We start from the raw sequence: 57,671 nt of genomic DNA, 5'->3' as shown, positions 1-57,671 counted from the left end.
TCCGGCGGCCAGCAGGCGCGCTTCCAGATCCTGCTGCTGGAGCTGGCGGGCACGACGGCCCTGCTGCTGGACGAGCCGACGGACAACCTGGACCTGGAGTCGGCGGAGGCGCTGCAGGTGGGCCTGGAGGCGTATGAGGGCACGGTGCTCGCCGTGACGCACGACCGCTGGTTCGCGCGCTCCTTCGACCGGTACCTGGTCTTCGGCACGGACGGCGTGGTCCGCGAGACCCCCGAGCCGGTCTGGGACGAGCGCCGGGTGGAGCGGGCGCGCTGACCTGGTGTCTCGCGGCGTTTTGACCCGTCGGGGGCGGCGCGGGTACTGTTGCCGTTTGTTATGCGTATCGGCTTCGTCGTTCTCACGCGAAGAGCCCTTACGCAAGTTCCCTGGAGCAGTTACCAGTGGCTCGCATACGGGCGGTGTTCCCGGCAGTGCAGGCCCCAGCTGCATGATCGCTTCAGGTGTGTCTGGACTCCATCCACTGAAGAAGCGAAGGCTACGAAGTGCGTACGTACAGCCCCAAGCCCGGCGATGTCACTCGCCAGTGGCACATCATCGACGCGCAGGACGTTGTCCTGGGCCGTCTGGCGACGACGGCTGCGAACCTCCTCCGGGGTAAGCACAAGCCCGTCTACGCGCCCCACATGGACATGGGCGACTTTGTCATCATCATCAACGCCGACAAGGTCCACCTGTCCGGCAACAAGCGGACCCAGAAGATGGCGTACCGCCACTCCGGCTACCCGGGTGGTCTGCGCTCCGTCCGCTACGACGAGCTGCTGGACAAGAACCCCGAGAAGGCCGTCGAGAAGGCCATCAAGGGCATGATCCCCAAGAACTCCCTGGGCCGTCAGATGCTCTCGAAGCTGAAGGTCTACGCGGGTGAGAACCACCCGCACGCTGCTCAGCAGCCGGTCCCGTTCGAGATCACCCAGGTCGCGCAGTAGTTCCGGCCACACCCCCTAAGAACGAAAGAAATCTGAGGAGCATCGTGGCCGAGACCACTGTTGAGAACCCCATCGAGGGCGAGGAGACCTACGCCGAGGTCACCACCTTCGAGTCCGAGGTGCCCGTCGAGGGCGAGTACACCTCCGAGTCCCTCGCGTCCCGCTTCGGCGAGCCGCAGCCGGCCGCCGGCCTGGGCCGCCGCAAGAACGCCATCGCCCGCGTCCGGATCGTCCCGGGCACCGGCAAGTGGAAGATCAACGGTCGCACCCTCGAGGACTACTTCCCGAACAAGGTGCACCAGCAGGAAGTCAACGAGCCCTTCAAGGTGCTCGAGCTCGACAACCGCTACGACGTCATCGCCCGCATCTCGGGTGGCGGCGTCTCCGGCCAGGCCGGCGCCCTGCGCCTCGGCGTGGCCCGCGCCCTGAACGAGGCGGACGTGGACAACAACCGCGGCCCGCTGAAGAAGGCCGGCTTCCTGAGCCGCGACGACCGTGCCGTCGAGCGCAAGAAGGCCGGTCTCAAGAAGGCCCGTAAGGCCCCGCAGTACAGCAAGCGCTAATCGCCTGCTCGGTCTGCTCGTACGTACGCCCCGGCGGCACCTTTCGTGCTGCCGGGGCGTACGTCTTTACTCTTCACCTGCTTCATCGGAGTACTCGGAGGACAGCTGTGGGACGACTCTTCGGCACGGACGGCGTGCGCGGTGTCGCCAACGCGGACCTGACGGCGGAGCTGGCGCTCGGTCTGTCGGTCGCGGCGGCGCACGTGCTCGCCGAGGCGGGGACCTTTGAAGGACACCGGCCGACCGCGGTGGTCGGGCGGGACCCGCGTGCGTCGGGAGAGTTCCTGGAGGCCGCCGTGGTGGCGGGTCTGGCCAGCGCGGGCGTGGACGTGATGAGGGTCGGCGTGCTCCCCACCCCCGCGGTCGCGTACCTGACCGGCGCGCTCGGCGCCGACCTGGGCGTCATGCTCTCCGCCAGCCACAACGCCATGCCGGACAACGGCATCAAGTTCTTCGCGCGCGGCGGCCACAAGCTGGCCGACGAGCTGGAGGACCGCATCGAGGCCGTGTACGAGCAGCACCGCACCGGGGAGCCGTGGGACCGGCCGACCGGCGCCGGGGTCGGCCGCGTCGCCGACTACAGCGAGGGCTTCGACCAGTACGTCGCCCACCTGCTGCGGGCCCTCCCGAACCGGCTCGACGGGCTGAAGATCGTCCTGGACGAGGCGCACGGCGCCGCGTCCGGCGTCTCGCCCGCCGCCTTCACCCAGGCCGGGGCCGAGGTCATCACCATCGGCGCCACCCCCGACGGGCTCAACATCAACGACGGCTGCGGCTCCACGCACCTCGACCTGCTGAAGGCCGCCGTCGTCGAGCACGGCGCCGACCTCGGCATCGCGCACGACGGCGACGCCGACCGGTGCCTGGCCGTGGACCACACGGGCGCCGAGGTCGACGGGGACCAGATCCTCGCGGTCCTCGCGCTCGCCATGCGCGAGGCCGGCACCCTGCGCGGCGACACCGTCGTCGCGACCGTCATGTCGAACCTGGGCTTCAAGCTCGCCATGGAGCGCGAGGGCCTGCAGCTCGTCCAGACGGCGGTCGGCGACCGCTACGTCCTGGAGGAGATGAAGGAGCACGGCTACGCGCTGGGCGGCGAGCAGTCCGGGCACGTCATCGTCCTGGACCACGCGACCACCGGCGACGGCACGCTGACCGGCCTCCTGCTGGCCGCCCGGGTCGCCGCCACCGGCCGCTCGCTGGCCGAGCTCGCGGGGGTCATGGAGCGGCTGCCGCAGGTGCTGATCAACGTGAAGGACGTCGACAAGTCGCGCGTGAAGACCTCCGCCGAGCTGGGCGCCGCCGTCACCGAGGCCGAGCGCACGCTCGGCAGCACCGGGCGCGTCCTGCTGCGTCCCTCGGGCACGGAGCCGCTCGTCCGCGTGATGGTCGAGGCCGCGGACATCGAGCAGGCGCGGGCCGTCGCCGGGCAGCTCGCGGACGTCGTGAAGTCGGCCCTGGGCTAGCAACCGGATCCGGGCTGGTGGCGTCTGCCACTCCCTGATCCGGCCTGATCCGCACGGAAAGGCCCGCGTCCCGCGGGCCGGTCCTCCGGACGCGCGAAGGGGGCGCCCCGCCGGCACGGCGGGGCGCCCCCTTCCGTGCGCCGGGCGGAGCGGGCCGGGGGACCGGCCCGGGGCTCAGGTGCGGTGCCCCGTCGCCTGGTGAGCCTGCCGCTCCCGCTGCCGCGCCCAGAAGAACTTCTGCGCCAGCAGCGTCAGCGTGCCGGCGAGCAGGATCGCCAGCAGGTTCAGCAGCAGCTGCTCCACCGAGCCCCTGGTCTGCGCGAGGTCGCCGTAGCCGAGGGCCACGGCGGCGTTCGCCGCCGCCGGCACGGTGGTGACCGAGATCGCCACCCCGACCAGGGCACCCGACTTCGCCGAGGTCAGCGACAGGGTGCCGGCCACGCCCGCGAGCAGGCCCACGACGAAGGAGAACCAGTCCGGTGCGTAGATGAAGCCGGTGTTGGGCCGGTCGCCGTGCAGCTTCGTCTCGGTGAACAGGCCCAGCGCGTCCATGGCGAGGCTGAACGCCACCGTCAGCGCCATGGCCGCGGCGAACCCCACCACCAGGGCCACCAGCGACCGCACCGCCGGGCGGGGACGGCCCCGTACCAGCGCCGTGCAGATACCGGCCAGCGGACCGAACTCCGGGCCGACCGCCATCGCCCCCACGATCAGGATGGCGTTGTCCAGCACCACACCGCAGGCCGCGATCATGGTGGCCAGGGTGAGGAACGCCACGTACGTCACGGAGAGCGTCGACTCCTCGTGTGTCGCCTCGGACAGCTGCTCCCACAGCACCGCGTCCGCGCCCTCGCCCGGCGCGTCCTCCTCGGCCGCCTCGGCCCGCCGGGACAGCGACAGGCCGACGTCCTCGACGGCGATCGAACCCGACTCGTCCAGGCCGAGCGCGCGCAGGCCGGCGATGAGCTCGTCACCGGCCTCCCGCGCCACGTCGCACAGGACCAGATCGCCCGCGGGGTCGCGCGCGGCGCCGGGCAGGACGACGAGGTGCGCGGTGCCGACCGTCTTCCCGATGACGCGGACGACCTCGTCGGTACGGCCGTCGGGCACGATCAGGCGCAGGTGCAGCACGGGTCCCGTCCCTTCAGAGTTTGCGCAGGGAGAGCCGCTGGACCTTGTGGTCGGCGCCCTTGCGTACGACGAGGGTGGCACGGCCGCGGGTCGGCGCGACGTTCTCCAGCAGGTTCGGCTTGTTGATGGTCCGCCAGGTCGTACGGGCGTACGCGAGCGCCTCCTCCTCGCTGACCTGCGTGTACTTGCGGAAGTACGAGGAGGGGTCCTGGAACGCCGTGTCGCGCAGCTTGCGGAAACGATTCAGGTACCAGGACTCGATGTCCTCGGTGCGGGCGTCGACGTACACCGAGAAGTCGAAGTAGTCGGCGACGGCGACGCGGGTGCGGCCGTCCTTGCCGGGCAGCGCGGGCTGCAGCACGTTGAGGCCCTCGACGATGAGGATGTCGGGCCGGCGGACCGTCAGGACCTGGCCGGGCACGATGTCGTAGATGAGGTGCGAGTAGACGGGCGCGGTCACCTCGTCCTTCCCGGCCTTGATGTCGGCGACGAACCGGGTCAGCGCCCGCCGGTCGTACGACTCCGGGAAGCCCTTGCGGGACACCAGGCCGCGCTCCTTGAGCTCCTTCATGGGGAGCAGGAAGCCGTCGGTGGTGACCAGTTCGACGCGCGGGTGCTCGGGCCAGCGGGCCAGCAGCGCCTGGAGGAGCCGGGCCACGGTCGACTTGCCGACGGCGACGGAGCCGGCGACCCCTATCACGAACGGGGTGCCGCGCTGGGCGCTCTTCTGGCCGACGTCCCCGAGGAAGGTGTTGAGCGCGCCCCGCAGGTTGGCGGTGGCGCCGACGTACAGGTTCAGCAGGCGGGAGAGCGGCAGGTAGATGTCCCGCACCTCGTCGAGGTCGATGACGTCGCCGAGCCCGCGCAGCTGTTCGACCTCCTCGGCCGACAGGGGCAGCGGCGTCTTGTTCCGCAGGGCGCTCCATTCCCCCCGGGTGAGATCGACGTACGGCGATGCCTCCGCGCGGCGGTGGGCGGCGGCACTTCGGGGCGGCGAGGTGATCACACGGCCATTGTCGGGTCTGCGGCAGCGTTGTGGGCCGTGGGCTCGGTCACGGTACGGGGCGCCTCCGGACGCGGAATGTCAGTGGCGTGCGTCACAGTTGTGGGAAGGGTGGGCGCCGGTGCCGGCCGTCCGCCCGCGGCAGCGCGACCCCGATCCGAGGGGAAACTCCCATGACGTACGCGTACGCGATCCAGGCCGAGGGCCTGGCCAAACGGTTCAAGGAGACCCGGGCGCTGGACGGCGTGGACCTGGCCGCCCGCCCCGGGACGGTGCTGGGGCTGCTGGGGCCCAACGGGGCGGGGAAGACCACCGCCGTGCGGATCTTCGCCACGCTGCTCCAGCCGGACGCGGGCCGGGCCGCCGTGGCGGGGCACGACGTGGTGCGGGAAGCGGGCGTGGTGCGCTCGATGGTGGGCCTGACCGGGCAGTACGCCGCGGTGGACGAGAACCTCACCGGTACGGAGAACCTGCTGCTGATCGGGCGGCTGCTGGGCATACCGCGGCGCGAGGCCCGGGCCCGGGCCTCGGAGCTGCTGGAGCGGTTCCACCTCACCGACGCGGCCGGGCGCGCCGTGAAGACGTATTCGGGCGGTATGCGGCGCCGGCTGGACCTGGCGGCGAGCCTGGTCGGGCGGCCGCGGATCCTGTTCCTCGACGAGCCGACGACCGGCCTGGACCCGCGCAGCCGCGGCGAGCTGTGGGAGATGGTGCGCGGCCTGGTCGCCGACGGGGTCACGGCCCTGCTGACCACCCAGTACCTGAACGAGGCGGACGTGCTCGCCGACGACATCGTGGTGATCGACCGGGGCCGGGTCATCGCCGAGGGCACACCCGACGAGCTGAAGTCCCAGGTCGGCGGTCAGGTCCTCCAGCTGCGGCCGGTACGGGACGCGGACCTGGTGGCGGCCCACGCCCTGGTGGCGCAGGCGGCCGGCGGCCAGACCCAGATCGAGGGCCAGGTCATCACCGCGCCGGTGAACGACCCCGAGCTGATGCCCGCGGTGGTCCGGCGGCTGGACGGGGCGGGGATCGCGGTCGGGGAGCTGACGCTGCGCCGCTCGTCCCTGGACGAGGTCTTCCTGGCGCTGACCGGCCACCGCGCGGAGCGGGACACCGGGCAGCAGACCCCGGAGCCGGACGACAGCGACATCGAGAAGGTGGTGAGTTCGGCATGACCACCGGTGGGATCACCGCCGACGGGCCGGTCGCCCAGGTCACCGCCAGCGGCCGCGTACGGCCCGGTGCGGCCCTGCGCCAGACCGCCACCATGGCGTGGCGGAGCCTGGTGGCCGTCAAGCACAACCCGCTGGAGCTGGTCGACTACAGCATCACTCCGATCATGTTCGTGTTCCTCTTCACGTACGTGATGGGCGGGCAGATGGCCGGTTCCCCCGACGCGTACCTGCGGTACGCGCTGCCGGGGATCATCGTCCAGAACACCCTGTTCATGACGATCTACACCGCCATGGCGCTGAACACCGACCTCACCAAGGGCGTCTTCGACCGGCTGAGGAGCCTGCCGATCGCCCGCTCCGCGCCGCTGATCGGCCGGATCACCGCCGATCTGGCCAAGCACCTGTGGGCGGTGCTGCTGATGATCGCCCTCGGGCTCGCGCTCGGCTTCCGGATCACCGGCGGGATCGGCGGGTTCCTCGCGGGCGTGCTGCTGCTGATGCTCTTCGCGGCGGCCGTGTCCTGGTGCGCCGTGCTCATCGGGATGCTGGCGGGGGACGCGGAGAAGGTGCAGGCGTTCGGCTTCACGCTGATCTTCCCGATCACCTTCACCAGCAGCGCGTTCGTGCGGGTGGACACCATGCCGGGCTGGCTCCAGGCCTGGGTGGACGTCAACCCGGTCACGCACCTGTCGGACGCGTTCCGCGGGCTGCTGCTGGGCGGCGAGGTGGGGCGGCCGGTGATGTGGTCGCTGGTCTGGGCGGCGGGCATAGCCGTCGTGTTCTATCCGGTGGCCATGCGGGCGTACCGCGCCAAGGCGTGACCCGCACCGGCCTGCTGCCGCCGCCGGTACCCAGGCCCCGGGGGTGTCCTGCCGATCCGGCGTGATCGACACGACACCCCCTAGGCTGCAGACCATGTGCGGAATCGTGGGGTACGTCGGCGGGCAGTCGGCGCTTGATGTGGTGATCGCGGGCCTCAAGCGGCTCGAGTACCGGGGCTACGACTCGGCCGGCGTGGCGGTGCTCGCCGACGGCGGGATGGCCGCGGCGAAGAAGGCGGGCAAGCTCGTCAACCTGGAGAAGGAGCTGGACACCCGGCCCCTGCCGAGCGGTTCGACGGGCATCGGGCACACCCGGTGGGCCACCCACGGCGGACCGACCGACCTCAACGCCCACCCGCACCTCGACAACGCCGGGCGCGTCGCCGTCGTCCACAACGGCATCATCGAGAACTTCGCCGCCCTGCGCGCCGAGCTGGCGGAGCGCGGCCACGACCTGGCGTCGGAGACCGACACCGAGGTCGTCTCCCACCTGCTGGCCGAGACGTTCTCGTCCTGCGGCGACCTGGCCGAGGCGATGCGGCTGGTCTGCCGCCGGCTCGACGGCGCCTTCACGCTCGTCGCCGTGCATGCCGACGAGCCGGACGTGGTCGTCGGTGCCCGCCGCAACTCCCCGCTGGTGGTGGGCGTCGGACAGGGCGAGGCGTTCCTCGCCTCCGACGTGGCCGCGTTCATCGCGCACACCCGCAACGCGATCGAGCTCGGCCAGGACCAGGTCGTCGAAGTGCGCCGGGACAGCGTGACGGTCACGGACTTCGACGGGGCGCCGGCCGACGTCCGCGCGTACCACGTCGACTGGGACGCCTCGGCGGCCGAGAAGGGCGGCTACGACTACTTCATGCTCAAGGAGATCGCCGAGCAGCCGAAGGCGGTCGCCGACACGCTGCTGGGCCGCGTCGACGCCTCCGGGTCGCTGACCCTGGACGAGGTGCGGATCCCCGACGAGGTGCTGCGCGAGGCGCACAAGGTCGTCATCGTGGCGTGCGGCACCGCGTTCCACGCCGCGCTGATCGCCAAGTACGCCATCGAGCACTGGACCCGCATCCCCTGCGAGGTGGAGCTGGCCAGCGAGTTCCGCTACCGCGACCCGATCCTGGACCGGCAGACGCTGGTGGTGGCGATCTCGCAGTCCGGCGAGACCATGGACACGCTCATGGCGCTGCGGCACGCCCGGGCGCAGGGCGCGAAGGTGCTGGCGATCTCCAACACCAACGGCTCGACGATCCCCCGCGAGTCGGACGCGGTGCTGTACACGCACGCGGGGCCCGAGGTGGCGGTCGCCTCCACCAAGGCGTTCCTCACGCAGCTCGTGGCGGTCTACCTCCTGGCGCTGTACCTGGCGCAGGTGCGCGGCACCAAGTGGGGCGACGAGATCCGGGCGGTCGTGCGGGACCTGTCGCGGATCGCGGAGGACGTCGAGCGGGTCCTGGAGACCATGGAGCCGGTGCGGGAGCTCGCCCGCTCGCTCGCCGGCAAGAACACCGTGCTGTTCCTCGGCCGGCACGTCGGCTACCCGGTGGCGCTCGAAGGCGCGCTGAAGCTCAAGGAGCTCGCGTACATGCACGCCGAGGGGTTCGCGGCCGGCGAGCTCAAGCACGGGCCCATCGCGCTGATCGAGAAGGACCTGCCGGTCGTCGTGGTGGTGCCGTCGCCGCGCGGCCGGTCCGTGCTCCACGACAAGATCGTCTCGAACATCCAGGAGATCCGCGCCCGCGGCGCCCGGACGATCGTGATCGCGGAGGAGGGCGACGAGGAGGTCGCGCCGTACGCGGACCACCTCATCCGCGTCCCGGTGACGCCGGTGCTGCTGCAGCCGATGGTGTCGACGGTTCCCCTCCAGGTCTTCGCGTGCGAGCTGGCGACGGCCCGCGGCAACGAGGTCGACCAGCCGCGCAACCTCGCCAAGTCCGTGACGGTGGAGTGAGGACGCGAATGATCATCGGGGTGGGGATCGACGTCGCGGAGATCGACCGGTTCGCGGCGGCGCTGGAGCGGACGCCGCACCTGGCGGACCGGCTGTTCCTGGAGCGCGAACTGCTGCTGCCCAGCGGCGAGCGGCGTGGCGTCGCGTCGCTCGCGGCGCGGTTCGCCGCGAAGGAGGCGATCGCGAAGGCGCTCGGCGCGCCGGCCGGGCTGCTGTGGACGGACGCCGAGGTGTACGTGGAGGACAGCGGGCAGCCGCGGCTGCGGGTGCGCGGCACGGTGGCGGCGCGCGCCGCCGAACTGGGCGTGCGGCAGTGGCACGTGTCGCTGAGCCATGACGCGGGGGTGGCGTCCGCGGTGGTGATCGCGGAGGGTTGACCCCATGCGTACCGCTCACCGTGTCGAAACCGTACGGGCCGCCGAGGCGGCACTGATGGCGCAGCTGCCCGAGGGCGCGCTGATGCAGCGGGCGGCGGCGGGGCTCGCCGCGGTCTGCGCCGGGTTCCTGGGCCGGGTCTACGGGGCCCGCGTGGTGCTGCTCGTCGGCAGCGGCGACAACGGCGGCGACGCGCTGTACGCGGGCGCCCGGCTCGCCCGGCGCGGCGCCGGGGTGTCCGCCGTGCTCCTCGGCTCACGCGCCCACGAAGGGGGCCTGGCGGCGCTGCGCGGGGCGGGTGGGCGCGTCGCCGACGACCCGTACGCGGTGCTGGAGCGCGCCGACCTCGTGGTGGACGGCATCACCGGGATCGGCGGGCGCGGCGGACTGCGGCCGGAGGCGGTGCCGGTGGTGCGGGCGGCCCGCGCGTCGGGTGCCGTGCTGGTCGCCGTCGACCTGCCGAGCGGCGTGGACGCCGACACCGGCGAGGTCGCAGGCGAGGCCGTCCGGGCGGACGCCACGGTGACGTTCGGGGCCTGGAAGCCGGGCCTGCTCATCGATCCGGCGCGGGCCTGCGCGGGCGCGGTCCGGCTCGTCGGCATCGGCCTGTCCCTCCCGGAGGTCCCCGATCTGGAGGCGCTCCAGCACGCGGACGTGGCGCGGCTGCTGCCGGAGCCCGCCGGTGAGAGCGACAAGTACCGGCGGGGCGTGGTCGGCGTGGTGGCCGGCTCCCGGCGCTACCCGGGCGCCGCGGTGCTCGCGGTGTCCGGCGCCCTGCGCGGCGGCGCGGGTGCCGTGCGCTACGTCGGCCCCGCGGGGGACGCCGTGCTCGCCCGCCACCCCGAGACGCTCGTCCACGACGGTCCCCCGGCGCAGGCAGGGCGCGTCCAGGCGTGGGTGATCGGCCCGGGCCTCGGCGACACGCCCGGTGTCGAGGACGTCCTCGCCTCCGACGTACCCGTCCTGGTCGACGCGGACGGCCTGCGGCAGCTCGACCCGTCCGCGGTCCGCTCGCGCCCGGCGCCGACCGTCCTCACCCCGCACGCCGGCGAGGCCGCGGCCCTCCTGGGCGTCGCCCGCGAGGAGGTGGAGTCCCGGCGCCTGGACGCGGTGCGGGAACTGGCGGCGCGGTACGGAGCGACCGTGCTGCTCAAGGGCTCCACGACGCTCGTCGCCGCGTCCGACGGTCCGGTACGCGTCAACCCGACGGGCACGGCCTGGCTGGCCACCGCGGGCAGCGGCGACGTCCTGTCGGGCCTCGCCGGCTCCCTGCTCGCCGCGGGTCTCGCCCCCCGCGACGCCGCCTCGGTCGCCGCCTACCTCCACGGCCTCGCCGCCCGCCGCGCCGCCCGGGGCGCCCCCATCGCGGCCCACGACGTCGCGTCGGAGCTCCCGGGAGCATGGCGCGACGTCACCACCGCCCACCCCGAGTGATGCGAAGGGCCGTCGCCTTGTGGCCGGCCATGCGGCTGCTCACGCCGGTGGGCCTCCCGGCCCAGCCCCCGGTGCCTGTGGCGCCTGAGGGGGACGGGCGCGGCGGTGTGGCCGTGTGATCGTGGGGCTCGGGCCGGTGGGCCTCCCGGCTCGACCCCCGGTGCCTGTGGCGCGTGAGGGGGACGGGCGCGGCGGTGTGGCCGTGTGGTCGTGGGGCTCGGGCCGGTGGGCCTCCCGGCTCGACCCCGGTGCCCGCGGCGAGTGAGGTGAAGGGGCGCGGCGGTGTCGAAAGGGAGAACGCGCGGAGGTTCCGAGGAACGAAGGAACCGAGCACGATCGACCGTCGACACCGACAACAGGCGCCCCGGAGCCGAACCGAGCCCCCAAAAAAACCTCTGAGACACTGGGCGCGATGAGTGAGACACCGCAGACCCTTCGCGCCCGCGCCGAGATCGACCTCGGGGCGTTGCGCGGCAACGTGCGTGCCCTGCGGGAGCGCGTGGGGACGGGCGTCCAGGTGATGGGCGTCGTGAAGGCCGACGCGTACGGGCACGGGGCCGTGCCGTGTGCGCGGGCGGCTCTGGAGGGCGGGGCGACCTGGCTGGGGACGGCGACGCCGCACGAGGCGCTCGCGCTGCGGGCGGCCGGGATCGACGTGCCCGTCCTGTGCTGGCTGTGGACGCCCGGCGATCCGTGGGACGAGGGCATCCGTGCCGGTCTGGACATGTCCGTGAGCGGGATGTGGGCGCTGGAGGAGGTCACGCGGGCTGCCCGCGCGACCGGCGGCACCGCGCGGGTGCAGCTCAAGGCGGACACGGGGCTGGGGCGCAACGGCTGTCAGCCCGCCGACTGGCCGCGGCTCGTCGGGGAGGCGCTGAGGGCGCAGGCCGAGGGTCTGGTGCGGATCACCGGCATCTGGTCGCACTTCGCCTGCGCCGACGAGCCGGGGCACCCTTCCATCGCCGCCCAGCTCGACGCGTTCCACGACATGCTCGGTTATGCCGAGAAGGCCGGTGCGGAGCCCGAGGTGCGGCACATCGCCAATTCCCCGGCGACGCTCACGCTGCCGGAGTCCTACTTCGACCTCGTACGCGCGGGCATCGCGCTGTACGGCGTGTCGCCGAGCCCGGAGCTCGGTTCGGCCGCCGAGTTCGGGCTGCGGGCCGTGATGCGGCTCGTGGGGAGTCTCGCGCTGGTCAAGACGGTGCCGCCGGGCCACGGTGTCAGTTATGGCCACCACTACGTCACCGAGCGGGAGACCAGCCTCGGCCTGGTCCCGCTGGGCTATGCCGACGGCATCCCGCGCCATGCGTCGGGCCGCGGCCCGGTGCTGGTCGGGGGGAAGGTGCGCACGGTCGCGGGCCGGGTGGCGATGGACCAGTTCGTGGTGGACCTCGACGGTGACGCCGTGGAGCCCGGCGCGCCCGTGGTGCTGTTCGGGGCGGGCGACCAGGGGGAGCCGACCGCGGACGACTGGGCGCGTGCGGCGGACACGATCGCGTACGAGATCGTGACCCGGATCGGATCGCGGGTACCACGGGTCTATACGAACGTGTCGCACGCGAGCTGACCGAGGAGCTGCCGTAGTGAGTGACATCGGTGCGGTGGAGGCCGCAGCCGCCGGCAATTGGCGCCGCGCCGGTCTCGCCGGCGCGGCGATAGGGGTGGTCGCAGCGGGCGCGGCCGCCGGTGTCACCCTGGAGCGGCTCACGGTGGGGCGCGGCATACGCAGGAAGGCGCGTCTCGCCCTGGACGCGGCGGGTCCGTACGGCGCGCTGCGCGGCACGCCCGGCAGGGCGCTCGCCGACGACGGCACGGAGCTGTACTACGAGGTCGACGAGGTGGAGGCGGAGACCAGCGCGCCGCGCCGCCAGCGGCTGTTCGGGCGGCGTACGCCCACTCCGGTCACCGTCGTCTTCAGCCACGGCTACTGCCTGAACCAGGATTCCTGGCATTTCCAGCGCGCGGCCCTGCGCGGCCTGGTGCGCACGGTCCACTGGGACCAGCGCAGTCACGGCAGGTCGGAGCGGGGTGTCGCCCAGCGGCGCGGCCCGGATGCGGTGCCGGTCTCCATCGACCAGCTCGGCCGGGACCTCAAGGCGGTCATCGACGCGGCGGCGCCCGAGGGGCCGCTGGTCCTGGTGGGGCATTCGATGGGCGGTATGACGGTGATGGCGCTGGCCGACCAGTATCCGGCGCTGATCCGTGAGCGGGTCGTGGGGGTGGCCTTCGTCGGTACGTCGTGCGGCCGGCTCGGCGAGGTGAACTACGGGCTGCCGGTGGCGGGGGTCAACGCGATACGGCGGGTCCTGCCCGGCGTGCTGCGGGCGCTCGGGTCGCAGCCGGAGCTGGTCGAGCGGGGCCGCAGGGCCACCGCGGACCTCTTCGCGGGGCTGATCAAGCGGTATTCGTTCTCGTCGCGGGACGTGGACCCGGCCGTCGCCCGGTTCGCGGAGCGGATGATCGAGGGCACGCCGATCGATGTGGTCGCGGAGTTCTACCCGGCGTTCACCGAGCACGACAAGGCGCAAGCGCTCGGCATCTTCGCCGAGGTGCCGGTGCTCGCCCTCGCCGGCGACACGGATCTGGTCACGCCCAGCTCGCACACCGAGGCGATCGCCGATCTGCTCCCCGACGCGGAGCTGGTCATCGTCCCGGACGGCGGCCACCTGGTGATGCTGGAGCATCCCGAGGTGGTCACCGACCGGCTCGCGGACCTGCTGGTGCGGGTGGGCGCGGTGCCGGCAGCGACTAACGTTGGCACGTATGGAAGCACCGCACAGCCCGGTGGCTGATGGACAGGACGCCACCGCCACCGCCCGTACGACCCTTCACTCGCCCGAGGAGACGCAGGAGCTGGGCCGCGCGCTCGCGAAGCTGCTGCGCCCCGGGGACCTCGTCCTGCTCACCGGTGAGCTCGGCGCGGGCAAGACGACGCTGACGCGCGGGCTCGGGGAGGGGCTCGGCGTGCGCGGGGCGGTCACGTCCCCGACGTTCGTCATCGCCCGTGTCCACCCGTCGCTGGTGGGCGGCCCGGCCCTCGTGCACGTCGACGCCTACCGTCTGGGCGGAGGCCTCGACGAGATGGAGGACCTCGACCTCGACGTGTCGCTGCCGGACTCGGTGGTGGTCGTGGAGTGGGGCGAGGGCAGGGTCGAGGACCTGGCCGAGGACCGGCTGCACGTGGTCATCCACCGGGTCGTCGGCTCGACGGACGACGACCGCCGTGTGGTGACGCTCACGGGGATCGGTGCCCGCTGGGCGGGTGTGGACCTCGACGTGGCGCCGTAGGGGCCTGTCCGGACAGCAGCGTCGTGGCGCCCGCAGGGCGGACGGGACTCCGCGGACACCCCTGGCGGCGACGCCGCCGTACTTTCCGACAAGACGTCGGCACGATGTTGCGCGGCACGTCCGAGGCGTGGTCCCATGGGTATCCGTACGGGGTTAGGTGTACCTAACCCCGCCTGCCCCCGGAGCTTCAGGAGGCACCGATGCCGACGTCCGAGCGGGACGTGTCGATGCGTGATCTGCTGGCGTCGTGCGCGGCGGCCAGCGCCGTGTCCACGCCGCCCAGGGCCGCCGAGGAACCCGCGGAGAAGCCGGCCGACGAGGCGGCGCGTGACGCGGGACCGGACAGCGCGGAGCCCGAGGCCGCGTGACGCCGGATCCGTCCCCGGCCGCCGCTACGGGACGACGACGATCGTCGACTTGACCGTCGCGAACGTCCACAGCGCGTCGCCGTCCGCGCGCTTCATCCGGATCCCGCCGGTCCTGCGCGCGGGGTCGGGACGGGCCATGGAGCCGTCCACGGCCGCGCTGAAGCCGATCGTGACGCCGTCGACGGTGGCGAACCGGACCACGTGCTCGATCTGCACCCCGTCGGACCCGGACACCCGTCCCGACCGGGTCGTCACGGAGTAGGTGCCCGGCTCCGGGTGAACGGTGCTCGGCATCACCGCGAAGGTGCGCGTCACCCGCTCCTTGCCGTCCACGAGCCACACCCGCCGGTCGCCGAGCGCGTACACGACCCGGACGCCCGAGCCGGAGTTCGCCGGCAGGGCCAGCGGGTCCGCGGCCGGCTTCTGCGCGCTGCCGCCGTGCGCGGGCTTCGACGGGGCGGCGCCCGCTCCCGCGGGCCGCTTCTCCGTGAGGTGGGCCGGGGCGTGGGCCGACGCCTGGTAGGCGAGGAATCCGACCGCGGCCAGTGCTGCCGCGGTGAGCCCGGCCACGAATCCCGAGCTGCTCCTTGCCACCCTGCTCCCCACCTCTCGCGCGCACGCGTACGTATTGATGTGACGGTAGCAGCAGTGTGTGCGCGCACCGGGGCGCCGTGCCCCCGCCCGCGGAGCCGTAGGCTGTTTGCGTGCTCTTGCTCGCCATGGATACCGCCACACCCGCCGTCACCGTCGCACTCCACGACGGCGACTCCGTCCTCGCCGCATCGGGCCAGGTCGACGCCCGCCGCCACGGGGAGCTGCTGCTGCCCGCCGTGCACCGGGTCCTCCGGGAAGCGGGCCGGCCGCTGGACGCCGTGACCGGCATCGTCGTGGGCGTCGGCCCCGGCCCGTACACCGGGCTGCGCGTCGGCCTCGTGACCGCCGCGACCTTCGCCTCCGCGCTCGGCGGGGTGCCCGTGCACGGCCTGTGCACGCTGGACGGCCTCGCGTACGCCTCCGGGATCGAGGAGCCGTTCGTCGTCGCGACGGACGCGCGCCGCAAGGAGGTCTACTGGGCGCGGTACGACGACTGCCGCACCCGTGCGACCGGCCCCGCCGTCGACCGGCCCGCCGACATCGCCGAGCAGGTCGCCGGCCTGCCCGCCGTCGGCGCCGGCGCCCGCCTCTACGCCGAGGTGTTCCCCGACGCCCGCGACCCCGAGCACCAGTCGGCCGCGGCGCTCGCCGCGCTCGCCGCCGAACGGCTCCGCGACGGCGGCGCCTTCGAGGAGCCGCGGCCGATGTACCTGCGCCGTCCCGACGCGCAGGTGCCGAAGAACTACAAGGTGGTCACCCCCCGGTGACCGGACCTGGTGCACCCACCGGGCCGGCCCGAGCGCGGGGAGCGGCCGATGCGACCGGCGCGGGCGTGGTCCTGCGGGAGATGCGCTGGTGGGACCTCGCACCGGTGCTGGAGCTGGAGCACGAGCTGTTCCCCGAGGACGCCTGGTCCGAGGGCATGTTCTGGTCCGAGCTCGCGCACGCGCGCGGCCCGCGGGCGACCCGCCGCTACGTCGTCGCCGCGGCCCCGGACGGCCGGATCGCCGGCTACGCGGGGCTCGCGGCGGCCGGCGGGCTCGGCGACGTCCAGACCATCGCCGTCGCCCGCGACCAGTGGGGGACCGGGCTCGGGTCCCGGCTCCTGACCGAACTCCTGCGGCACGCCACCGCCTTCGAGTGCGACGAGGTGCTCCTCGAAGTCCGCGTGGACAACACCCGCGCCCAGAAGCTGTACGAGCGCTTCGGCTTCGAACCGATCGGCTTCCGCCGCGGCTACTACCAGCCGGGCAACGTCGACGCGCTCGTCATGCGCCTGACCGTACAAGCTGACGCACAAGGAACTGAGAGCACTGAGAGCCATGGCTGACGAACCCCTCGTCCTCGGCATCGAGACCTCCTGCGACGAGACCGGCGTCGGCATCGTCCGGGGCACGACCCTGCTCGCCGACGCCGTCGCGTCCAGCGTGGACACGCACGCGCGGTACGGCGGCGTGGTCCCGGAGATCGCTTCCCGCGCCCACCTGGAGGCGATGGTCCCGACCATCGAGCGGGCCCTGCGGCAGGCCGGGGTCACCGCCCGCGACCTCGACGGCATCGCGGTCACCGCCGGTCCCGGCCTCGCGGGCGCCCTTCTCGTCGGCGTCTCGGCGGCCAAGGCGTACGCGTACGCGCTGGGCAAGCCGCTGTACGGCGTGAACCACCTCGCCTCGCACATCTGCGTCGACCAGCTGGAGCACGGGCCGCTGCCCGAGCCGACGATGGCGCTGCTGGTGTCCGGCGGCCACTCGTCGCTGCTCCTGGCGCCGGACATCACCTCCGACGTACGGCCGATGGGCGCGACGATCGACGACGCGGCGGGCGAGGCGTTCGACAAGATCGCCCGCGTGCTGGACCTCGGCTTCCCGGGCGGACCGGTGATCGACCGGCTGGCGAAGGAGGGCGACCCCTCCGCGATCGCCTTCCCCCGCGGGCTGAGCGGGCCGCGCGACCCCGCGTACGACTTCTCCTTCTCCGGCCTGAAGACCGCCGTCGCCCGCTGGATCGAGGCCAAGCGCGCCGCCGGTGAGGAGGTGCCGGTACGGGACGTGGCGGCGTCCTTCCAGGAGGCGGTCGTCGACGTCCTGACCCGCAAGGCCGTGCGCGCCTGCAAGGACGAGGGCGTCGACCACCTGATGATCGGCGGTGGCGTGGCGGCCAACTCGCGGCTGCGGGCGCTGGCCGAGGAACGGTGCGAGCGGGCCGGCATCCGGCTGCGCGTGCCGCGGCCGGGCCTGTGCACCGACAACGGCGCGATGGTCGCGGCGCTGGGCGCCGAGATGGTGGCCCGCGGCAGGCCGGCCTCCGACCTGGAGCTGTCGGCGGACTCCTCGCTGCCGGTGACCGACCCGCACGTGCCCGCGAGCGGCCACGGTCACGACCACGTGCACGAGGTCAGCAAGGAGAACCTGTACTCGTGACGGTCACCCTGATGTGGGAGGCCCGTGCGGCGGACGGCCGCGGCGCGGACCTCCTCGCGTGGGCGCGGGCGCAGCACCTCCCCGGCGGGCCGCTGCGCCGGGAGACCTTCACGGCCCCGCAGGACCGCGTGCTCGTGCTGACCTGGTGGGACGCCCCGTACGACGCCGAACTGCCCGAACTGCCCGATCCGCCGGCCGGCCTGGTCACGCGCGCGGTGCACCGCTGGCGCTTCGCGTCCCACGGGACCGACTGACGCGAGCCCCCGACGCAACCTCCGGCGCCGGTCAGCCGTCTCGCAGTAGGCAGCTGATCAGGCGTTCGAACATGGGGTTCCAGGGTGGGGAAGCAGATCGCGGGGGCGGCGGCACTGGCGGCCGCCCTGCTCATATCGGGCTGTACGGCATCCGCGGACGGGCCGGCTCCGTCGCAGGCACCGACCACGGTGGCGGCCGCACCGCCGCCGCAGGCACGGGACGAGGCGGCGGCCGGCACCGCCGCGGACACGGCGGCGGCGTACGCGAAGTGGGGCCTCAAGCCCTTCCCGGCGCCCCCCGCACCGCCCCGGACCAAGCCCGTGCGGACCGGGGGCGGGCCGGTCCCCGTCATCAGCGAGATACCGACCACCGACAAGGTCGTCTTCCTCACCTTCGACGACGGCGCCGAGAAGGATCCGGAGTTCGTCGCGATGATGCGGGACCTGAAGATCCCCTTCACGATGTTCCTCACCGACGCCGCGATACGCGACGACTACGGCTACTTCAAGCCGCTGAGCGCCGAACTCGGCGCGGGGGTCGCCAACCACACCGTCACCCACCCCAATCTGCGCACCCTCGGCGCCGCCGCGCAGCAGCGGGAGATCTGCGGCCAGCAGGAGAAGCTCCGGCGGACGTACGGCACCGCCCCGCGCCTGTTCCGGCCGCCCTACGGCAACTGGAACGAGGACACCCGCACCGCCGCCCGGGCGTGCGGCGTCGAGGCGATCGTGCTGTGGCGCGAGTCGATGCAGATCACGAACATGCAGTACCAGCGCAGCGACCGGAAGCTGCACCCGGGCGACATCGTGCTGGCCCACTTCCGCGGGAAGCAGGACCTCAAGGGCACGTCGATGACCGCGATGACGGCGAACATGCTGCGCCGCATCCAGGAGCAGGGCTTCACCGTGGCGCGCCTGGAGGACTACCTCTGAGAAATTGTTTTCGGCGGTGTGTCGATCCGGCCCGCGCCCGTTCGACGTAAGGGTGAGAGGCGGGGAACGGCCCCGCCACCGCACCACCGGGAGACCACCGTGCCGCGCTTCCTGACCATGATCCGCATCGATGAGAACAACGTGCCCGCCGAGGGCCCGAGCCCCGAGCTCATGGAGCGGATGGGCAAGCTGCTGGAGGAGATCACCAAGGCCGGCGTCATGCTGGACACCGCCGGGCTGCGGCCCACCTCCGAGGGGAGCCGCGTCACCTGGTCCGGCGGCCGGATGTCCGTCACCGACGGCCCGTTCACCGAGTCCAAGGAAGTCATCGGCGGCTACTCGATCACCCAGTGCAAGGACAAGGCCGAGGCGATCGAGTGGACCAAGAGGTTCCTGGGGACCCACGACGAGTACTGGACGATCACCGCCGAGGTCCGGGAGATCACCGAAGCCTGACCGCGGGCCCGGGGGCGCCGTACGGCACCATGAGGAGCCGTGAGCGCACCCCGGGCCGTGGAGACGGTGTTCAGGATCGAGTCGGCGCGGATCATCGCGGCCGTCACCCGGATCGTCCGGGACGTCGGCATCGCCGAGGAGCTCGCGCAGGACGCTCTGGTCGCCGCGCTGGAGCAGTGGCCGGAGTCGGGCGTCCCGGAACGACCGGGCGCCTGGCTCATGGCCACGGCCAAGCACCGCGCCATCGACCTCGTACGCCGCCGCGAGACCTACGCCCGCAAGCTCGCCGAGGTCGGCCGCGCCCTGGACGAGGCGCACGAGCCCGAGGCCGCGTACGACCCCGACGACATCGACGACGACCTGCTGAGGCTCGTCTTCACCGCCTGCCACCCGGTGCTGTCCGCCGACGCGCGCATCGCGCTGACCCTGCGGCTGCTCGGCGGACTGACCACGGCGGAGATCGCCCGCGCGTTCCTCGTGCCGGAGCCGACGATCGCCCAGCGGGTGGTCCGCGCGAAACGCTCGCTGGCGAAGGCGGGGGTGCCCTTCGAGGTGCCGTACGGGCCCGACCGGGCGGCCCGTCTGGACTCCGTGCTGGAGGTCATCTACCTCATCTTCAACGAGGGGTACGCGGCCACCGCCGGCGACGACTGGCTGCGCCCCGCCCTGTGCGAGGACGCGCTGCGGCTGGCCCGCGTCCTGGCCGGGCTCATGCCCGGGGAGCCCGAAGTCCACGGGCTGGCCGCCCTGCTGGAGCTCCAGGCGTCCCGCACGGCGGCGCGCACCGGCCCGGACGGGCAGCCGGTGCTGCTGGCCGACCAGGACCGCGCCCGCTGGGACCACCTGCTGATCCGGCGCGGCTTCACCGCCCTGGAGCGGGCCGGCACCGGCCCGTACTCGCTCCAGGCGGCGATCGCCGCCTGCCACGCCCGGGCGGTGACGTACGAGGAGACCGACTGGGCGACCATCGCCGCCCTGTACGCCCGGCTGGCCGCGCTCACCCCCTCCCCGGTCGTCGCACTCAACCGGGCGGTGGCCGTGTCCATGGCCGAAGGCCCGGCGGCCGCGCTGCCGCTGGTGGACGCCCTGGCCGCGGAACCGGCCCTGGCGGACTACCACCTGCTGCCCAGCGTGCGGGGCGACCTGCTGGCCCGGCTGGGGCGCGCCGAGGAGGCACGGGCCGAGTTCGAGCGGGCGGCGGCCCTCACGCGCAACGAGCGGGAGCGGGCGCTCCTGCACGCCCGGGCGCGGGAGCTAGCCTCGGGGAATGCCCCGTAACCCGCTGCCGCCGCCTCCGCCGCCCGTCCACCTGCGCACCTGGCCGGACCGCGAGGCACTGCTCGGCGACCGGGCGCTGGCCGTGGGGGAGCTGACGCGGCGGCTGCTGGGCGGCCGGCGGCTGACCCTGTTCCTGCTGGTGCTCGGCGGCCTGCAGCTGGGGTGGCTGATCGCCGGCGGGGCGCTGATCTCGCTGGACGACGGACCGCTGGACCCGTTCTCGCTCCTGTTCGCCGTCCTCGGCGTCTGCTTCGGCGTGGCCCTGCTGGTCCCGGCCGGCTACGCCGCGGCATCCGGCGTGCGCCGGGACCGGGCGGCCCGCGCTCTGCTGCTGCAGTGGGCGGCGCTGGACCGGGACCCGGCGCGCGACGCCCGGTTCCGGGCGCCCGCCCCGAGCGTGACCTGGTTCCTGCTGTCGTTCGTGCTGTGCGCGGCGGGCCTGTGGATCTCGTTCACGGTCCCGGCGGCGGCGCGCCCCGGCACCACCACGTACGCCGAGGTCGCCTACGGCATGGGCGCCGGGCTGCTCCTGTGGGTGCACGGCCTGATGGGCCTCGCCAAGGCGGTGGGGCACTACCGCCTCGCGGTGCGGCTGCTCAGGGCGCCGGGACCGCCGGAGCCTGCGCCGGCCGGCCGATCAGCATCGTCGGCGCCCCCGCCGCCCGCGTGAGGAACACGGTCGCCGCGTTCGGCCCCTTCGGCTTCAGCTTGCGGCGCAGCTCCTCCGGCTCGACCGCCGAACCGCGCTTCTTCACCGTCAGCGTGCCGACCTCCCGTTCGCGCAGCAGCGCCTTGAGCTTCTTGACGTTGAAGGGCAGCCGGTCGGTGATCTCGTAGGCGGTGGCGTACGGGGTGGGGCGCAGCTCGTCCGCCGTGATGTACGCGATCGTCTCGTCGATCAGCGCCCCGCCGAGCTCCTCGGCGACCTCCGCGACGAGGTGGGCGCGGATGACGGCGCCGTCCGGCTCGTACAGGTAGCGGCCGGTCTCCCGGACCGGGGGGTCGGGCAGGCCGCGGCCGGTGAGGGCGCGGGGGCCGGGCAGCAGCGTGGCGGTGACGGTGCCGGGGCGGGTGCCGAACCAGAGGACCGCCTCCTTGACGTCACCGCCGTCGGAGATCCACTCGGCCTCGGCCTCCGGCGGCACGGTCTCGTGCGGGATGCCCGGAGCGATCTTGAGGGCGGCGTACGGGGCGCTGCGCGCCGTGCCGACGGCCCAGGACAGGGGCGGGGAGTACGCCTCGGGGTCGAAGATCCGGCCCCCGCCGCGTCCCCCGCGGCGGGCGGGGTCCACGAACACGGCGTCGTACGCGGAGATGTCGGTCTCCGTCACATCGGCGCGGCGCACCTCGATCAGGCCGGCCAGGCCGAGCGCCTCGGCGTTGGCGCGGGCGGTCTCGGCGGTCAGCGGGTCCCGGTCGACCGCCAGGACGCGGATGCCGGCGCGGGCGAGGGCGATCGCGTCGCCGCCGATGCCGCAGCACAGGTCCGCGACGCTGCGCACGCCCAGCTCCGCGAAGCGCGCCGCCCGGTGAGCCGCGACCGCGGCCCGCGTCGACTGCTCGACGCCGTGGGGCGTGAAGTACATCCGGTGGGCGTCCTCCGCCCCGAATTTGGCCACCGCCCGCTGCCGCAGCCGGGCCTGCCCGAGCGCCCCCGTGACCAGCTCGGCCGGGTGCTCGCGGCGCAGGCGGGAGGCGACGGCCAGTTCCCGGGCGGGGTCGTAGTCGCGCAGGGCGGCGAGCAGCGACTGCCCCTCGTCGGTGAGGAGCGCGGAGAAGGCGGCGAGATCGGTCACCCGCCCCATTGTGGGCCAGGCGGGGGATGGTGCACGCCGGGCGGCGGTGTCGGCGGGGCGGCGGGGCGCGGCGCTGACAGGATGCGGCGCCATGCAGCTAGTAAGACAAACAGAACAAATGGTGTACGGTGTCCGGCGCTTCCCCTGGCCCGCCTTCCCGTGGTGGCGCCGCCGCCCCCCGCGCCGCGCCCGCACGGTGCTCGTGGCGCTGCTCCTCACCTCGCTGCCCGCCGCCTGCACGACCGACCCCGGCCGGGACGTCGCCCCCGCGCCCGGACAGCCGCAAGCCGGGCAGCAGGCCGCCGCCGGGCCGGCCGGCGCCCTCGCCGCCTACGTCGACAAGGTCAAACGCGCCCACGCCGCCCGTACCGTCGTGGCCCGCAAGTGGGGGCTGAAGCGCACCCCCCTCGTCGCGCCGCCGCCCCCCGCGCCCGGCAAGAAGCCGAAGATCACCTTCCGTAAGGGCTTCGAGGCCGGCGACGCGACCCTGCCGCCCGTCTTCACGACCGTGCCCACCAAGGAGCGGATCGTCTTCCTGACCATCGACGACGGCGCGGAGAAGGACCCCGAACTGCTGCGGATGATGGACGAACTCGACATCCCCTACAGCGCGTTCCTCAGCGACTACCTGGTCAAGGACGACTACGGCTACTTCGCGAAGATGCAGCGCACCGGCGTCGCCCTGCACAACCACACCCTCAACCACCGCTACATGCCCGCCCTGTCGTACGCCGAGCAGAAGCACGAGATCTGCGGCCAGCAGGACATCATCGAGAAGCGCTACGGCAAGCGCCCGCCGCTCTTCCGCCCGCCCTACGGCAACTACAACGCCGACACGCTGCGCGCCGCCCGGTCCTGCGGCGTCAAGGCCGTGCCCCTGTGGTCGGCCGAGGCGTTCCCCGACCACATGGAGTGGCGCGAGTGGGACCGGGACCTGCACCCCGGCGACATCATCCTCACCCACTTCCGCGGCCGCCAGGACTGGAAGGGTTCCATGCCGGACATGATCCGCTACGTGATGAACGTCGTCACGTCCAAGGGATACGCGGTCGCGCGGCTCGAGGACTACGTCTAGCGGAGGCTCGCCGGAAACGCCGCGCCGCCGTGAATTGGCACTCCGCTTGACCGAGTGCTAACCGCGGTCATAGTCTCGGCTCTGGCACTCCTCCCCGGAGAGTGCCAACACAGCGACGGGCAGGTCCGGCACCCGCGACGACGGATCCACCTGGTCGCCACCTCAGACAGTTAACCCCGTGAGATCTCCGAAGGGGGAGGTCGGATCGTGACGACCACCAGCTCCAAGGTTGCCATCAAGCCGCTCGAGGACCGCATCGTGGTCCAGCCGCTCGACGCCGAGCAGACCACGGCCTCTGGCCTGGTCATCCCGGACACCGCCAAGGAGAAGCCCCAGGAGGGCGTCGTCCTGGCCGTGGGCCCGGGCCGCTTCGAGAACGGCGAGCGCCTGCCGCTCGACGTCAAGACCGGCGACATCGTGCTGTACAGCAAGTACGGCGGCACCGAGGTGAAGTACAGCGGCGAGGAGTACCTCGTCCTCTCGGCCCGCGACGTGCTCGCGATCGTCGAGAAGTAAGTCACCCGAAGCAGAGAATGCTTTGAGCTGCGCCCCTGGCCCCCGCTGACTCCACAGTGCCGGGCGGCGAGGGGCGCGGTTCGTTTCACGGCGATGGCGGCCGCAGGCGCGGCCGAGGATCGCAACGAGAGGACTGACTCAGCCCCATGGCGAAGATCCTGAAGTTCGACGAGGACGCCCGTCGCGCCCTCGAGCGCGGCGTCAACAAGCTGGCCGACACCGTCAAGGTGACCATCGGCCCCAAGGGCCGCAACGTCGTCATCGACAAGAAGTTCGGCGCGCCCACCATCACCAACGACGGTGTCACGATCGCCCGCGAGGTCGAGATCGAGGACCCGTACGAGAACCTCGGTGCCCAGCTGGTGAAGGAGGTGGCGACCAAGACCAACGACATCGCGGGTGACGGCACCACCACCGCCACCGTCCTGGCCCAGGCGCTGGTCCGCGAGGGTCTGCGCAACGTCGCCGCCGGTGCCTCCCCGGCCGCCCTGAAGAAGGGCATCGACGCCGCGGTCAAGGCCGTCTCCGACGAGCTCCTGGCGACCGCGCGCCCGATCGACGACAAGGCCGACATCGCCGCCGTCGCCGCGCTGTCCGCGCAGGACCAGCAGGTCGGCGAGCTCATCGCCGAGGCGATGGACAAGGTCGGCAAGGACGGTGTCATCACCGTCGAGGAGTCCAACACCTTCGGCCTGGAGCTGGACTTCACCGAGGGCATGGCCTTCGACAAGGGCTACCTGTCCCCGTACATGGTGACCGACCAGGAGCGTATGGAGGCCGTCCTCGACGACCCGTACATCCTGATCCACCAGGGCAAGATCTCCGCGATCGCCGACCTGCTGCCGCTGCTGGAGAAGGTCATCCAGGCCGGCTCCTCCAAGCCGCTGCTGATCGTCGCCGAGGACGTCGAGGGCGAGGCGCTCTCCACCCTCGTCGTCAACAAGATCCGCGGCACCTTCAACGCGGTCGCCGTCAAGGCCCCCGGCTTCGGTGACCGCCGCAAGGCGATGCTCGGCGACATGGCCGCCCTCACCGGCGCCACCGTCGTCGCCGAGGAGGTCGGCCTCAAGCTCGACCAGGTCGGCCTGGACGTGCTCGGCACCGCCCGCCGCGTGACCGTCACCAAGGACGACACCACCATCGTCGACGGCGGCGGCACGTCCGAGGACGTCGCCGGCCGCGTGGCGCAGATCAAGGGCGAGATCGAGACCACCGACTCCGACTGGGACCGCGAGAAGCTCCAGGAGCGCCTCGCGAAGCTGGCCGGCGGCGTGTGCGTCATCAAGGTCGGCGCCGCCACCGAGGTGGAGCTGAAGGAGCGCAAGCACCGTCTGGAGGACGCCATCTCCGCGACCCGCGCCGCGGTCGAGGAGGGCATCGTCTCCGGTGGTGGCTCCGCGCTGGTCCACGCCGTCAAGGTGCTCGAGGGCAACCTCGGCAAGGAGGGCGACGAGGCCACCGGTGTCACGGTCGTCCGCCGTGCCGCCGTCGAGCCGCTGCGCTGGATCGCCGAGAACGCTGGCCTCGAGGGCTACGTCATCACCGCGAAGGTGGCGGAGCTCGACAAGGGCCAGGGCTTCAACGCCGCGACCGGCGAGTACGGCGACCTGGTGAAGGCCGGCGTCATCGACCCGGTCAAGGTCACGCGCTCGGCGCTGGAGAACGCCGCGTCGATCGCCTCCCTCCTCCTCACCACCGAGACCCTCGTGGTGGAGAAGAAGGAAGAGGAGCCGGCGGACGCGGGCCACGGCCACGGTCACGGCCACTCCCACTGACGCCCGGACACACGGCGCCCGACGCCTGACCGTCCGGCGCCCGAACGTCACCGAGGCCCGGTGCTCCCGTCGCGGGAGCACCGGGCCTCCGGCGTTCACGGCACCACCACCAGCCGCCCCGCCCGTCTACGCCGACCGGTCCAGCGCCGACGGCCGCACCGGGTCCCGGAAGGGCACCCCGCGCGCGTACCGCTCCAGCTCGTCCAGGGCCCGGTCCGCCAGGCGGTGGAGCTCGTTGCCGAGGGAACCCGCGATGTGCGGGGTGAGCAGGACGTTCGGGAGCGCGTAGAGCGGGGAACCGGGCGGCGGGAGTTCGGGGTCGGTGACGTCGAGCACGGCGTGCAGCCGGCCCGACGTGAGGTGGGGGAGGAGCGCGGCCTCGTCCACGAGCGAGCCGCGCGAGGTGTTGATCAGCGTGGCGCCGTCCGCCATCCGGGCCAGTTGCGCCGCACCGATCAGGTGGCGCGTGCCCGGCAGCTGGGGCGCGTGGACCGAGACGACACCGGCCCGGGCGCACAGCTCGTCCAGCGAAACGGCGACGACACCGAGTTCGCCGGCTTCGCCGCCCGTGACGTACGGGTCGTACAGCAGGACCTGTACGTCGAAGGGGCGCAGCAGCTCGATGACGCGGCGGCCGATGCGGGAGGCGCCGACGATGCCCACGGTGCGGCGGTAGTTCCCGGCGGCGGACAGCTCCTCGTGCCAGTCGTGGGGCGCGCGCAGGTCCGCGTACCGCCGGGCCGAGCGCAGGACGTGCTTGCCGGAGAACAGGATCGCCGCGAGCGTGTACTCGGCCACCGGCAGGGCGTTGGCCGCGGCGGCCGAGGCGACGGCGATGCCGCGTTCCCAGCAGGCGTCGGTGACGTGGTGTTTGACCGAGCCGGCCGCGTGGACGACGGCCCGCAGGCGCGGGGCCCGTGCGAGCACGTCCGGCGTCAGCGGGGTGGCGCCCCAGCAGGTGAACAGCACTTCCGCCCCGGCGAGCGCGGCCGCGGCGCGGGGCTCGGGGGCGGCGAGGTCGTGGGCGACGAGGTGCGGGTCCGTACGCGCGAGGGCGGCGAGGCGGGTGCGGTGGGCCTCGGTGAACAGGCGGTCCGCGATGCCGGGGGCCATGGCCAGGAGCACGGCGGGGCGTTCGGCGGACCGGTCGTCAGGGGCTGGGTGCATGGCGGGAACCGGGCTCCTCACATGACGCTGCCGGCGGTCGGGCCGGCGTTCCGGTGTCGCTCCCGGCGAGGCGGGTGAGGCTGCCCCGGCCAGGTCGAAGCCCTCGGCGGAGAAGGCGTCGCCGTGGCGGCCGCGGCGGGGGACGTCTGCCACTGCGGCTCATGGCGGGGCTCCGGTGCGAGGGCGACGGGACGGGCCTTGTCGCCGGGATGATCGAGCCGCCCCTGAGCGAAGTCAAGAGCGGATGACTGACCGATCAAAAGCGATCGGACCGGCTTCGGCCGGATCACCGCGCCGCGGAGGCACCGCAGGACACCCGGACGCGCGGACCCGGTGGCACGGCCACGCGCCGCCGGGGCTGCCCCTTTGGTCCCCTCGTCGGCGAGCCGCCGGAGCGGCGGATCACCGGGCGCGGGAGGACGAGCGATCGGTCCCGCCCCGGCCCGGGCAGAAAGCGGTGCCCACCCGGCCCCGCGGGGCCCGGCATGGTCCCCGCCGCGACCGCCCGCGGCTGCTGCGGCCCGAACTTGCGTCCGGCCCGGGAGCTCACCCCGCCGAGCAGCCCGCGCTGCGGCTACCGCGGCCCGAACTTGCGTCCGGCCCGGGAGCTCACCCCGCCGAGCAGCCCGCGCGGCGCCAGCTTCACCACGCCCATCAGCGCCTTGTACCGCGGATCCGGGATGGACACGGCCTTGCCACGCGCCAGGTCGGCCAGCGCCTCCCGTACCAGCTTGTCCGCGTCCAGCCACATCCAGCCCGGGATGTTGTCCGTCCCCATCCCGGCCCGCTCGTGGAACTCGGTCCGTACGAAGCCCGGGCACAGCGCCATCAGCCGTACCCCGCTGCCCGCCAGGTCCCGCGCCGCGCCCTGCGTGAACTGGACGACCCACGCCTTGGACGCGCCGTACGTGCCGCGCGGCACGAACGCGGCCACCGACGCCACGTTCACCACGCCGCCCCGGCCCCGCTCCCGCATCGGCCCGGTCGCCGCCGCGGTCAGCCGCAGCACCGCCTCGCAGTGCACCTTCAGCATCTTCAGCTCATCGGCCATCGACACCTCGAGGAACCGGCCCTTGTTGCCGAACCCGGCGTTGTTGACCAGCAGGTCCACCGGCCGCTTGGCGTCGGTGAGCCGCGCCTCCACGGCGGCGATCCCGTCCTCCTCCGACAGGTCGGCGGCCAGGACCTCGGCCTCGATGCCGTGCCGGTCGTGCAGCTCGGTCGCCTGCTCCCTGAGCCGCTTCACATCGCGGGCCACGAGCACCACGTCGCGGCCCTCCGCCGCCAGCCGCCGCGCGAAGGCGGCCCCGATTCCCGCCGTCGCGCCCGTAATCAGTGCAGTCGTCATACGCGCACGGTAGTGCCCCGCCCGGCGCACCCGTGGACGCACCCGCCCGCGCCCGGCGCTACGCGCCCTCCCGGGCCACGTACTTGAGCGCCGTCTCCCGCAGGCGCGGGTCGAGCGCGTCCCCCGCCGCCAGCGTGCGCGGCAGCAACTCCCGCTGCAGCGTGGAGGCGCGGAAGACCACCTCGACGGTCACGTCGTGGTCCGGCCGGTGCACGACCTCGACCCGGTCGCCGGCCCGGACCTCCCCCGGCTCGATCACCCGCAGGTACGCGCCCGACCCGGCGCGCTGCGTGAACCGCTTGACCCAGCCCTTCTCACCGAGCCAGTCCGCGAAGGTCCGGCACGGTATGCGCCCGCTCGCGACCTCCAGCAGCGGCCCCGAACCGATCCGCCAACGCTCCCCGATCAGCGCGCCGTTCACCTCCACACCGGAGGTGGTGAGGTTCTCCCCGAACGCGCCGTTGGCCAGCTCCCGGCCCAGCTCGCGCTCCCAGTGGTCCAGGTCCTCGCGCGCGAAGGCGTACACCGCCTGGTGGGTCCCGCCGTGGAAGCGCAGGTCGCACACCGCGTCCCCGGCCACCCCGCTGCCGCCCTCGCCCGGGGGGCCCGGGTCGGACACCCGCACCGGGCCGTCGACGGGCCGCTTGTCGATGCCGGTCAGGCCACTGGGCGCGTCGGTGTATCCCACGGCCTTCGGCCGCCCCGCGTTCACGGTCAGAATCCTCATGACCGGCACGGTAATCCGCACCCCTCAAAGCGTCGAGCGGATATGTGTGCCGGTGCCCAAGCGAGTCTTATATTGGAGGGGTGATCGAAGCCCGCCATCTCCGCGTCCTGCGCGCCGTGGCCGCCACCGGTTCCTTCTCCGCGGCCGCCCGGGAGCTGGGCTGCACCCAGCCGGCCGTCAGCCAGCAGATGAAGGCGCTCGAAGCGTCCGCGGGCACCCCGCTGCTGATCCGCACGGGCCGCGAGATGCGCCTGACCCAGGCCGGCGAGGCGCTCGTGCGCCACGCCTCCGGCATCCTCGCCGGGCTCACCGCGGCCGAGGAGGAGGTCGCCGCCATCGCGGGCCTGCGGGCCGGCCGGGTGCGCCTGGTCTCCTTCCCCAGCGGCAGTTCCACCCTGGTGCCCACCGCCCTCGCCGCCCTGCGCGCCGCCCACCCCGGCACCCGCGTCTCCCTGGTGGAGGCCGAGCCGCCGCGGTCGGTGGAGATGCTCCGCGAGGGCGACTGCGACGTGGCGCTCGCCTTCCGCTACCGCCCCGTCGTGGCGGAGTGGGAGGACCTGGTCGTACGCCCCCTCCTCGCCGACCGCCTGGTCGGCCTGGTGCCCGAGGGCCATCCCCTCGCGGACGCCGGCTCCGTCGCCATCGGCGACCTGGCCGACGAGCCGTGGATCGCCGGCTGTCCGCGCTGCCGCCGCCAGCTCGTCAGCGTGTGCGAGAGCGCCGGCTTCACGCCGCGCATCGACTTCGCGACCGACGACTACCCGGCGGTGATCGGCCTGGTGGGTGCCGGGCTGGGTGTCGCCGTCCTGCCGGAGCTGGCCATCGAGTCGGTACGGCCCCGCGGCGCCCGGACGGTGGCCGTGGAACCGCCGGTGGAGCGGGAGATCGTCGCCCTCACCCTGCCCGACCTGGCGAACGTCCCCGCCGTCGCGGCCACGCTCGACCAGCTGACCCGGGCCGCCGCCCGCCCCTGAGGCCCTGTCCGCCTTTCCCGGCCTCCGTCACGCGGCGCGGGGTGCCGTACGCAGAAGGGCGGCCCCGCGGGCCGCCCTGGTGTCCCACTAGGGAAGAAACGTTCCTTCAGCTACGTGCCGCCGATGCCGCCGACGTGGTGATCAAACGATTGCGCGCCCGCCCCATGAGCTCCTCGCGCTCGTCCTCGGTGAGGCCGCCCCATACGCCGTAGGGCTCCCGCACGGCCAGCGCGTGGGCCGCGCACTGGGCGCGGACCGGGCACCGCATGCAGACCTCTTTCGCCGAGTTCTCGCGCGCACTCCGTGCCGCGCCGCGCTCCCCCTCGGGGTGGAAGAAGAGCGAACTGTCGACACCGCGGCAGGCCGCGAGCAGCTGCCAGTCCCACAGGTCGGCGTTGGGTCCGGGAAGGCGGGAGAAATCTGCCATAGCGCATGTCCCCTTGAAACCGGTGCTGAGCGGATAAGTGGGCTTGTTGCCTGGGCTGATACAGCCACGACCGTACAACTACTGTCTAAGTAGATGTAAATATGACTCATTGCGAATCTAGCTACAGACACCGACAAAGTGAAGGAAAAGCCGCTAAATGGGGCATAGCTCTGGGTGAACCGACGGTGACCTGCTCCGCTCTCCTCTGTACGCGCTCCCTCACGTAGAGTGTCGAAGGGGGAGAGCGGACCCGTAACTCTTTCGAGTGACCGTCGTTGAGAGTGCGGAGGCGGTTGACAGAACAAGCGCTCGGGCGGGTGCCCGAGGGCGTCAATCGCACAGGTGACGATACGTAACCAGCCTGGAGGCTCAAGGTGACGCGCATCAGCTGCGGAGGACGGCCATGACATCCGTCCTCGTCTGCGACGACTCCCCGCTTGCCCGAGAAGCGCTCCGCCGCGCCGTCGCCACAGTGCCCGGCGTCGAGCGCGTGACGACCGCGGCCAACGGCGAGGAAGTCCTCCGCCGCTGGGGCGCGGACCGCTCGGACCTGATTCTGATGGACGTACGCATGCCCGGACTGGGCGGCGTGGAGACCGTCCGCCGGCTGCTCTCCGCGGACCCCGGCGCCCGCATCATCATGCTCACCGTCGCCGAGGACCTCGACGGCGTCGCACTCGCCGTCGCCGCCGGTGCCCGGGGCTACCTGCACAAGGACGCCTCGCGCGCCGAACTGCGGGCCACCGTCACCCAGGCGCTGGCCGACCCCACCTGGCGGCTGGCCCCCCGCCGGCTGCGCTCGGCCGAGATGGGCGCCGCGCCCACTCTCACCGCGCGCGAGATCCAGGTCCTCGAAGGCATGAGCCACGGCCGGTCCAACGCGGAGATCGGCCGTGAGCTGTTCCTCTCCGAGGACACGGTCAAGACGCACGCCCGGCGGCTGTTCAAGAAGCTGGGCGCCTCGGACCGGGCGCACGCCGTCGCGCTCGGATTCCGCTGGGGTCTGGTGCGCTAGCACGTGACCGTTCGGATCCCCGTCCGCCGCCCGGCGGACGGGGCGGCGGAGGCCCGATATCTGTTTCCGGCTCGATGCCGCATCCTTGAGATGTGGAGTTCCTCGGGGACGAGTCGATCGAGCGGGAGGGGAGGGCGCAGGAAATGACGTCCGGCGCGCCTGCTCATAACGCTTCGGTGCACAACTACGCACGCGGTGCCACCGAGCGGCAGACGTCAAGGCACCATGGACCGATGCCCGATGACGAGACGCAGGAACCCGCCACATCCGCGGGGGCCGGGTCGATCGGCGCCCTCGTCCACCGGGCCGTCGAAGGGGACGAGCAGGCCACGCACGACCTGCTGGCGCACGTGCATCCCCTGGCCCTGCGCTACTGCCGTACGCGGCTCAGCAGGCTGCCCGGCGACGCACGGCACTTCGTCGAGGACCTCGCCCAGGAGGTCTGCGTCGCCGTCCTGATGGCCCTGCCCCGCTACAAGGACACCGGACGCCCGTTCGAGGCGTTCGTCTTCGCCATCGCCGGCCACAAGGTCGCGGACCTCCAGCGTGCCGCCATGCGCCACCCGGGGTCCACCGCCGTGCCGTCCGACGAGATGCCCGAGCGCCCCGACGACTCGCTCGGACCGGAGGAGCGGGCCCTGCTCAGCGACGACGCCGAGTGGGCCAAGAAACTCCTCGCCAACCTGCCCGAGAACCAGCGCGAGCTGCTGGTGCTCCGGGTCGCCGTCGGCCTGACCGCCGAGGAGACCGGGCAGATGCTGGGCATGTCCCCCGGCGCCGTACGAGTGGCCCAGCACCGGGCGCTCAGCCGTCTGCGCGCGCTCGCCGAGCAGTGACGGGCCGCGCCCGGTCCGGTGCCGGCGCATCGCGGCGCAGCGTCACGGACCGCGCCCGCACGGTGAGCCGGCGTACGGCCCGACGGACGCGTCCGTACGTGTGAACGTCCAAACCTTCCGGGTGATCTTGCTCGTGGAATGAGACACGGCCGCAGCCCGTTAGCATGGACATCCGCACCGATCAAGGCCATTTGGGGAAGGTGTCATGACTGCCAACGTCGACGGAGTGCCCGAGAAATTCGCGACACTCGGGCTGACCTACGACGACGTGCTGCTGTTGCCCGGCGCGTCGGACATGGCGCCCGACCAGATCGACACTTCCTCGTACATCTCCAAGAACGTACGGGTGAACATCCCGCTGCTGTCCGCGGCGATGGACAAGGTCACCGAGTCGCGCATGGCCATCGCCATGGCCCGCCAGGGCGGCGTCGGTGTCCTCCACCGCAACCTCTCCATCGCCGACCAGGCCAACCAGGTCGACCTGGTGAAGCGCTCCGAGTCCGGCATGGTCACCGACCCGATCACGGTCCGTCCCGAGGCGACCCTGGCCGAGGCCGACGCCATCTGCGCCAAGTTCCGCATCAGCGGCGTGCCCGTCACCGACCCCGCGGGCAAGCTGCTCGGCATCGTCACCAACCGCGACATGGCCTTCGAGACCGACCGCAGCCAGCAGGTGCGCGACGTCATGACGCCCATGCCGCTCGTCACCGGCACCGTCGGCATCTCCGGTGTGGACGCCATGGAGCTGCTGCGCCGCCACAAGATCGAGAAGCTGCCCCTGGTCGACGACGGCGGCATCCTCAAGGGCCTCATCACGGTCAAGGACTTCGTCAAGGCGGAGAAGTACCCGAACGCCGCGAAGGACAAGGACGGCCGGCTGCTCGTCGGCGCCGCCGTGGGTGTCGCGGGTGACGCGTACGAGCGCGCCCAGGCGCTGATCGAGGCGGGTGTCGACTTCATCGTCGTGGACACCGCGCACGGCCACTCCCGGCTGGTCGGCGAGATGGTCGCCAAGATCAAGTCGAACTCCTCGGTGGACGTCATCGGCGGCAACGTCGCCACCCGCGACGGCGCGCAGGCGCTCGTCGACGCCGGTGTCGACGGCATCAAGGTGGGCGTCGGCCCCGGCTCCATCTGCACCACCCGCGTCGTCGCCGGTATCGGCGTCCCGCAGGTCACCGCCATCTACGAGGCGTCCCTCGCCGCCAGGGCGGCCGGCGTCCCCGTCATCGGCGACGGCGGCCTGCAGTACTCCGGCGACATCGCCAAGGCCCTGGTCGCCGGCGCCGACACGGTGATGCTGGGCTCGCTCCTCGCGGGCTGCGAGGAGTCGCCGGGCGAGCTGATGTTCATCAACGGCAAGCAGTTCAAGTCGTACCGTGGCATGGGCTCCCTCGGCGCCATGCAGTCGCGCGGCGAGCAGCGCTCCTTCTCCAAGGACCGGTACTTCCAGGAGGGCGTCGCCTCCGACGAGAAGCTGGTCCCCGAGGGCATCGAGGGCCAGGTGCCCTTCCGCGGCCCGCTCTCCGCGGTCGTCCACCAGCTCGTCGGCGGACTGCGCCAGTCGATGTTCTACGTCGGCGGGCGGACGGTTCCGGAGCTCCAGGAGCGGGGCCGGTTCGTCCGGATCACCTCGGCCGGTCTCAAGGAGAGCCACCCGCACGACATCCAGATGACCGTCGAGGCGCCGAACTACAGCAGCAAGAGGTAGCCGCGGGAAGCGGCGGCGACCGCACGCACGCGTGAGGGGCGGTTCCGGTATGCGGCCGGAACCGCCCCTCACGCGCGTGTCGGGGATACTGGTAGGCGCAGACGTAGAGGGAAAGGCCACACATCGTGACTGAGATCGAGATCGGGCGCGGCAAGCGCGGCCGCAGGGCGTACGCGTTCGACGACATCGCCGTCGTACCGAGCCGGCGCACCCGGGACCCGAAGGAGGTCTCGATCGCCTGGCAGATCGACGCCTACCGCTTCGAGCTGCCGTTCCTGGCCGCCCCCATGGACTCGGTGGTCTCACCGCAGACCGCGATCCGCATCGGCCAGCTCGGCGGCCTCGGCGTGCTGAACCTCGAGGGCCTGTGGACCCGCTACGAGGACCCGCAGCCGCTGCTCGACGAGATCGCCGAGCTCCCCGCGGAGACCGCGACCCGCCGTCTGCAGGAGATCTACGCGGCACCGATCCAGGAGGAGCTGATCGGGCGGCGCATCAAGGAGGTGCGCGACTCGGGCGTGGTCACCGCGGCCGCGCTCTCCCCGCAGCGCACGGCCCAGTTCTCCAAGGCCGTGGTCGACGCCGGCGTCGACATCTTCGTCATCCGCGGGACGACCGTCTCCGCCGAGCACGTCTCCGGCGCGGCCGAGCCGCTGAACCTCAAGCAGTTCATCTACGAGCTCGACGTCCCGGTGATCGTCGGCGGCTGCGCCACCTACACGGCCGCCCTGCACCTGATGCGCACCGGCGCGGCGGGCGTCCTGGTGGGCTTCGGCGGCGGCGCCGCGCACACCACGCGCAACGTGCTGGGCATCCAGGTGCCGATGGCGACCGCGGTGGCCGACGTGGCCGCCGCCCGCCGGGACTACATGGACGAGTCCGGCGGCCGGTACGTGCACGTCATCGCGGACGGCGGCGTGGGCTGGTCCGGCGACCTGCCCAAGGCGATCGCCTGCGGTGCCGACTCGGTGATGATCGGCTCCCCGCTGGCGCGCGCGACCGACGCGCCGGGCAAGGGCCACCACTGGGGCATGGAGGCCGTCCACGAGGACGTGCCGCGCGGCAAGCTGGTCGACCTCGGCATCGTCGGCACCACCGAGGAGATCCTGACCGGCCCCTCCCACTCGCCCGACGGTTCGATGAACTTCTTCGGCGCGCTGCGCCGGGCCATGGCGACGACGGGCTACAGCGAGCTCAAGGAGTTCCAGCGCGTCGAGGTCACGGTGGCCGACGCCCAGCACAAGCGCTGACGTGTCGTGTCCGGCGGCCGAGCCGCCGGACGGACGTGAAAGGGGCCCCGCCGCAAGGCGCGGGCCCCTTGTCGTTCACCGGCGGGCGGCGTCGTTCGCCGGTGTACGGCGTCGTACGGCTCTGGGTGCCGGCGCACGGCGCGTGGGTCAGCGCGCGGCGACCTTCCGGGTGATGGCGAAGCCCTCGTACCCGGCGATCGCGAAGAAGAGGAGGCTGATGGCGCTCGTCTCCTCCTTCCAGGCGTCCAGCAGGTTGCCGAACTCCGAGGTGAAGATGTCGACGACGGGGAGGGACTGGTTCTGGAGCTCCGCCCACCAGCTGATCATCAGGGCGTAGCCGAAGAGCTGCCCGAGGAACACGCCGGCCAGGGCGAAGGGCACGCCGAGGACCGGGAGGACCGGGTGCGCTCCGCCGACCTTGCCGAGGGCGAAGCCGACCAGCGCGCCGACGACGAGCGCGACGATGCCGAGCTCCGTGTAGCTGCCGTCCTCCTTGGCCATGGCGCGCATCAGGGCACCGTAGGCGAGGGCGCCGACGACGGCGGCGACCAGACCGGCGGCGATGCCGAGCCCCACGTTGCCCCGGGCGGGCGGCGGAGTGGGGACCTCCTGCGGACCCGGGGTGCTGTCCTGGGCGAACGGGTTGCCGGATGGCGGTACGGACTGGCTCATGGTGAAGGATCCCCCCTGGGATAGGACACGGTTTCGTCGCACAGGTGCGCACATAAAGTCCGTGTGACGTAGAGGCCCGGACCGTAGCAGTCAGCACTGACACCCGTCCGCCCCAATTTCGCGGCGCGTGGCAGCGGCGCACGGGCAGGGACGCACGGCAGGGCTGCGCGGGGCGGTGGGGCGCTGGTGCCGTGATGTGGTGGGCGCCTGAGGGGGCATCACCCGGCCCGCGCGCCCGGTCCGCCGGCCGGCGACCCCGTGGGCCCGTCGGTTCCCTGCGCGTGACCACCCGTTCGGCCTAGAGGCGGTGCGCCGCTCCCACCGGTGTGACCCCGCGGGTGTCGAGCAGGAGCTGTGCCTTCACCGCCAGGCCCTGCAGGTCGTACGTGTGGTGGTGCTGGAGCAGGATCGTCAGGTCGGCCCCGGCGGCCGCCTCGTAGAGCGAGTCGGCCCGCGGGACGGGCAGATCGCGGACGCGCCAGTCGGCCACGTACGGGTCGTGGTAGCTGACCACCGCCCCCATGTCCATCAGGCGGCGGGCGATCTCGGTGGCCGGGGAGCCCTCCCGGTCGGCCAGGTCCGGCTTGTACGTGATGCCGAGGAGCAGGACGCGGGCGCCGCGAGCCGACTTGCCGTGCTCATTGAGGAGCGTGGCGCAGCGCTGGATCACGTACTGCGGCATGCGTTCGTTGATGCGGGTCGCCAGCTCGACGAGGCGCAGGGGGCGGTGGGGGCCGATGGTGTCGACGGGGACGCCGTGGCCGCCGACCCCGGGGCCGGGGCGGAACGCCTGGAAGCCGAAGGGCTTGGTCTCGGCGCAGCGGATGACGTCCCACAGGTCGACGCCCAGGTCGTGGCAGAGCACGGCCATCTCGTTGACCAGGGCGATGTTGACGTGACGGAAGTTCGTCTCCAGCAGCTTGACGGCCTCCGCCTCGCGCGGCCCCCGGGCACGTACGACCTTGTCGGTGAGGCGGCCGTAGAAGGCGGCGGCCGACTCGGTGCAGGCGGGGGTGAGACCGCCGATGACCTTGGGGATGTGGGCGAAGTCGTGCGTCCGGTTGCCGGGGTCGAGGCGGCCCGGGGAGTAGGCGAGGTGGAAGTCCCGGCCGGCCCGCAGGCCGGAGCCCTCTTCCAGCAGCGGGCGCAGGACGTCCTCGGTGGTGCCGGGGTGCACCGGGGATTCCAGCAGCACGGTGGTGTGCGGGCGCAGCGTGGCGGCCAGGGCCCGGGCGGCGCCCGTGACGGCGGTCAGGTCCAGGGCCTGGTCCGCGCCGAGGGGGGTGGGGGCGCAGATGACGGCGGTGCGGACCCGGCCGAGTTCGCCGGGGTCGGTCGTGGGCCGGAAGCCCCCCGAGAGCATCCGGCGGATCTCCGACGCGGTCAGCGAGCCGTCGACGGGCGGGCGGCCCGCTGCGAGTTCCGCGACGGCGCGGGGGTCGGTGTCGAAGCCGATCGTGCCGATGCCTGCGGCAGTGGCGGCGTGGGCGAGGGGCAGTCCGAGGTGGCCGAGGCCGATGACGGCGAGGTCTGCGGGCATGCGTGATGCCGTCCTTTCCCGGTAGCCGGAGGGGACGCGATGTGCAAGTCCTGTGGACAGAACGAGCGGGAGCAATGTCAGACTAGGCGTAAATATGACCGTTATGTGGCATTGCAAGCATGTAGACGTCCGAGTGTTGTCCACAGGCGGTGGCTGAAGTCGCCGGGCGGGGACAGAATCGAAGCTGTGAGCCCGACCACGCGGGGGGACGACGGGAGGCAGCGGTGAGGACAGCGACACTGGGACCCGCCGAGCGCGCCGAGGCGCTGGCGGCCATGGCCGAGCGTGAGCTGGACGTGCTGGTGGTCGGCGGCGGAGTGGTCGGCGCCGGGACCGCCCTCGACGCGGCGACACGCGGTCTGGCCACCGGGCTCGTGGAGGCCCGCGACTGGGCGTCCGGCACGTCCAGCCGCTCCAGCAAACTCATCCACGGCGGCCTGCGCTATCTCGAAATGCTCGACTTCGCGCTCGTACGGGAAGCGCTGAAGGAACGCGGACTGCTGCTCGGACGCCTCGCGCCCCACCTGGTCAAGCCGGTCCCGTTCCTGTACCCGCTGCAGCACAAGGGCTGGGAGCGCCTGTACGCGGGGTCGGGCGTGGCGCTGTACGACGCCATGTCCGTCTCGTCCGGGCACGGGCGCGGCCTGCCCGTGCACCGCCACCTGACGCGGCGCCGAGCGCTGCGGGTCGCCCCCGCCCTGCGCAAGGACGCACTGGTCGGCGCCCTGCAGTACTACGACGCCCAGATGGACGACGCGCGGTACGTGGCGACGCTCGTGCGGACGGCGGCGGCCTACGGCGCGCGGGTCGCCAGCAGGGCACGGGTCATCGGCTTCCTGCGCGAGGGCGAACGCGTCGTGGGCGCCCGGGTGCAGGACGTGGAAGCGGGCGGTGAGTACGAGGTCCGCGCCAAGCAGGTCGTCAACGCGACGGGCGTGTGGACGGACGACACGCAGGCGCTGATCGGGGAGCGGGGGCAGTTCCACGTACGGGCGTCGAAGGGCATCCACCTGGTGGTGCCCAAGGACCGCATCCACTCGACCACCGGACTGATCCTGCGCACCGAGAAGTCGGTGCTGTTCGTCATTCCCTGGGGCCGCCACTGGATCATCGGCACCACCGACACCGGCTGGGACCTCGACAAGGCGCACCCGGCGGCCTCCAGCGCCGACATCGACTACCTGCTGGAGCACGTCAACAGCGTGCTGGCCGTCCCCCTCACCCGCGACGACGTGCAGGGCGTGTACGCGGGGCTGCGGCCGCTGCTGGCCGGCGAGTCCGACGCCACGAGCAAGCTCTCGCGCGAGCACACCGTGGCACACCCGGTGCCGGGCCTGGTCGTCGTCGCGGGCGGCAAGTACACGACGTACCGCGTCATGGCCAAGGACGCCGTGGACGAAGCGGTGCACGGGCTCGACGCCCGCGTGGCGGCGTGCGTCACCGAGGACGTGCCCCTGCTCGGCGCGGAGGGCTACCGGGCCCTGTGGAACGCGCGGGCGCGCATCGCGGCGCGGACGGGCCTCCACGTCGCCCGGGTGGAGCACCTGCTGAACCGCTACGGGTCGCTGGTGGACGAGGTGCTGGACCTCGTCGCGTCCGATCCGGCGCTCGGCGAGCCGCTCGGCACGGCGGACGACTACCTGCGCGCCGAGATCGTCTACGCCGCGTCGCACGAAGGCGCGCGCCACCTCGACGACGTGCTCACCCGCCGGACGCGGATCTCCATCGAGACCTTCGACCGGGGCACACGCAGTGCGCGGGAGTGCGCGGAACTGATGGCGCCGGTGCTCGGCTGGGACCGCGACCAGGTCGAGAAGGAGGTGGAGCACTACGAGAAGCGGGTGGAGGCGGAGCGCGAGTCCCAGCGGCAGCCGGACGACCTCACGGCGGACGCGGCACGCCTCGGCGCGCCGGACATCGTGCCCATCTAGGGCCCGATCGGCATGGGACCTAACGCCCGGCCCGGGGCCGCGCCGGGGCCGTGCAGAACTCGGCTTCCAGGAGCGCCGGTTCGAGCGCGGAGAGCGTACCGGCGGCGAGGGTGTCCGTATTGACGCGGAAGGTGAGGGTACGCCGGCCGTCGACGGTGGTTGCGGTGCGGACGTAGCTGCCCGGGATGTGCCCGTTGTGGCCCCACACGGTCGTGCCGCAGGACAGGGTGCGGGGATAGATGCCGAGGCCGTACGCGCCGTGGGCCGGCCTGGTGTCCAGCAGGGCACGGAGCTGGGGAGGGGGGAGCAGCCGGCCGCCGAGCAGGGCCGCGTAGAACCGGTTCAGATCGTCGAGCGTGCTGATCAGCTCACCGGCGGCGCCGGCGCCGCGCGGATCGAAGGCGGTCACATCACGGCCCCTCGCGTCGTACGCACGGCCGTGGGGGTCGGGCAGGGTGGTGCGAGCGCCGGGGAAGGACGTGCCGGTCAGGCCCAGGGGGGCGATGATGCGGTGCCACGCCTCGGTCGCGTAGGACCGGCCGGTGACCCGCTCGATGACCATGCCGAGCAGGGCGTAGTTGGTGTTCGCGTACGCGTACGAGCCCGGCGGGCGCGGCGGACGGGTGGCGAGGGCGAGGCGGACGGCCTCCGCCGCGGTGGTCGGCGCGGGGCCGGCGGAGCTCGTGTAGTCCGGCAGGCCGCTGGTGTGGGACAGCAGCGCGCGCAGCGTGACCTGACGGCCCGACGGGCCGGCCGGCAGGCCGGGCAGGTGCTTCGACACCGCGTCGTCCAGCCGCAACCGGCGCTCGGCGTCCAGCTGGAGCACGACCGCCGCGATGAACGTCTTGGTGACGCTGCCCGCCCGGAAGCGGTCGGCCCGCCGGATGCCGGCACCGGCGGACTCGAAGCGCGTCGAGCCGGCGGACTGCGTGGGGTCGGCGGAGTCGGTGGGGCCCGGGGAGTCGGTGGCCACTGGTGAGTCGGCGGCCTCTGTGGAGTCGGCGAAGTCGCCGGCGCCGCCGGAGTCCGGTGACTTCGCGGAGTACGCCGAGCCCGCCAGGAGCGCGGCGCCGGGCGCGTGCCCCTCGGACACGAGGCGGGAGAGGAGGGGGGAGGGGGGCGGGGGGGCGGGGGCCCCCGAGAAGGCCTGGACCCCCGCTCCGAGGAGGACCGGGACCAGCACGACGGCACGTCGCATCCTGGTCCTTCGCATGGCACGCGCCCCTTTCTCGGGGGGCCATCCTGACGCACGCAGGACCCGGGAGAACCGCCGGTCCCGGAGTGAGGGACAATGGACGCTCTTCCAGGGCGGGTTACCGCATCGCGCGGGAAGCGGCAGGCGCGGGCGAGGATCAGGGATCGCAGAGGGGACGCATGTCGGGAGCGGAGCAGTCGCGGGACGCGGCGCGGGAACCTCAGCGGGACGCCGGGAAGTCGGGCGCCGGACCGGATACGGAGCCGGCGGTGCAGCCCCATGTCGAGCCCGGTGCCGCGTCCGATGTCGAGCCCGATGTCGAGCTTGATACTGAGCCGGTGGACGGGCCCGACGCCGGGTCAGGGCCGGTCGCTGAATCGGGCACCGGCGGGGATGCCCGGCCGAAGCCGAAGTCGAAGCGGGAGTCGAAGCCGGAGTCGGATTCGGAGCGGGAGCCGAAGCGGGATGCCGAGCGGGCGTCGGAGCCGGAGCGGGACACGGTGCCTGGCGGGAAGCCCGGGGCCGCGTCGAGGACGGCGCCGGAAGGTCGTCGGGCCGGTAGGGCGGTTGACGGGGCGTCGGCCGGTGCGGGGAACCGTACCGGTGGTACGTCGGATCACGGGGTGGGCGTCTCGCCGGTCGCAGGACCGGACGAGGAGCCCGCTGTCAGGACGGGCGAGGGTGCGGCCGTGGAGTCGGGCGTCGAGCAGGACGTGAAGCGGGACGGGACCGCCGGGGCGGACCACGCGAAGAGCGGCGTGGACAGCGCCGTGAAGAGCGATGAGAAGCGCGGCGCGAAAAGCGATCCCCGGAGCGATGTGAAGGGCGACGGTACGAAGGGCGCCGGGAAGAGCGAGAAGAGCGGCGGACAGGGCTCGGACGCGTCGGCCGCGCCGCCTTCGGTTCCCGCCGCCCGGTCGGGCACGCGCAACGGTGCCTCGCCTGTCACACCCGCCTCATCCACGTCGTCCGGCTCCTCCGGCTCCTCCGGCTCCTCCGGCTCCGACGGAGCACCTCCCGCCGCCGGACCGGCCGTGCCCGGGGCCCGCTCCGGTGCGGAGGACGCCGGGCAGCCGGCGCGCTCGGCTCCCGGCGCGGCGAAGAAGCCGGCGTCCGGCGGCACGGGCCCTTCCGGCTCCGATGCCGGCGCCGCTCCGGCCGCTCCGGCGGCTTCCGGCACCGCCGCCAAGGGCTCGGCCGGCGCTGCCGGGCGGGGACGAGCGGCCGGTGACACCCCGTCGGGCGGCCGGTCGTCCAGCGCCGCCACGACGCCCGGAACGCCCGCGGCGTCCGGCACATCCGCCCCGTCCGGCACCTCCACCGCGTCCGCCGCGTCCGCGAGGTCCACGACGACCGAAGGCCGGCTGCTGGCGGGCCGGTACCGGCTCGGCGCGGTGCTCGGGCGCGGCGGCATGGGCACCGTCTGGCGGGCCGTGGACGAGACGCTCGGCCGGACCGTCGCCGTCAAGGAACTCCGCTTCCCCAGCAGCATCGATGAGGAGGAGAAGCGCCGCCTCATCACGCGTACCCTCCGCGAGGCCAAGGCGATCGCGCGGATCCGCAACAACGGTGCGGTGACGGTCTACGACGTCGTCGACGAGGACGACCGCCCCTGGATCGTCATGGAGCTCATCGAGGGCAAGTCGCTCGCCGACGTCATCCGCGAGGACGGCGTGCTGACGCCCCGGCGCGCCGCCGAGGTCGGGCTCGCCATCCTCGACGTGCTGCGCTCCGCGCACCGCGAGGGCATCCTCCACCGTGACGTGAAGCCGTCCAACGTGCTTATCTCGGACGACGGGCGGGTCGTCCTCACCGACTTCGGCATCGCCCAGGTCGAAGGCGACCCGTCCATCACGTCCACCGGCATGCTCGTCGGCGCGCCCTCGTACATCTCGCCGGAGCGGGCCCGCGGCCACAAGCCCGGACCGGCGGCGGACATGTGGTCGCTCGGCGGCCTGCTCTACGCGTGCGTGGAGGGCTGCCCGCCGTACGACAAGGGCTCCGCCATCGCGACGCTGACCGCCGTGATGACCGAGCAGCTCGACCCGCCGAAGAACGCGGGGCCGCTGGAGGAGGTCATCTACGGCCTGCTCCACAAGGATCCCGCGAAGCGGCTCGACGACGCGGGCGCCCGCGTGCTGCTCGACGACGTCATCCACACGCCCGAGCCGCCCGTCGTGCCGCCGGTACCGGAGCCGTCGCCGGAGGCCACGCGCGTGGTGCCGTTGCCGCCGGCGCCCGCCGAGAAGGCCAGGGAAGCGGCCGACGCGGCGGCCGAGCGGGTGCGCGGCGCCCTGCGCTCCGTGCGCAATGCCGCCGCCAAGCAGGACACCAGGCCCAAGCCGCCGGTGGCGCCGAAGTCCACCGCCCAGGCGCCGGTACGGGCGCCGCTCACGGACGTGGTGCCGCGCCGCACGCTCGTCATCATCGCGGTGGTGGCGGTGCTCGTGGTGGTCGCCGCGGTACTGGCCTTCGCCTTCGGCGGGGACGATCAGCCGGGCACCGGCGGCAAGGGCACCGCCCAGGGCGACAAGACGGCGTCCGCCGGCGCGACCGGCGGCGACCAGGGCAAGGGCCAGCAGCAGGGCGGCGGCGCGGCGCAAGGCGGGGCGCAGCCCGACTCCGGCGGACGGACCGCCGGCGCGACCGGCGGGGACCAGGGCACCGGGGGTGCGCAGAACGGCGGCGCGAGCACCGGAACCACCACCGGGACCGGTGACGGAAGCGGCAAGGCCTCCGGCGGCACCGGCAACGGCGCGGCGCTGCCCCCGGGCTACACGATGGTCACGAACGACCGGTTCCACTTCTCCATGGCCATGCCGTCGAACTTCCGCATGACCGGCATAGCCGGACAGAACTCCGGCGGGATCTTCAGTGTGAACGGCGGGTTCCCGCGGGTGCAGGTCGACTTCAACGGCAGTCCCAAGGACGACGCCGCCGCCGCGTGGACCGCCGCCCAGGCCGCCGTGGCCGCCACCAGCAGCGGCTACACCCACCACGGCATCAAGAAGGTCGAGTACAACGGGTACCCGACCGTCGCCGACTGGCAATTCGAGCGCAACCAGGGCGGTGAGCGGGTATGGGTCCTCAACAGGGGGTTCAAGGTCGACGCCCGGCACGGCTACTCGATCATGATCACCTGCAAGTCCGCCGAGTGGAACGGCGCGGAGTGCACGACGCTGCGGAACACGGCGTTCGCGACGTTCAGCCCCAAGGACTGACCAGGGCCACGTATCGTGAGAGCTCGTGGACCGTACGAAGCCGGATCGGTGAGTAACTGTACGAGCGTTGACCGGATGTGACGGTTACGTACGATCCGTGGGACCGGGGGGACAGCGCGTTCGTGGGGAGGCGTCGTGGACGACTATGCGGGGAGGGTGCTCGCCGACCGCTACCGCCTGCCCTTGCCGCCCTCGGACGAGTACGAACTCGTCGAGACGCGCGCCTTCGACACGTACAGCGGGCAGGAGGTCCTCATCCGGCAGCTGCCGTTGCCGGAGGTCGTCGACGCCGAGGTGCTGGACGGCGACGGTTCGGCCGGTACGGCCGGTTCCTTCGGCGCGCCGGGACGTACGCCGACGGCGGCGGGGCCGCGCAGGGCGGCGGCCGGACGGACCACGCGGCGGCCCAGTGACCCGGCCGTCCGGCGGGCCGTCGAGGCCGCCCAGGCGGCCGCCCAGATCCCGGACCACCCGCGCCTGGACCAGGTCTTCGACGTGTTCGCGGAGGCCGGCTCCCTCTGGATAGTGAGCGAGTTGGTGGCGGCGCGCCCGCTGGCGGCCCTGCTCGCCGAGCGCCCGCTGAACCCCTACCGGGCCGCCGAGATCGGCTCGGACGTGCTCACCGCCCTGCGCGCCCTGCACGCCCACGGCTGGGTACACCGCAACATCACGGCGCGCACGGTGCTGGTCTGCGACGACGGGCGGGTCGTCCTGACGGGCCTCGCGGCGGGCGCGGCGGAAGAGGCGCTGTGCGGCTACGCGCCGGTGCCGCAGCTTGACGACGAAACCGAGCAGGCGGAAACCGGCCCGTACGGCTACGGCGATCCCGGCCTCGAGGGTCACCTCGATCGCGATACCGATCCCGATCCCGACGCCGACGCCTACCCCGAGGCCGACGCCTACTCCGACTCAGACACCTACCCCGATGGCGGCCGCGGCGCGGCCCCGGGGTCCGGCCTCGCGCTGCCGTACGGCACGCGCCCGTACGGAACCGACCCCTCCGGCCCGTACGGGGTGGATCGGTCCGGGTCCGACCGGTATGCACAGGATGCGGCGGACGCGTACGGCACGGACCCGGGTCAGCCCTCCGCGGTGGACGTGCGGTCGCCCCGGTCGGGTGCCATAGCCGCGTACCGTGCCGGGGTGCGTGCCGCCGCCCGCGCCGACGAAGCCGGTGCCGCCGCGGCCCTGCCGCCCGGCGGAACCCTGCCCGCCGGGTACGAGCAGGAGCCGTGGCCTCAGCCCCGGATCCAGCTCCCCGCCCAGCCCGCCTACGAGGGTGGCTACGACGACGACACCGACGACGAGGACGGCGGCCACGGCGGCGAGGCGCCGCGCGCGCTGTTGACCGGCACGTGGCACGACGGCCCGAACACCGGCCCCGTACCGGCCGGCGGCTCCCCCGGATACGGCTCCGGACCCGGCTCGCGGCACGGATCGGGGCACGGCTCCGGGATCGGTGGCGACCGGCGCCCGGTCCCCGCCTTCCCCGCCGCGATCAAGGCCGACGCCCAGCGCCACGCACGCGTGCCCGAGCAGGCGCGGGAGCCGGCGACCGGCCGCGGATCCGGTCCCGGACACGGCCCCGGATCCGGCCCCGGCAGCTGGGACGAGGTCGTCGCGGCCGGGCGGCCCGCCGCCCCGTACCGGGGTCCCGCGACACCGCTGGCGGCCGAGCGCGCCCGCCAGACGCGCATCGCCGTCGTCGGAGCCGTCACCGAGCGGTGGGCGCCCGAGCAGGCCGGTCCCGTGCACGGCACCTGGCAGCTCGCGCCGCCCATCACGCCCGCCACCGACCTGTGGGGTCTGGGCGCGCTCCTCTACCGCGCGGTGCAGGGGCACGCGCCGTACCCCGAGGAGAGCGCCGCCGAGCTGGTGCAGATGGTGTGCGCCGAGCCGCCCGCGTTCGCGGAGGAGTGCGGCCCGCTGCGCCCCGTCGTCGAGTCGCTGCTGCGCCAGGACCCCACCGAGCGCCCCGACTTCGAGGAACTGCGCGGCTGGTTGCGTTCGCTCGTCCGCTCCGCGCCGGAGCCGGACGCGGGCACCGCCGTCGTCCCGATGCCGTCCGTCGTCGACGACGCCCGGCTGCCCATCGTGCGCCGCCGCGGCGAACTGGTGCGCAGGAGGCGCGGCGGCGCCGCCGTCCAGGGGCGCCACCGCCACAAGAAGCCCAAGCCCGCCCGCGGGCCGAGAACGGCCAGGGAGCACACGGGCGTGCCCCGGGAGCACACCCGGGCGCCCGCTGCCGCCCGGGCGCCCAGGGCGCTCGGGCGTACGCTCCTGATCGTCATCCTGCTCGCGCTGGCGGCGGCCGTCGCGTACGCCGTGCTGTTCATGCCCGAGGCCGGTCCGGAGGACGGCCGGCAGAGCGGGCAGGGCGCCCCGCAGCCGCCCGCCACGGCCCCGGCGACGTCCGGGCCCGCGGCCCCGTCACGGCCCACCGCCACGGACACGGCGACCGGGCCGACCAGCCAGGCCCCCTCACCGAACGCCGACACGCCCACCGCGCCCGCCCTGGCCGCGGGTTACGTCCTGAAGGAGGACCCGGAGGGCTTCCGGATCGGTGTGGACGCGGCGTGGCGGCGCAGCCCCATCAACGACGCGGGCCAGGTCCGGTATACGGGCGGTGACTACACGCTCGTCGTCGTCCCCGGCCGTGACACCGTGCAGGCCAACGGCAGCGACCCGCTGGAGTACCAGCGGTCCAAGGAGCGCGAGCTGCAGCCGTGGCGCGACTCGTCCTGGGCGTCCGTCACCGGGATGCGCCGGGTCGACGTCGGACAGCAGGTCATGGCGGAGGGCCAGTTCACCTGGCAGGACAGCAACGGCCGTGAGGTGTACGTCCGTAACCTCGCCCTCGTCGTCGACGGCCGCTACCACGTCATCCAGGTCATCGGCCCGGACGGCCAGCGCGACAAGGTGACCGAAATCTACGAACAGGCCGTCACCGCCTACCGCGTCACCCGCTGAGTCCGCATCACGGAGAGGTCTCCGTGGCGCCCCCGAGGTTCCGCCCCGGTCACCACCCTCCGTAATCTTGGCCTCCTGAGCAACGGGCGGGGGCAAGTGGAACACTCCAAGGACACGGCTGCGGGTCAGGTACTGGCCGGACGTTACAGATTGGCCGAAAGCATCGGTCGTGGTGGCATGGGCAAGGTCTGGCGCGCCCATGACGAAGTCCTGCACAGGACCGTCGCCGTGAAGGAACTGACGGCGGGCAAGTACGTCTCCGAGGCGGACCGGATCGTCCTGCACGCCCGTACGCAGAAGGAAGCGCGCGCCGCCGCCCGTATCAGCCACCCCGGGGTGGTCACGGTCCACGACGTGCTGGACCACGACGCCCGTCCTTGGATCGTCATGCAGTACGTCGACGGCCCTTCCCTCGCCGACGCCGCCAAGGAGGCCGAAAACCGCCGTATCGACGCGCGCGAGGCGGCCCGCATCGGGCTGCACGTGCTGGGCGCGCTGCGTGCCGCGCACGCCGCCGGGGTGCTCCACCGCGACGTCAAGCCGGGCAATGTCCTGCTGGCCCGCGACGGCCGGGTGCTGCTCACCGACTTCGGGATCGCCGCCATCGAGGGCGACTCGACCATCACCCGCACCGGCGAACTCGTCGGGTCCATCGACTACCTGGCGCCCGAGCGGGTACGCGGCGGGCGCCCCGGACCCGCCTCCGACCTGTGGTCGCTGGGCGCCACGCTGTACGCGGCGGTGGAGGGCACCTCCCCCTTCCGTCGCTCGTCGCCGATCAGCACCATGCAGGCCGTGGTGACGGAGGAGCCCGAACCCGCGCGGTACGCCGGGGCGCTGGCGCCCGTCATCACCGCGCTGCTGCGCAAGGACCCGGCGGACCGCCCGGAGGCCGCGGAGGCCGAGCGCATGCTGCTGGAGGCCATGGAGGGCCGCACGCCGACCGCGGCCCAGGCGTACGTACCGACGCAGCGGGTCGACGCGGCGGACCGTACGGCGGCGACGAAGGTCCTGGAGGACACGGGCGTCCCGACGCGGCGTGACAGCGTTGCCACAGGCCGTCGCACCGGTACCGCCGAGACCGGTGCCGGTGCGCCTTCCGCTGCCGATGGCGCAGCGCACGCCGAGGCCGAAGCAGGCGGACCGGCCCGGCGGGGCAGCACGCGCGGCACCGGCAGCACGGGCAGTGAGGGCGGTACGGGCGAGGGCGCGGCGGGCGGGGCCGGGAAGGCGTCCGGCGGTGACGCGCGCGGGCCCTCCGGCTCCGGCACGGCCGCCGCCCGTGGCTCCTCCGGCGGGTTTCCCGCTCCCGGGGCCGGCCCGGACGACACTCCCGCACGCGCGGCCTCACCGGCGTCGGGCACCGTCCCCGCCGCCACCGTGGCGGGCAAGGACGCCGGGGGCGTACCGCGTTGGCGCATGGCCGCTCTCGTCGTGGCGCTCGCCGCCGTCGTCGGCAGTGCCGCGGGCTTCGTCGTGACGCTGTACGGCGGCGACGGCACCCCCGCGGGCGACCCGTCGGGCCGGACGGCGACCGGTGATCCTTCGGTGGCCACGTCCGTGCCGGACGGCTGGGAACGCGTCAAGGATCCGGAGGGTTTCAGCCTTTTCGTGCCGCGCGGGTGGAAGCGCCGTCTGGACGGCAACCAGATCGACTACACCCCCGACAACGGCCGCCACCGCATCCGGATCAGCAAGGACCCCGCACCGGACTTCGAAACCCCGTGCCTGCACATGCTCGACATCGAGAAAGGGCTCAGGAAACGGCTGCCCCAGTATGCACGGAAGCAGCTGCAAACGAACACGTTCCGTGATCAACTGGAATCCTGTCTGTGGGAGTTCACCTGGGTGGAGAAGAAGGACCATCCGGGGAAGCGGCACGCGATCGACCAGGTGTACTACACGGACGACGGAACCGAGTACGCGTTGTACATGTCGTCTCCGGCCGAGGACTGGGCGACCACTCGGAAGCAGTTCGACACCGTGCTGCGCGGCTGGCGTCCCGCCGAGGAGTGACCTCGGCGCGAGCAGAGGGGATGTGCCGTGTCCGGACTGGGACAGCAGCGGCGGATCGCCGGTCGTTACCGGCTGGAGTCCCGGCTCGGCCGCGGCGGCATGGGAACCGTCTGGCGGGCGTTCGACGAGCTGCTCGGCCGCCGCGTCGCCGTCAAGGAGATCCACGTCGACGCCGGCACCGCCGCGCACTCCTCGCTGCGTGAGGCACGCGCCGTCGCGCGCGTGCACCACCCGAACGTCATCTGCGTCCACGACGTGGTCGAGGAGGACGGCACCCCCTACATCGTGATGGAGCTGGTCGAGGGGGTCTCGCTCGCCGAACTGCTGGCGCTGCGGGGCCCGGTCGACGCGGCGGAGGCGGCGCGCATCGGACTCGCGCTGCTGGGCGCGCTGCGCGCCGCACACGCGCTCGGGGTGCTGCACCGGGACCTCAAGCCGGCCAACGTCCTGCTGGAGGACGGCACCGGGCGCGTCGTCCTCACCGACTTCGGCATCGCGCAGTTGGCAGGTGCGACGACACTCACCGAGGCGGGGATGTTCGTCGGCTCGCCCGAGTACACCGCCCCGGAGCGGATGCAGGGCGCGCAGGCGGGGCCTGAGACGGACCTGTGGTCGTTGGGCGCGCTGCTGTGCGCCGCGCTGACGGGACAGTCGCCGTTCCACCGGGACTCCCTGGGCGGGGTGCTGCACGCGGTCGTGGAGGAGGACGTCAGGACGCCGCCGGCGGCCGCACCGCTGCTCCCCGTCGTACGGGCGCTGCTGGAGCGCGACCCGGAGCGCAGGATGCGCGCGGCGGAGGCGGAACGGCTGCTGGAGGCGTACGTCGTCACGGGGACGACTCCGCTGTACCGGCCGGACCCGGGGCACCGGCCCGACCCCGACGGCCCCGACCGGCCCGGACGCCCCGGCCGTTCCGAGCGCGTCGGCCGTGCCGGTCGCGCCGGCCGCAGGGATCGCGGGGGCCAGCGGTACCGGTGGAACCGCGCGGCCAGGGCCGCCTCCGAACCGGAGGTGCCGTCACCGCGGAGCCGGCCGCAGTCCCAGGAGGCCGGCCAGGAGCACCAGCGGTCCCAGGACCATCGGTCGAACCAGGAGCAGCAGGAGCAGCAGGAGTCCCAGCACTCCCAGCCTTCGTATGAGCCCTACGAGTCGTACGAACCGTACGGGCCGTACCAGCCGTACGCGCCTGGTGAGCCGTTCGACGACCGGGACGCGGCCCCCGCTCCTGGCCCCGGCCTCGTCCCCGGCGGCCCGTACACGCCACCGGCCGCCTCCGCCCCGCCACCGTCAGCCGCCGCGGACGCCGCGGACGCCCCGCCCACCCCGTCCGCCCCGCAAGCACCAGTACCCCCGTCCGCACCCTCCGCGCCGTCCTCACCCGGCGACTCCCAGGCCCCGGCCGCCCCCACCGCTCCGGCGCCGACCGCCTCCCCTTCCGGACCGGGGGCCGCGCTCGTGGCCGACGCCGCGACGGTGGCCGCCGAACGGGCCGCCACCGCGGGAGCCACCGCGGGAATGAGCGCGGCCACGGCCGCCGTCGCCGCCACGGCCCCGACCACCCGGGTCGGTACCCGGCCGGCGCGGAGCCCGGCGCGCACCCCCGTCATCGCCGCCGTCGTGCTCGCCGCCGCCCTCGCCGGGGCCGGCGCGGCGGCCCTGCTCCTCGTGCGCGAGGACCTCGTGAACGACGGTGGCGGCCATGCCGTGCCGCCCGTCACGACGGTCACCGCCTCCCCCCAGGACAGACCCACGTCCCCGACCGCTCCCGCCCCCACCCCGTCGCCGCCCCGCGATCCCGCCCCGGCCCCCACCCGGTCCGCGCCCGTTCCCGCCGGGTACCGCGCCGTCACGGACCCGGGCGGCTTCTCGCTGATCGTCCCCGAGGGATACCTCCGCAGCACCGACGGCAAGCGCGTCTACTACATGTCGCCCGACCGGGCGGTCCGCATCGGTGTCCGCGTCCGGCAGCCCGTCACGGGCGGCCCGCTCGCGGCCATGCGCCGCGCCCATGCCCGAGGCCCGGTCGACAACCCCGGCTACCGCGCGGCGAAGGTCACCCCCACCACGTACAACGGTCTGCCCGCCGCGCTGCGCGAGTTCACCTGGGACGGGTTCGCCGGTGCCGCGGGAGCGCCCGGAGGCCCCCGGCGCACGTACGACATCTGCTGGGACGAGGGCGGCCGGACGTACAGCGTGTGGGTCTCGGCGCCGCTGGCGCGCCTCGATGAGCTCAAGCGCCATTTCGACACCGTGCTGGACTCGTTCCGCGTACGGCAGCCCTGATCAGGGCTTATTTGCCAGCGATCACTGGCGTGGTGTGAGTGGTCGGTGAAAACCTGTTACCGGCGGGTACCGCACGGGTGCCATTCCGCATACCCTCGCCCCCATGACGGACACCACGGACTCCACGCCGGACTCCACGCCGGACGCGCACACCGCCCCCGCTGCCCGCGCAGGTACGCAGGCGACCGGTACCCAGCCGATCGGCACGAACCCGGTGGCGCCCGCCCCGGCGGGTGCGCGCACCGCCGCCGACGTGGTCACGCCCGAGGTGGTCGCCCAGCTCACCCGAGGGGTCGTCGGCTCCGGCCGGACCGCGAACCACTCGCCGTTCACCGGGAAGCAGCTGGCGGAGCTGCCGGAGTCCACGCCCGAGGACGTCGCCGAGGCGTTCGCACGGGCCCGTGCCGCCCAGCCGGTCTGGGCCGCGACGCCGGTGCGCGCCCGCGCCGCCGTCCTGCTGCGCTTCCACGACCTGGTGCTGGAGCGGCAGGCCGAGGTGCTCGACCTGATCCAGCTGGAGACGGGCAAGGCGAGGCTGCACGCCCACGAGGAGGTCCAGGCCGTCGCCGTCGCCGCCCGCCACTACGGCCGCCGCGCCGCCGCGTACCTGAAGCCGAAGCGCCACACCGGCGTCGTACCGACGCTCACCAAGGTGACCGAGCTTCGGCAGCCGCGCGGGGTCGTCGGGCAGATCGCGCCCTGGAACTACCCGCTGGAGCTGTCCGTCGGCGACGCGCTGCCCGCCTTCGTCTCCGGCAACGCGGTCGTCATGAAGCCCGACACCGAGACCGCGCTCACGGCTCTGTGGGCCCGCGACCTCCTCGTGGAGGCCGGACTGCCGGCGGAGGTCTTCCAGGTCGTCCTCGGTGAGGGCCCGGTCGTCGGCCCCGAGGTCGTCAAGCACGCCGACTACGTCTCCTTCACCGGCTCCACCCGCACCGGCCGCGAGGTCGCCCAGGCCGCCGCCGCCCGGCTGGTCGGCGTCTCCCTCGAACTGGGCGGCAAGAACGCCATGCTGGTTTTCCACGACGCGGACGTGGAGAAGGCCGCCGCGGGCGCGGTCCGCGCCTGCTTCTCCTCCGCGGGGCAGCTCTGCATCTCCATCGAGCGGCTGTACGTCCACGAGTCGATCGCGGACGACTTCGTGGAGCGTTTCGCCGCCCGTACGAAGGCGATGCGGCTCGGTAGCTCCCTCGCGTACGGCGCCGACATGGGCTCCCTGGTCGGCGAGCGGCAGCTGGAGACCGTCACCCGGCACGTCGAGGAGGCCGTCGCCAAGGGCGCCACGGTCGTCGCGGGCGGTGTCGCCCGTCCCGACATCGGCCCGCTGTTCTACGAGCCGACCATCCTGGAGGGCGTCCAGGAGCCGATGGCGGTGTGTGCCGAGGAGACCTTCGGCCCGGTCGTCTCCCTCTACCGCTTCACGGACGAGGACGAGGTCGTGGAGCGCGCCAACGCCACCGCGTACGGCCTCAACGCCAGCGTCTGGACGAAGGACGGCCGCCGCGGCCACGAGATCGCCGCCAGGCTGCGCACCGGCACGGTCAACATCAACGAGGGGTACGCCCCGGCGTACGGCAGCGTCCAGTCGCCCATGGGCGGCATGAAGGACTCGGGCCTCGGCCGCCGGCACGGCTCCGAGGGCATCCTCAAGTACACCGAGGCCCAGACGGTGGCGCAGCAGCGGCTGATGCCGCTGGCGCCCTCCTTCGGCATGGACGACGAGAAGTACGCGGAGTTCATGAGCCGCAGCCTCCGGCTGATGAAGGCGCTCCGCTTCCGCTAGGGGGTGTCTCGTTCGGACCCTGCCGGGCTCCCGCCCGATCCGAACGAAAGACCTTGGGAGCGCCCCGCCGCCCGCCGCCCGTTTCAGCACCTTTTGGTACGAGGAGAGTCCATGTCCCAGGTCCCCCCTGCCCAAAAACCGACCGACACCGACGACGCCACGCACGTCGCCGGCCACGTCCCCGGTGACGACGACCACGAGTACGACTACGACGTCATCGTCATCGGCTCCGGCTTCGGCGGCTCCGTCTCGGCCCTGCGCCTGACCGAGAAGGGCTACCGCGTCGGCGTCCTCGAAGCCGGCCGCCGCTTCACCCCCCGGACCCTCCCCAAGACCTCCTGGGACCTGCGCAACTACCTGTGGGCCCCGGCCCTCGGCCTGTACGGGCTCCAGCGCGTGCACCTGCTCGGCAACGTGATGGTGCTGGCGGGCGCCGGCGTCGGGGGCGGCTCCCTCAACTACGCCAACACCCTGTACGTACCGCCCGCGCCGTTCTTCCAGGACAAGCAGTGGGCGTCCATCACCGACTGGCAGGCGGAGCTGGCCCCGTACTACGACCAGGCCAAGCGCATGCTGGGCGTACGGCTCAACCCGACCATGACCCCCTCCGACGTGCACCTGAAGGCCACCGCCGAGGCGATGGGCGTCGGCGACACCTTCCACCTGGCGCCCGTCGGGGTCTTCTTCGGCGACGGCAAGGACGCCGACGGCACGGCGAAGGCCAGGCCGGGTCAGCAGGTCGAGGACCCCTACTTCGGCGGCGCGGGCCCGTCCCGCCGCGCCTGCACCGAGTGCGGCGAGTGCATGACGGGCTGCCGGCACGGCGCGAAGAACAACCTCACGGAGAACTACCTCTACCTCGCCGAGAAGGCCGGGGCCGTCATCCACCCCATGACCACGGTCACCGCCCTCACGGAAGCCCCGTCCGGCCGGGGCTACGCCGTCTCGACCGTCCCCACGCACCGCCGCCGCAAGGCCGCGCCGCGGACGCTGCGGGCCCGGTACGTGGTCGTCGCGGCGGGCACGTACGGAACGCAGACGCTGCTGCACCGGATGAAGGACGAGGGGAAGCTGCCGCGGGTCTCCTCCCGGCTCGGCGAGCTGACCCGTACCAACTCCGAGGCGCTGGTCGGCTCGCAGACCACCGACCGCCGCTACCGCAAGCGCCATGGCCACCGCCGGGTGGACTTCACCCAGGGCGTGGCGATCACCTCGTCCATCCACCCGGACGCCGACACCCACATCGAGCCGGTCCGCTACGGCAAGGGCTCCAACGCGATGGGCTCGCTGTCCATCCTCCAGGTGCCCTACGCGGAGCGGCGGGTGCGGGCCTGGCTCGGGAACGTGGCCCGCCACCCGGTGCTGACCATGCGCTCGCTGTCGAACCGCCGCTGGTCGGAACGGACCATCATCGGGCTGGTCATGCAGTCGCTGGACAACTCACTGACCACGTACCGCAAGCGGGAGGGCGTGGGGAAGGGCCTGCTCACCGCCCGCCAGGGCCACGGTTCCCCCAACCCCAAGCAGATCCCCGCGGGCACGCGTGCGGCGTCGCTGCTGGCCGAGGAGATCAACGGCTTCGCCGGCTCGAACGTCGGCGAACTCATGGGCACCCCGCTCACCGCGCACTTCCTGGGCGGCTGCGTGATCGGCGCGTCCGCGGAGGAGGGCGTCATAGACCCGTACCACCGCCTCTACGGCCACCCGGGGATATCGGTCGTCGACGGCGCGGCCGTCTCCGCGAACCTCGGGGTGAACCCGTCCCTCACCATCACGGCGCAGGCGGAGCGGGCCATGTCGTTCTGGCCCAACAAGGGCGAGGAGGACCCCCGTCCGGCGCAGGGCGTCGCGTACGAACGCCTGGCCCCGGTCGAGCCGAAGTCCCCGGCGGTCCCGGCGGAAGCCTTCGGCGCGCTGAAGCTGCCGTTCCTCGGCATCCCGGCGGTCCCGCCCAAGCCGTGACCGCACATGCGAGAGGCGCTGCACCCCCCTCCGAGCGCAGCGCCTCCCGTGTCCGTGGTGCCACTCAGGCGGCGGAACCGCCGCTGCGGCGCTTCAGCGCGAAGACGACACCGGCACCGGCGACGATGGCGATGCCACCGGCGAGCCCGATGGTCGGCAGCATCGACGACGACCCGGTCTCGGCGAGGTTGCCGGTGACGGGGATCTCCTTGGCCTCGCCCTGCGGCTTGATGTCCGCGGCAGGCTTCTCGCCGGACGGCTTCGAGTCCTCGACGTCACCCGGGTTCTTGCCGGCCGCGACGATCTGGAACGGGTACATCTCGGCGTTCTCGAAGCACTTGAACGACTCGTCGTCGCGGCCGTTGTCGTAGTAGCCGGCGGCGATCGCCAGGCTCTCACCCGCGGGCGCAGCCTTGTCGATCTTCACGCGGAGGTCGATGGTGACCTCCATGCCGGCGTCCAGGTCGAACTGGCCGTAGAAGATGCCGTTGTTGATGCCGGAGCCCTCGAAGTCGTTGACCCATTCGCCGGACTCGGGGTCCTTGTACTCGAAGTGGGCGTACTTCTCGGCCAGCCGGTCGGCGTCGTCATCCTCCATGTCCGCCGTGTAGGTGGCGGCGGTGAAGACGTTCAGGTCGCGGATGTTCTTCTCGCTGGTGTTCTCCACGTGGAACGTGAAGCTCTTCCAGCCACTACCCGCGGTGATCTTGTTCGGGAAGCCGCCGAGGGAAACCTTGACCGAGCCCTCCTCGCAGTCGAACAGCGAGTCGTCCTCGGCCGGCTCCTCGTCCTCCGCGGGCTTCTCGTCCTCGGCGGGCTTCTCGTCGGCCGGCTTGTCACCCTCGGCCGGCTTGGTGTCGGCCGCGGGCTTTTCGTCGGCCGCGGGCTTGTCGTCCGTGGCCGGCTTCTCGTCCTCGGCCGCCGGCTCGGTGCCCTCGGCGGGCTTCGTGTCGTCCGAGGTCTCCGGCGTGTCCGGAGTCGTCGTGTCGGGCGTCGTCGTGTCCGGCGCCGTGGACCCCTGGCCCTCGGTGGTGCCGGAGGAGGTCGTGCTGGTGGTGCCATCCGTCGCGTACGCGGCCGGAGCCGCAAGGAAGGCGGCAGGGGCGATGACGGCGGTCGCGGCGGCGACCGCCATGGCGCGGCGAAGCTTCATTCAAGACCTCATGGTCTGGCGTGCCGCACGCGGCGGCACGGAGCGTGGGGGGCCGTCTCCCGTGGTGGGGTCACAGGCGGGGCCGTTGGTTCCGCATGCATGACCTGTGCCTGGCGGGAACGGTTGTACGGGAACTGACAGAATCCTTATGTGGTCTGCGTCACGCCGGTCGCGGCGCGTCGTCGGGGTGGACTGCACGCGCGATACGGACTCGCTCCGCGCACCGGCCTCCGCAAGGGCTGGCTCCTCGGCCTCCGCCAGGAAGGCATCGCCCTCACCGCTGGAACGGCAAACATGTGGCGCTCCCTCCAGCGCGCCCGCGCAGGTGGCCTCACTTGCCGCCTACCAAGCCTGCGCACTCGAACGCCGCCTTGCTGTCACCACCAAATGCCTCGACAGGAGAAGGAGCGTGAGACCGCAGGGCCGGACTGGAGAGACAACAGCCTCGTCTTCGCCACGCTTACAGGACGGCTCTCAACCCGCCTCCGCCGCATCCGCTTCCACGACCCTCGGGCAGTCGACCACCACCCTCCTCCTGGAACAGGGTGTCCAACTCGTCGTGATCAAGAAACCGTCAGGCCACGCCCGCATTGGACGTCGTTTCACTTGGTGAGTCGGCGGTAGCTGATGAGCCGGACCAGCGGGATCGTCCCGTCCGCGGCCGGGTTCGGGCGGCGGCCGGCCAGGCGGACCCGCAGGAGCACAAAGTGCGAGGTCATCGCCGCCTTCGAGCCCTTGCGCCAGGTCACGGTCCGGCCCTGGTGGCGGCCCGCGGCCAGTACGTGCTCACGTAAGGACAGCGGCCGGGCACGGTAGCGGGGCAGAGGCTCCGGCCCGAGCCCGCCGTAGTCGGGCCGATGCGGCACGGCCTCCTCGCCATGGGCGGTCATCTCGCCCGTAGGAGTTGATCCTCCGGCGGCAGCGGGGCAGCAGTTCGATGTACTCCTCCGCGCTGAGCGCGACCGGGACGTGGCCCGCCGCGGCGACCAGGGACCTGCTGGCGCCGCCTGGCCGAGTGGACCGAAGCCGGTGTGTGACCTCGGCTGCACGAGTTCCTCCTCGTTGAGCTTCGCAGCGCGAACGCCCTGGACTTCTCCCGGGCGGCGGTCGACGGCTCCCGCATCCGGGCGTTGGAAGGGGGAGCCAAGACCAGACGAAGCCCCGTCGACCGGGGCAGGACGGGCAGCAAACATCACCTGATCACCGACGCCACCGGCATCCCGCTCGCCGCCACCTTGACCGGTGGCAACCGCAACGACGTAACCCAGCTGATCCCACTGCTCCAAGCCGTGCCGCCGGTGCGGGGCAAGCAAGACCGACCCCGGCGCCGGCCGGACGTAGTGCTGGGTGACCTCGGCTACGACCACGACAAGTACCGCCGCCTTGGTCTGGAACCTCAGAGTGAAGCCACTGATCGCCCGTCGCGGCACCGAGCACGGCTCCGGACTCGGCACTCAACGTTGGGTCGTGGAGCGAGCATTCGCCCTGGGACGCGACCAAGTCGCGCATGGTACCGGGTGATTTCGATGCAGACGGCCGTCACGAGCTGAGCGTGATCGACGTGCAAGGGCCCCGCGGTAGTCCCGTACCGCGGGGCCCTTGGTCGTCGGCAGCGGCGTCAGGGCAGCGCCGGTGCCGGGTTGGGCGGCGCGGAGGGGGAGGAGGGGGCGCGCCGCTCGGTGAGCTGGTGTGGGGGAGGGGGTGTGGGGTGTGCGGGACGGGGGACCGGTCCGGCCGGATGCGGTGGGGGGGGGGGGGGGCCCCCCCCCCCCCCCCGGGGGGGGGGGGGGGGGGCGGGCGCCCGCCCCCCCCGCCCCCCCCCAGGCACTGGGGGGCCCCCAAACACCCCCGGGGGGGGCCCCCACACACCC

At 73.1% G+C, this 57,671-nt stretch carries 49 protein-coding genes and 1 pseudogene (1 of these 50 running past the window's edge); 37 read left to right on the top strand and 13 right to left on the bottom strand.

Annotated features, from left to right (window positions below):
* The 4 genes from ACIA79_RS24170 to glmM all read left to right on the top strand — a co-directional run.
* Positions 1 to 276: the end of an ABC-F family ATP-binding cassette domain-containing protein gene (locus tag ACIA79_RS24170; RefSeq protein ID WP_399430432.1), read on the top strand. The gene continues 1,344 nt to the left of window position 1, outside the view; the window shows 276 of its 1,620 coding nt (coding positions 1,345-1,620); its start codon lies off the left edge, out of view; its stop codon occupies positions 274 to 276.
* Between the two features lie 227 nt (positions 277 to 503).
* Positions 504 to 947: a 50S ribosomal protein L13 gene (rplM, locus tag ACIA79_RS24165; RefSeq protein WP_156692823.1), complete on the top strand. Its 444-nt coding sequence runs from the start codon at positions 504 to 506 to the stop codon at positions 945 to 947.
* A 44-nt stretch (positions 948 to 991) separates the two neighbouring features.
* Positions 992 to 1,510, top strand: a complete 519-nt coding sequence (gene rpsI, locus ACIA79_RS24160; RefSeq protein ID WP_031076704.1) for a 30S ribosomal protein S9 — start codon at positions 992 to 994, stop codon at positions 1,508 to 1,510.
* A 107-nt stretch (positions 1,511 to 1,617) separates the two neighbouring features.
* The gene (gene glmM / locus ACIA79_RS24155; RefSeq protein WP_399430430.1) at positions 1,618 to 2,976 is read left to right on the top strand and encodes a phosphoglucosamine mutase; all 1,359 of its coding nucleotides are present in this window, start codon (positions 1,618 to 1,620) and stop codon (positions 2,974 to 2,976) included.
* A 174-nt stretch (positions 2,977 to 3,150) separates the two neighbouring features.
* On the opposite strand, the gene ACIA79_RS24150 is transcribed toward glmM, so the two are convergent.
* The gene (locus ACIA79_RS24150; RefSeq protein WP_399430429.1) at positions 3,151 to 4,107 is read right to left on the bottom strand and encodes a DUF389 domain-containing protein; all 957 of its coding nucleotides are present in this window, start codon (positions 4,105 to 4,107) and stop codon (positions 3,151 to 3,153) included.
* 13 nt (positions 4,108 to 4,120) lie between these two features.
* Positions 4,121 to 5,113, bottom strand: a complete 993-nt coding sequence (gene coaA, locus ACIA79_RS24145; RefSeq protein WP_399430428.1) for a type I pantothenate kinase — start codon at positions 5,111 to 5,113, stop codon at positions 4,121 to 4,123.
* 170 nt (positions 5,114 to 5,283) lie between these two features.
* On the opposite strand from coaA, the gene ACIA79_RS24140 reads away from it, so the two are divergent.
* The 9 genes from ACIA79_RS24140 to ACIA79_RS24100 all read left to right on the top strand — a co-directional run bounded on the left by ACIA79_RS24140 (position 5,284) and on the right by ACIA79_RS24100 (position 14,519).
* Positions 5,284 to 6,288 carry an ATP-binding cassette domain-containing protein gene (locus ACIA79_RS24140; protein WP_399430427.1) on the top strand — a complete coding sequence of 335 codons (1,005 nt, stop codon included), beginning with the start codon at positions 5,284 to 5,286 and terminating at the stop codon, positions 6,286 to 6,288.
* Positions 6,285 to 7,109 (top strand): ABC transporter permease, encoded by an 825-nt coding sequence (locus tag ACIA79_RS24135; protein WP_399430426.1) that lies wholly within the window; start codon positions 6,285 to 6,287, stop codon positions 7,107 to 7,109. Before ACIA79_RS24140 ends, ACIA79_RS24135 begins: the two co-directional genes overlap by 4 nt.
* Before the next feature lie 94 nt (positions 7,110 to 7,203).
* Positions 7,204 to 9,051 (top strand): glutamine--fructose-6-phosphate transaminase (isomerizing), encoded by a 1,848-nt coding sequence (glmS, locus tag ACIA79_RS24130; RefSeq protein WP_399430425.1) that lies wholly within the window; start codon positions 7,204 to 7,206, stop codon positions 9,049 to 9,051.
* A gap of 8 nt (positions 9,052 to 9,059) precedes the next feature.
* Positions 9,060 to 9,428: a holo-ACP synthase gene (locus ACIA79_RS24125; RefSeq protein WP_399430424.1), complete on the top strand. Its 369-nt coding sequence runs from the start codon at positions 9,060 to 9,062 to the stop codon at positions 9,426 to 9,428.
* 4 nt (positions 9,429 to 9,432) lie between these two features.
* Positions 9,433 to 10,860: an NAD(P)H-hydrate dehydratase gene (locus tag ACIA79_RS24120; RefSeq protein ID WP_399430423.1), complete on the top strand. Its 1,428-nt coding sequence runs from the start codon at positions 9,433 to 9,435 to the stop codon at positions 10,858 to 10,860.
* Positions 10,861 to 11,272: 412 nt separating this feature from the next.
* A complete protein-coding gene (gene alr / locus ACIA79_RS24115; RefSeq protein ID WP_399430422.1) occupies positions 11,273 to 12,430 on the top strand; it encodes an alanine racemase in 1,158 nt (385 codons plus the stop codon).
* 16 nt (positions 12,431 to 12,446) lie between these two features.
* Entirely contained in the window at positions 12,447 to 13,655 is a 1,209-nt protein-coding gene (locus tag ACIA79_RS24110; RefSeq protein ID WP_399430421.1) for an alpha/beta fold hydrolase, read from the top strand.
* Complete coding sequence (gene tsaE / locus ACIA79_RS24105; RefSeq protein ID WP_399430420.1) at positions 13,627 to 14,151, top strand: tRNA (adenosine(37)-N6)-threonylcarbamoyltransferase complex ATPase subunit type 1 TsaE; 525 nt, start codon at positions 13,627 to 13,629, stop codon at positions 14,149 to 14,151. Before ACIA79_RS24110 ends, tsaE begins: the two co-directional genes overlap by 29 nt.
* A gap of 200 nt (positions 14,152 to 14,351) precedes the next feature.
* Positions 14,352 to 14,519, top strand: a complete 168-nt coding sequence (locus ACIA79_RS24100) for a hypothetical protein (RefSeq protein WP_399430419.1) — start codon at positions 14,352 to 14,354, stop codon at positions 14,517 to 14,519.
* A gap of 24 nt (positions 14,520 to 14,543) precedes the next feature.
* Here the strand turns inward: ACIA79_RS24100 and ACIA79_RS24095 are convergent, their stop codons facing one another.
* A complete protein-coding gene (locus tag ACIA79_RS24095; RefSeq protein WP_399430418.1) occupies positions 14,544 to 15,089 on the bottom strand; it encodes a hypothetical protein in 546 nt (181 codons plus the stop codon).
* Between the two features lie 134 nt (positions 15,090 to 15,223).
* On the opposite strand from ACIA79_RS24095, the gene tsaB reads away from it, so the two are divergent.
* From tsaB to ACIA79_RS24055, 8 genes are all read left to right on the top strand, one after another.
* Positions 15,224 to 15,880: a tRNA (adenosine(37)-N6)-threonylcarbamoyltransferase complex dimerization subunit type 1 TsaB gene (gene tsaB, locus ACIA79_RS24090; RefSeq protein ID WP_399430417.1), complete on the top strand. Its 657-nt coding sequence runs from the start codon at positions 15,224 to 15,226 to the stop codon at positions 15,878 to 15,880.
* 80 nt (positions 15,881 to 15,960) lie between these two features.
* Entirely contained in the window at positions 15,961 to 16,443 is a 483-nt protein-coding gene (gene rimI, locus ACIA79_RS24085; protein WP_399430498.1) for a ribosomal protein S18-alanine N-acetyltransferase, read from the top strand.
* On the top strand, positions 16,436 to 17,533 hold the full coding sequence (gene tsaD / locus ACIA79_RS24080; RefSeq protein ID WP_399430416.1) for a tRNA (adenosine(37)-N6)-threonylcarbamoyltransferase complex transferase subunit TsaD: 1,098 nt from the start codon (positions 16,436 to 16,438) through the stop codon (positions 17,531 to 17,533). Before rimI ends, tsaD begins: the two co-directional genes overlap by 8 nt.
* Positions 17,530 to 17,787, top strand: coding sequence for a hypothetical protein (locus ACIA79_RS24075; protein WP_399430415.1), 258 nt, complete (start codon positions 17,530 to 17,532; stop codon positions 17,785 to 17,787). The genes tsaD and ACIA79_RS24075 overlap by 4 nt, the downstream gene beginning before the upstream one ends.
* An 84-nt stretch (positions 17,788 to 17,871) precedes the next feature.
* Positions 17,872 to 18,720 (top strand): polysaccharide deacetylase family protein, encoded by an 849-nt coding sequence (locus tag ACIA79_RS24070; RefSeq protein ID WP_399430414.1) that lies wholly within the window; start codon positions 17,872 to 17,874, stop codon positions 18,718 to 18,720.
* 99 nt (positions 18,721 to 18,819) lie between these two features.
* Positions 18,820 to 19,176 (top strand): YciI family protein, encoded by a 357-nt coding sequence (locus ACIA79_RS24065; RefSeq protein WP_399430413.1) that lies wholly within the window; start codon positions 18,820 to 18,822, stop codon positions 19,174 to 19,176.
* A gap of 39 nt (positions 19,177 to 19,215) precedes the next feature.
* Entirely contained in the window at positions 19,216 to 20,454 is a 1,239-nt protein-coding gene (locus ACIA79_RS24060) for an RNA polymerase sigma factor (protein ID WP_399430412.1), read from the top strand.
* Complete coding sequence (locus ACIA79_RS24055; protein WP_399430411.1) at positions 20,444 to 21,124, top strand: hypothetical protein; 681 nt, start codon at positions 20,444 to 20,446, stop codon at positions 21,122 to 21,124. The genes ACIA79_RS24060 and ACIA79_RS24055 overlap by 11 nt, the downstream gene beginning before the upstream one ends.
* On the opposite strand, the gene ACIA79_RS24050 is transcribed toward ACIA79_RS24055, so the two are convergent.
* Positions 21,051 to 22,259 (bottom strand): methyltransferase domain-containing protein, encoded by a 1,209-nt coding sequence (locus ACIA79_RS24050; protein ID WP_399430497.1) that lies wholly within the window; start codon positions 22,257 to 22,259, stop codon positions 21,051 to 21,053. The two genes, ACIA79_RS24055 and ACIA79_RS24050, sit on opposite strands and share 74 nt — an antisense overlap.
* Before the next feature lie 82 nt (positions 22,260 to 22,341).
* On the opposite strand from ACIA79_RS24050, the gene ACIA79_RS24045 reads away from it, so the two are divergent.
* The 3 genes from ACIA79_RS24045 to groL all read left to right on the top strand — a co-directional run bounded on the left by ACIA79_RS24045 (position 22,342) and on the right by groL (position 25,616).
* Positions 22,342 to 23,325 (top strand): polysaccharide deacetylase family protein, encoded by a 984-nt coding sequence (locus ACIA79_RS24045; protein WP_399430410.1) that lies wholly within the window; start codon positions 22,342 to 22,344, stop codon positions 23,323 to 23,325.
* 207 nt (positions 23,326 to 23,532) lie between these two features.
* A complete protein-coding gene (gene groES, locus ACIA79_RS24040) occupies positions 23,533 to 23,841 on the top strand; it encodes a co-chaperone GroES (RefSeq protein ID WP_010471835.1) in 309 nt (102 codons plus the stop codon).
* A 146-nt stretch (positions 23,842 to 23,987) separates the two neighbouring features.
* Complete coding sequence (groL, locus tag ACIA79_RS24035; protein ID WP_399430409.1) at positions 23,988 to 25,616, top strand: chaperonin GroEL; 1,629 nt, start codon at positions 23,988 to 23,990, stop codon at positions 25,614 to 25,616.
* Positions 25,617 to 25,742: 126 nt separating this feature from the next.
* Here the strand turns inward: groL and ACIA79_RS24030 are convergent, their stop codons facing one another.
* From ACIA79_RS24030 to ACIA79_RS24020, 3 genes are all read right to left on the bottom strand, one after another.
* The gene (locus ACIA79_RS24030; RefSeq protein WP_399430408.1) at positions 25,743 to 26,783 is read right to left on the bottom strand and encodes a hydroxyacid dehydrogenase; all 1,041 of its coding nucleotides are present in this window, start codon (positions 26,781 to 26,783) and stop codon (positions 25,743 to 25,745) included.
* A 574-nt stretch (positions 26,784 to 27,357) separates the two neighbouring features.
* Entirely contained in the window at positions 27,358 to 28,131 is a 774-nt protein-coding gene (locus ACIA79_RS24025) for an SDR family NAD(P)-dependent oxidoreductase (protein ID WP_399430407.1), read from the bottom strand.
* Positions 28,132 to 28,189: 58 nt separating this feature from the next.
* Positions 28,190 to 28,858 (bottom strand): MOSC domain-containing protein, encoded by a 669-nt coding sequence (locus tag ACIA79_RS24020; RefSeq protein ID WP_399430406.1) that lies wholly within the window; start codon positions 28,856 to 28,858, stop codon positions 28,190 to 28,192.
* 80 nt (positions 28,859 to 28,938) lie between these two features.
* Here ACIA79_RS24020 and ACIA79_RS24015 point away from each other — a divergent pair, with 80 nt between their 5' ends.
* The gene (locus ACIA79_RS24015) at positions 28,939 to 29,832 is read left to right on the top strand and encodes a LysR family transcriptional regulator (RefSeq protein ID WP_399430405.1); all 894 of its coding nucleotides are present in this window, start codon (positions 28,939 to 28,941) and stop codon (positions 29,830 to 29,832) included.
* A gap of 106 nt (positions 29,833 to 29,938) precedes the next feature.
* Here the strand turns inward: ACIA79_RS24015 and ACIA79_RS24010 are convergent, their stop codons facing one another.
* Positions 29,939 to 30,259, bottom strand: a complete 321-nt coding sequence (locus tag ACIA79_RS24010; RefSeq protein ID WP_391814845.1) for a WhiB family transcriptional regulator — start codon at positions 30,257 to 30,259, stop codon at positions 29,939 to 29,941.
* Between the two features lie 403 nt (positions 30,260 to 30,662).
* On the opposite strand from ACIA79_RS24010, the gene ACIA79_RS24005 reads away from it, so the two are divergent.
* From ACIA79_RS24005 to ACIA79_RS23990, 4 genes are all read left to right on the top strand, one after another.
* Entirely contained in the window at positions 30,663 to 31,274 is a 612-nt protein-coding gene (locus tag ACIA79_RS24005; protein ID WP_003948568.1) for a response regulator transcription factor, read from the top strand.
* A gap of 233 nt (positions 31,275 to 31,507) precedes the next feature.
* Positions 31,508 to 32,110, top strand: coding sequence for a sigma-70 family RNA polymerase sigma factor (locus tag ACIA79_RS24000; RefSeq protein ID WP_399430404.1), 603 nt, complete (start codon positions 31,508 to 31,510; stop codon positions 32,108 to 32,110).
* Between the two features lie 205 nt (positions 32,111 to 32,315).
* Positions 32,316 to 33,821: an IMP dehydrogenase gene (guaB, locus tag ACIA79_RS23995; RefSeq protein WP_399430403.1), complete on the top strand. Its 1,506-nt coding sequence runs from the start codon at positions 32,316 to 32,318 to the stop codon at positions 33,819 to 33,821.
* Positions 33,822 to 33,946: 125 nt separating this feature from the next.
* On the top strand, positions 33,947 to 35,071 hold the full coding sequence (locus ACIA79_RS23990) for a GuaB3 family IMP dehydrogenase-related protein (protein ID WP_399430402.1): 1,125 nt from the start codon (positions 33,947 to 33,949) through the stop codon (positions 35,069 to 35,071).
* Between the two features lie 147 nt (positions 35,072 to 35,218).
* Here ACIA79_RS23990 and ACIA79_RS23985 read toward each other — a convergent pair whose 3' ends face one another.
* A complete protein-coding gene (locus ACIA79_RS23985; RefSeq protein WP_399430401.1) occupies positions 35,219 to 35,743 on the bottom strand; it encodes a hypothetical protein in 525 nt (174 codons plus the stop codon).
* Positions 35,744 to 36,041: 298 nt separating this feature from the next.
* Entirely contained in the window at positions 36,042 to 37,283 is a 1,242-nt protein-coding gene (locus ACIA79_RS23980; protein ID WP_399430400.1) for a nucleotide sugar dehydrogenase, read from the bottom strand.
* 224 nt (positions 37,284 to 37,507) lie between these two features.
* Between ACIA79_RS23980 and ACIA79_RS23975 the strand changes: the two genes are divergently transcribed.
* The gene (locus ACIA79_RS23975) at positions 37,508 to 39,214 is read left to right on the top strand and encodes a glycerol-3-phosphate dehydrogenase/oxidase (RefSeq protein WP_399430399.1); all 1,707 of its coding nucleotides are present in this window, start codon (positions 37,508 to 37,510) and stop codon (positions 39,212 to 39,214) included.
* A 19-nt stretch (positions 39,215 to 39,233) separates the two neighbouring features.
* Here ACIA79_RS23975 and ACIA79_RS23970 read toward each other — a convergent pair whose 3' ends face one another.
* Positions 39,234 to 40,412: a serine hydrolase domain-containing protein gene (locus ACIA79_RS23970; RefSeq protein WP_399430398.1), complete on the bottom strand. Its 1,179-nt coding sequence runs from the start codon at positions 40,410 to 40,412 to the stop codon at positions 39,234 to 39,236.
* 620 nt (positions 40,413 to 41,032) lie between these two features.
* Between ACIA79_RS23970 and ACIA79_RS23965 the strand changes: the two genes are divergently transcribed.
* From ACIA79_RS23965 to ACIA79_RS23940, 6 genes are all read left to right on the top strand, one after another.
* Positions 41,033 to 43,630: a serine/threonine-protein kinase gene (locus ACIA79_RS23965; protein WP_399430397.1), complete on the top strand. Its 2,598-nt coding sequence runs from the start codon at positions 41,033 to 41,035 to the stop codon at positions 43,628 to 43,630.
* A 135-nt stretch (positions 43,631 to 43,765) separates the two neighbouring features.
* A complete protein-coding gene (locus ACIA79_RS23960) occupies positions 43,766 to 46,600 on the top strand; it encodes a protein kinase (RefSeq protein WP_399430396.1) in 2,835 nt (944 codons plus the stop codon).
* A 96-nt stretch (positions 46,601 to 46,696) separates the two neighbouring features.
* Positions 46,697 to 48,616, top strand: coding sequence for a serine/threonine-protein kinase (locus tag ACIA79_RS23955; RefSeq protein ID WP_399430395.1), 1,920 nt, complete (start codon positions 46,697 to 46,699; stop codon positions 48,614 to 48,616).
* A 27-nt stretch (positions 48,617 to 48,643) separates the two neighbouring features.
* Positions 48,644 to 50,899, top strand: a complete 2,256-nt coding sequence (locus ACIA79_RS23950; protein WP_399430394.1) for a serine/threonine-protein kinase — start codon at positions 48,644 to 48,646, stop codon at positions 50,897 to 50,899.
* A 103-nt stretch (positions 50,900 to 51,002) separates the two neighbouring features.
* A complete protein-coding gene (locus tag ACIA79_RS23945; protein ID WP_399430393.1) occupies positions 51,003 to 52,685 on the top strand; it encodes a succinic semialdehyde dehydrogenase in 1,683 nt (560 codons plus the stop codon).
* A 111-nt stretch (positions 52,686 to 52,796) separates the two neighbouring features.
* A complete protein-coding gene (locus ACIA79_RS23940; RefSeq protein WP_399430392.1) occupies positions 52,797 to 54,647 on the top strand; it encodes a GMC family oxidoreductase N-terminal domain-containing protein in 1,851 nt (616 codons plus the stop codon).
* Between the two features lie 64 nt (positions 54,648 to 54,711).
* On the opposite strand, the gene ACIA79_RS23935 is transcribed toward ACIA79_RS23940, so the two are convergent.
* Entirely contained in the window at positions 54,712 to 55,800 is a 1,089-nt protein-coding gene (locus ACIA79_RS23935) for a hypothetical protein (protein WP_399430391.1), read from the bottom strand.
* Between the two features lie 602 nt (positions 55,801 to 56,402).
* Positions 56,403 to 56,666 carry a hypothetical protein gene (locus ACIA79_RS23930; protein WP_399430390.1) on the bottom strand — a complete coding sequence of 88 codons (264 nt, stop codon included), beginning with the start codon at positions 56,664 to 56,666 and terminating at the stop codon, positions 56,403 to 56,405.
* A 126-nt stretch (positions 56,667 to 56,792) separates the two neighbouring features.
* On the opposite strand from ACIA79_RS23930, the pseudogene ACIA79_RS23925 reads away from it, so the two are divergent.
* A pseudogene (locus ACIA79_RS23925) lies at positions 56,793 to 57,285 on the top strand (IS5 family transposase); the annotation flags it as partial.
* Between the last annotated feature and the right edge of the window lie 386 nt (positions 57,286 to 57,671).

This window comes from Streptomyces sp. NPDC051310 (assembly GCF_044455245.1).
In the GTDB taxonomy this organism is placed as follows: Bacteria; Actinomycetota; Actinomycetes; order Streptomycetales; family Streptomycetaceae; genus Streptomyces.
This window is presented reverse-complemented; position numbering and strand designations above follow the sequence as displayed.

What these genes read in the sequence shown, in the direction of transcription:
- tsaE (WP_399430420.1), top strand. Translation starts at nt 13,627, where the DNA reads ATGGAAGCACCGCACAGCCCGGTGGCTGATGGACAGGACGCCACCGCC.
- tsaD (WP_399430416.1), top strand. Translation starts at nt 16,436, where the DNA reads ATGGCTGACGAACCCCTCGTCCTCGGCATCGAGACCTCCTGCGACGAG.
- rimI (WP_399430498.1), top strand. Translation starts at nt 15,961, where the DNA reads ATGCGCTGGTGGGACCTCGCACCGGTGCTGGAGCTGGAGCACGAGCTG.
- groL (WP_399430409.1), top strand. Translation starts at nt 23,988, where the DNA reads ATGGCGAAGATCCTGAAGTTCGACGAGGACGCCCGTCGCGCCCTCGAG.
- guaB (WP_399430403.1), top strand. Translation starts at nt 32,316, where the DNA reads ATGACTGCCAACGTCGACGGAGTGCCCGAGAAATTCGCGACACTCGGG.
- ACIA79_RS24100 (WP_399430419.1), top strand. Translation starts at nt 14,352, where the DNA reads ATGCCGACGTCCGAGCGGGACGTGTCGATGCGTGATCTGCTGGCGTCG.
- ACIA79_RS24120 (WP_399430423.1), top strand. Translation starts at nt 9,433, where the DNA reads ATGCGTACCGCTCACCGTGTCGAAACCGTACGGGCCGCCGAGGCGGCA.
- ACIA79_RS23985 (WP_399430401.1), bottom strand. Translation starts at nt 35,743, where the DNA reads ATGAGCCAGTCCGTACCGCCATCCGGCAACCCGTTCGCCCAGGACAGC.
- ACIA79_RS24000 (WP_399430404.1), top strand. Translation starts at nt 31,508, where the DNA reads ATGCCCGATGACGAGACGCAGGAACCCGCCACATCCGCGGGGGCCGGG.
- ACIA79_RS23945 (WP_399430393.1), top strand. Translation starts at nt 51,003, where the DNA reads ATGACGGACACCACGGACTCCACGCCGGACTCCACGCCGGACGCGCAC.
- alr (WP_399430422.1), top strand. Translation starts at nt 11,273, where the DNA reads ATGAGTGAGACACCGCAGACCCTTCGCGCCCGCGCCGAGATCGACCTC.
- ACIA79_RS24025 (WP_399430407.1), bottom strand. Translation starts at nt 28,131, where the DNA reads ATGACGACTGCACTGATTACGGGCGCGACGGCGGGAATCGGGGCCGCC.
- ACIA79_RS24055 (WP_399430411.1), top strand. Translation starts at nt 20,444, where the DNA reads ATGCCCCGTAACCCGCTGCCGCCGCCTCCGCCGCCCGTCCACCTGCGC.
- ACIA79_RS24045 (WP_399430410.1), top strand. Translation starts at nt 22,342, where the DNA reads ATGCAGCTAGTAAGACAAACAGAACAAATGGTGTACGGTGTCCGGCGC.
- ACIA79_RS23980 (WP_399430400.1), bottom strand. Translation starts at nt 37,283, where the DNA reads ATGCCCGCAGACCTCGCCGTCATCGGCCTCGGCCACCTCGGACTGCCC.
- ACIA79_RS23940 (WP_399430392.1), top strand. Translation starts at nt 52,797, where the DNA reads ATGTCCCAGGTCCCCCCTGCCCAAAAACCGACCGACACCGACGACGCC.
- ACIA79_RS24005 (WP_003948568.1), top strand. Translation starts at nt 30,663, where the DNA reads ATGACATCCGTCCTCGTCTGCGACGACTCCCCGCTTGCCCGAGAAGCG.
- ACIA79_RS24050 (WP_399430497.1), bottom strand. Translation starts at nt 22,259, where the DNA reads ATGGGGCGGGTGACCGATCTCGCCGCCTTCTCCGCGCTCCTCACCGAC.
- ACIA79_RS24135 (WP_399430426.1), top strand. Translation starts at nt 6,285, where the DNA reads ATGACCACCGGTGGGATCACCGCCGACGGGCCGGTCGCCCAGGTCACC.
- ACIA79_RS24125 (WP_399430424.1), top strand. Translation starts at nt 9,060, where the DNA reads ATGATCATCGGGGTGGGGATCGACGTCGCGGAGATCGACCGGTTCGCG.
- ACIA79_RS23935 (WP_399430391.1), bottom strand. Translation starts at nt 55,800, where the DNA reads ATGAAGCTTCGCCGCGCCATGGCGGTCGCCGCCGCGACCGCCGTCATC.
- ACIA79_RS24030 (WP_399430408.1), bottom strand. Translation starts at nt 26,783, where the DNA reads ATGCACCCAGCCCCTGACGACCGGTCCGCCGAACGCCCCGCCGTGCTC.
- ACIA79_RS24020 (WP_399430406.1), bottom strand. Translation starts at nt 28,858, where the DNA reads ATGAGGATTCTGACCGTGAACGCGGGGCGGCCGAAGGCCGTGGGATAC.
- glmS (WP_399430425.1), top strand. Translation starts at nt 7,204, where the DNA reads ATGTGCGGAATCGTGGGGTACGTCGGCGGGCAGTCGGCGCTTGATGTG.
- ACIA79_RS23970 (WP_399430398.1), bottom strand. Translation starts at nt 40,412, where the DNA reads ATGCGACGTGCCGTCGTGCTGGTCCCGGTCCTCCTCGGAGCGGGGGTC.
- ACIA79_RS24140 (WP_399430427.1), top strand. Translation starts at nt 5,284, where the DNA reads ATGACGTACGCGTACGCGATCCAGGCCGAGGGCCTGGCCAAACGGTTC.
- ACIA79_RS24010 (WP_391814845.1), bottom strand. Translation starts at nt 30,259, where the DNA reads ATGGCAGATTTCTCCCGCCTTCCCGGACCCAACGCCGACCTGTGGGAC.